Here is a 56,592-nt window from a genome sequence, read left to right on the forward strand (position 1 = left end):
CATGGCGACCCTGGCCTTGAACTCGGGGCTGTGGGTTCGGCGTTTGCTCAACTCCTTCGGAGAAGGCTTCGCCAACGTTGGGAGCCCCTTTCAGGGGCGGTGCCCCGCCTCAGAGGTTAACGATGGGCCCTGTCCAGAAAAACCAGACCACCTCACGAGCCCCCGATCCCCTGATTCAAATCAGCGGCAGCTGCTGGATCAGGTCGATCTGGCCCCCCTCCACCAGATAGCCGGAGCCGTTGATGTTTCCACCACCGAGGCTGTGGGCTTGGACATTGGCGAGGAAGAAGCTGCCGGGTGCGGCTCCATAAATTGTCGAGACATCAATGATGCCCGAGGACTCCCAGTTGCCGACACCGTTGGTGTTGGTGTCGGTGACCACACCGGGTTGGCTCTGGCCGTAGGCGGTCGGCACAGCGGTTCGATCGATCTGGGCCCAGCGCTCAGCCGGCACACCCGAGATTGGATCGACCGGGCCGCTGGGGTTCAACTTCCAGATCGACGCCTCCTGGGTGCCGAAGTTGCCTGCACTGATGTCGATGCCACCGCCGTTGGCCCGATCCTCCTGCAGGTACAGGGAGCCGTCGGCGCTCCAGGTGAGGTTGTCGGGGTTGCGCAGGCCCGTGATGGGGTCGGCGAAGCGATCGGCGTCGTAGATGAGCCGCAGGCTGCTGGCACCGGTGCTGGCCAGGCTGCCATCGGTGGCGAAGGCATCAGCGAAGCTCATGGTGTAGACGTTGCCGTAGAGATCACCGCTGCTGAAATCCTTCGTGCCGGTAGTGACAAAGGCAGCCTGCTGGCCATTGAGCGGGTTGACTTCGCCATCCTCAATACGGCTGAGCTGAAGGGCCCCGAGGCCGATCGTCAGATTGCGGAACTGGGCATCGCTGAGATCGGCGTAGCTCGTGCCGGCGGGCTTCTCGACCTTCACCCAGCTGCCGGCCAGGGGAGCACCCAGGGCCAGGGCCTTGAGGTCGTCGGAATCAGGGCCGGGGGTGTTGTCGAGACCGGTTTCCGCCAGGGCCGTGGGCACGAAGGTGTACAGTGCGCCATTGGCCTCCGCCAGGCCGTTGCGCTCCAGGAACCCACCCGCCGTCTTCTGGCCAACCCAGAGACGCAGGGGTGCCTTGGCGTCATCGAAGAGGAGCACGGCGACCGTGTTGGCGCTGCCGGTGTCGATGGCCGTGGCCGATTCCCAGGTGCCCTTGCCGAAGGCCTTCACCTGGTACAGGTCACTGTTCAGCGTATCCAGCGCGTAGAAAGCGCCACCACCTCCTCCGAACACCTCCTCGCCCGTGAGGTAGATGCGATCAGAGAAGCCGCGGCCAGCGCCGAAACTGTTGGCTTCCACCAGATTGGCGGAGCAGAAGCGATCGAATCCGTTGAGGTCGTCGCCGATCACCTTGTCGTAGGCCAGGCCACCACTGACGATGCGCGACTGGAAGCCGTTGGCCGCGTTGTCATCGACATCGATGTCGACGATGAAGCTGCTGATGCGGGAACCGGTGACCGAAGCATTGAGGCCCTCGGCGGTGTAGGCGTAGCCAACGCTGGCACCGACCTCATGGTTCACCAGCAGGGTGTAGGTGCCATCGCCATTGGCGTAGGCACCCTGTCCGTCGAAGATGCCCGGCGGCACGTAGACGCCGCTGCCCGGCGCGGTGCCGTTGGTGAACTCGCCGTTGGTGATCAGGCTGGTGATCGTCAGTTCCGGTCCGCCGGCCACGTCCTTGAGCATGGTGGCGGCGAAGGTGCCGGCACCGGCCACCGGGGGCGCGGCGACAAGGGCGCCGAGGTCGAGGATGTTCAGGGTGTTCGACACCTCGTTGGACACCACCAGCAGGTCCCGCTTGGTGGGGCTGTCCTTGGCGTCGATCACCAGCAGGCCCTCGGGCGACACGCTGCCGGCCAGCACGGTGCTGGTGACGAAGCTGGCCTGGGCGGGCTGGGTGATGTCGAACACCGCCAGCAGGCTGCTGGTGCCCCGTTCGGCACTGACGATCGCGTAGGTGCGACCGTCCAGCTTCTTGACCACCACACCTTCGGGCTCAACGCCCTTGTCGTCGCTGCGTGTGTCGTCGTACACGCCGGCGGCGATGGCGATGGTCTGCAGGGTGTTGCCGCTGTCCCACACCAGGGCGCCGGTGCTGGCATCGAAGATGCTGACGCTGCGGCTGCCGAAGGCGGTGAAGGGGGCGGTGGTGTCTTCACTGAGGGTCTTCAGTCGACCCAGGCGCCGGGTTTCATCGATGTAGGTGCCGTATTCGCGGCCATCGCCCTCGTTGGCGGTGATGAAGTAGTCCTTGCCTTTGGTGCTGAAGGCGGCCACCCCATCCGGCATACGCAGACCCGCCACGTTGTTGCCGAGAACAGGCTTGATCAGGGGCGTTCCGGTGGTGCTGGGGGAAACGGGGGGGCCGTCCCGGTCGGTGATGTCAACGAGCTGGGTGCTGAAATCGACGCTGCCGAGGGCAAAGATCGTCTCGATCGTGTTGGTCTTGAGGTTGACCTTGGCGACGCCGTTGTTCTCCTGAAGGGTCACGTAGGCATAGTTCCCCAGGATCGAGACGTACTCCGGCTCGATGTCCGTGGCCTGAGTGGTGCCTGCCGGCCCGGAGATGCGGATCCCATCCGGCAGGGTGAGCCCGGCAAAGCCAAGGTCAGTGTAGGTGAACTTCTCCTTGCCTTCCTTGCCCTTGATGTCGATGATGCCGATGCTGCCGGGGCGATCGATCGCGTAGTTCGCAATCGGCTCGCCCTCGTTGGCGATCACCAGCTTCTTGCCGTCGTCACTGAAGGCGATACCGTCGGGCAGATAACCCACTTCCACGTCCTTCAACAGGGTGAGCCTGCCGGACTTGTCAATCCGGTAGAAACGCACCAGCCCCTTGCCGGCGTTGATGCCGTAGTCGCTAGGGGAGAGGGCAACGGCCACCAGATCGTCGTGGGTGGCCACCGACTGGCTGATGTAAGAATCGAAGGAGACCCGCTGCGGCGCTTTCGGGGCAGAGGGATCGGTGGCATCGGTCACCTGCAGGGTGCCACCACCGCCGGAGGAGAGGATGAACAGCTTGCCGCGCACGTTCACGTAAGCGGAGATCTCCGTCTGGAACTGCTCGGTTGGGGAGGCGCCAGGGGCGGGAGGCGTCGGCGAAAGGTTGATGCTGGCCAGCAGGGGATTGGCCGGTGCCGGGGGCTTGCCGCGGCCGCGGCCGAAGCGATCTTCGAATCCAAACGAACCCGAGAAAAAGGAGCGGCGGAACGGGACTCCCTCTTCCAGGAAGGAGAAGAGAGACTTGATCGCTTTGGTGGCCGGCACGGAGATTTGGGACGGTTGGTGACCATCACCCTCCGGCAACAGACCCTGTGCTGTCGTTAAGGCTTGATTAGGCCAGGGTTATGTCCATGGGATTGAAGTCCAGACCACCTCCCATGGGCCTGCATGCGACCCTTCCCTGTCGCCTCAGGCACAGACACGCCCAGGGCTCAAGGAACAGTTGGTGCTCGCCATGGTCCAGCCTCCGATCGATCTGGGTGTATTCCTGCTGATCCGGTCCGAATGCGGCCGAGCGAACTATGCCGAACTGGCCTAGCACCAGAAGCGCTCGCTCACACCTGCGTTGAAGCGGATCGCCCGCAGATCGATGACATCCCCCACCAGGTAGGGCAACTGAGGGCGGATGAGCTTGAGGAAGGCACTGAGTTTCCGGGCCTCGCACTGGTTGGAGCGGAGATGGAGATCGGAGATGAACAGGGCGTCGCGCTTAAGCACGATCGATTACAAGCCGTCAGGGGGCGGATGCGTCTATCCCTACCCAAGGGCGCGCCGCGCCGCCCGTCCCGCCACCCAGATCGAACCCACCGTGGCGACCAGCCCCAGGATCCGCAGCGCCCAGGTGCCGGCGTCGGCGTCGCCGTGGAGCACCTCCCCGAAGCGGGCCACATCACCGGCCAGCTCCCCAAGGGCGCAGAACAGCACCGTGCCCGGCAGGATCGCGATCAGCCCGATCGTGTAATCCCGCAGGCTCACCTCACTGAGCCCGTAGGCCAGGTTGAGCAGGCTGAAGGGGAAAGCCGGCGAAAGGCGGGTGAGCAGCACCAGCTTCAGCCCTTCGTGGCTCACGGCCCGCTCGATCGCCAGCAGCTTCGGGAAGGCGCCAAGGCGGCGGCGGCTCCAGCCGCGCAGCCAGTGGCGGCCCAGCAGGAAGGTGACGATCGCCCCCAGCGCCGCCCCCAGAAACACAATCACACTGGCCCAGACGGTGCCGTAGAGCGCCCCGGCCAACATCGAGGCCCAGACCCCCGGCAGCAGCAGCGTCACCCAGAGGGCATAGAGCGGCACGAACGCCACCGCCCCGGCGGGGGAGCGCAGGGCCGGCAGCAGCGGCTCCAGCCAGGTGGAAGGGTCCACGGCCAGGAGGGCTGGGCTCACAGGCCCGCGAACCATTCGTAGCCCTGGTCTTCCCAGGTGCCGCGACGCACTCCGAGGCTGGAGACCACCCGCAGGCGCGTCACCCACTTGCTGAGCTTGTAGCCCAGCTTGATCGGGGTGGCGAGGCGCACGGGGGCCCCATTGGCCACGGGCAGAGGCGCCCGGTTCATGGCCGTGGCCAGGAGGGTCTGCGGATGGATGGCCGAGGCCCGGTCCCAGCTCTCGAAGTATTGATCGGCCGACTCGATCTCCACATAGCCGCCCAGGGGCGAGATCTCAGCCAGGTTGAGCACATCGGCCAGGCGCACGCCCGACCAGGTCACGATCGCCGCCCAGCCCTCCACGCAGACATGGCGCATGGTGACGCTCTGCTGGGGCAGGGCGGCCAGGGCCGCCAGATCGAGCTGGAGCGGCCGGTTCACCAGGCCCTCCACCCGCAGCCGGTAGCTGCCGGGATCCAAGCGGGGCGTGCCGTTGAAGCTGTTGATCAGCAGCGCCTCAGGATCCACCTGATCGGGCCGGAACTCCGGCACCGGGCCGCGGCCCTGCAGCAGAGCTTCGAGACGCTGGTTGAGGGGCTCGCTGATCTGCCCCACCTGCTCGCTGAGGCCATTGAGGGCGCAGCCCCCGAGCAGCAGGCTGGAGCCAGCCGACGCCCCAAGGCCCAGCAAGCGGCGGCGGCTGAGCAGTGAAGCGGGATCCTGGTGGTTCGTCATGGCAGGGCTCAGGCGAACATCGCGCGCAGCAGGCGCATCCCGCCGATCCGCCACGAGAGCAGCACGTGGGCGATCAGCAGCAGAGCGATGGCGGGGATCGTGGCGAAATGGCACACCCGCAGGGTCTGCCAGGCGGTGACACCAAAGGCCTCACCGAACGAGAACAGCCCCGAGAGCCACCAGAACTGGGCGGGTTTATACATCGCCAGGCCGGTGATCAGGCTGAAGCCCAGCAGGATCAGCATCAGCGTGTACACCAGCCGGTGACTGGCCAGTCGGCGCCTGGGCGCGTGGGCACTGGCCCTGAGGGTGCTCAGATCCCCCACCTCCGCCAACCGCCGCCGGCGCTGGGCCAGCAGCAGGGCCATCCAGAGACCGAGGTTGAGGGCGTAGAGCCCCATGAAGCCGAAATGCCAGTCGCGGCCGCCGGCCAGCCAGCCGCCGAGGGTGAACAGCTCCGGCACGGTGGCGCCCCCCCGCCCCCCGAAGACCGGATTGGCGTTGTAGATCTGCAGGCCGCTGCCGGCCATCACCAGCAGCACCAGCAGGTTGAAGGCATGAAAGGCCCGGGTCCACCAGGGGGCGGGGCGGATGCGGGCGGGCTGGACCGGAACCTCGGGCATGGGTGATGGAGATCCTCGAGGGGATACCGGTGAGCCTGGCCGATGGATTGCCGGAGACACGCCTCGGGCTGCCCATCACCGATCCCCACTCACCGATGGGTCCATCGCTGAGAGGCACGCCGCAAATCTGTATCCCGCTCAGATGGGTGCGATCGGCCTACAGGCCATCGCCGTCGATGGCGCCCGGAGGGATGTCCATTCTCCTGACTGGTAAGTTATCTCGATTCCAAATCATTTTCGGCTATGGCCCCGCGTCGCTCCAGCTTCCTTGCCGATTTCAAGGCCTTCATCAACAAGGGCAATGTGGTTGACCTTGCGGTGGCGGTGGTGATTGCCGCTGCCTTTGGCAAGGTGGTCGAGGCGGTGGTGAGCCAGGTGATGACCAGCCTGCTGGAGCCTGCGCTCAAAGCTGCCCAGGTGGACTCCATCAATGCCTGGCCGGCAGGCGCCGTGATCGTGGCGCTGATCAACTTCTTCGTGATCGCCTTCGTGGTCTTCCTGATCGTGAAGACCATCGAGGCCACCAAGCGCAAGGAGGCGGCGGTGGCACCCCCCGACACCCAGGCCCAGCTGGCTTCAGCGGTGACAAGGCTGGCCGAGGCGCTGGACCGCAAGGGGCTGTAGGGGCGACCCGCCGCTCGGAGCTGCAGATCATCGCCAACCCGCTCGATCTCCAGCTCGAAATCACTGCGCGCACAGGCGAACTGAGCCGGGCTTGACGCATCTCAGAGGCGTCTACGGTTGCTGAGCTGAATCTGGGAGTCGAGCACCATCGCCCGCCGTGAGCGATCCACCGCCCAGGGTTCCGCCCGGGGCTTTGCGTCCGGTCCACGAACCGTGAGCGCGCCGCCGGCGGGCCCGGAGGAGCAGCTGGTGGAGAAGCTGCGGCGGATCGAGGCCCTGTTCGCCAGGCCTGCCACTGACGGGGAGCGGGTGGCGGCCGAGCGGGCGCGCGAACGCATCCAGGCTCGCCTGCGGGAACTGGCGGCCGAGGAGCCACCGGTGGAGTTCCGCTTCTCCCTCTCCGACCAGTGGTCGCGTCACCTGTTCGTGGCCCTGATGCGGCGCTACGGCATCCAGCCCTATCGGTATCGCGGCCAGCGGCGCACCACGGTGATGGCGCGGCTGAGCCGCCCCTTCGTGAACGAGACGCTCTGGCCGGAATTCCTGGAGCTCCAGCAGACCCTCTCGGCCTACTTCGATGCGCTCACCGACCGGGTGATCAAGCAGGTTCTCGACGTGGAGGCCAGCGAAGCAGAGGAGCGGGCCGAGTCAGCGCAGCTGGAGCCGGTGGAGCATCAGGGGACGTTGTTGTAATACGGACCGAAGCCACAGCGGGGGCTCACTCCAGATCTGCTCACTGCCCTCCGAGTCCACGCGAACACGTCGAATCTTTCAAAGACTTACCCAGGCAGAAGCGAATCCAGCAGTCGGCCAGGATTATCAGGATCCCGACTCTTCGCCACAAAAGAAGAGAAGCTATGCCATGAACTTTCACGATCGTCAGCCAGGGCCGAACAGGCAAAGACTGGCCCAACATTCTTTAGCTTGACCAGGAAGAAATAGCCACAACCCTGCGGCTCTGGATGCAGATCATCTGCAAGATCCGTCTGGTTGAAACACCATGAACCAACCATTCCTTGCACGCTCCGCTCTACCTGAGCGCCCGTGACCTCACCACCTCACCCATTCCCCATGGCGGCCGTCTGTTCGAGCTGATCTTCGATTTCATTGAGCGCCAACTGGTGATTCAGACCAGCCTGGGAGAGACGCGTCGGGTCGCCCTTGAGCCCCGCAGTGTGGCTGAGTTCTATGGGGCGGTGATGGCTGAGTTGCACGCCCTCGGGCTCGATGTCCAGATCAGGACCACACCGTGCGAGATCGCGGACGCCATTCCATTGGAGCAGGACACGCTTCATCACCACTACGACCCTGATGCAGCCTGCCGATTCTGGAGAGCCTTGCTGCAGGCCAATCGTGCCTTCAACGACTTCCGTTCCCATCTCCCAGGGAAATGCAGCCAGCACACCTCTTCTGGGAAAGTTTCAACCTGGCCGTGACTTGCTTTCCCGGCCGGCTGGCACCGGTACACCCTGGGGGCATTGCCAACCCCCCAGGCCGGATGACCCGTTAGGCCTGCTCCCATGCAGTCATCAGTACAGGATTCTGGCCTGGGGGGAGGCGGTGTACAGGCACCTACCTTCCATTCGTATGCCTATCCAATATCACCAGGATTGGCCAAGAGCACCACCCATCCGACTGAAGCCAGCTGGAATGCCTCCCTCAGTGAGCGCCTCCTTCCCTCCGATGCCGTTGGAGCAGCCCCGCCACCCGACGACGTGCTGCTGATCTTCCTGCAGAGCACCTATGAGACTGCTGCACAAGCCCTCAACTTGGAGCGGGAACAACTGGAGAGGCAGCCGATCACAATTGTCGTGGATGGAGCGCTATCGACAGCCTGATGGAATCATGAGCGATGAGAACGCTAGAACCTGGGAGATCAGATCTCAAGGTGACTGCAATCAGCATAGGGCGATGGCTTCGTGGTAGCGAGTTCAGGGCCATGACCTACTCGCTGTTGCTACAGCGTATGATTGAGAATACCCTCACCACCAACCAACGTGAGCTGATAAATCTACTGACTATGACTGCGCGACAATCGCGAGGCAGGAAGGATGACCCCTCTCGCCCGCCGCATGCAACCAAATTCCAATGACAGAACAGCAGCGTCGTGAACGGCACGCTTTGGTATCCCCCCCGCCCCCGACTGGAAGGTCGATTGAGCGGCCCCAGGGGCTGGGAGGGATCTCCGTCGATGCCTACAGGCACACAAGATTGGCTGAGCGAGAGAAAAAGGCTCCTAATTGTTGTTGAAACACTGATCGCTCATTGGGCCAACCTGATGAGCACTGCCAGGCCTGAGCGATGAGCATCCGTACTTGTCGGGAGCAGAGATAGCGGCAGATCACAACCTGGAGCAACCGCTGATGGCGAGAAATACCCCAAAACCGAAGCAGAGAACGGCGTTAATCTGGCGCTGATGCCGTTCGGTCCAACCGCTGAGGGTCACAAGAGTGCGGCGCCCTGATGAACCCGCCAGCAGCAGGGCCAACGGCGGGGCCAAGGAGGGCAGCAAGGTGATTGCGCTGACCATCGCCACCATCACCGCCTGGGTGATCGCTGAAAGCCCTGATCGGGCCACATCCTGAATCGCAGGCAGGAACAGCACCAGGGTGGTGAGGTTCGCGGCCATGAGGCCTATCCCATACAGGAAAGACCCACGCAGAGGATGGGCAACGGGCGCGCTGGTGGCGACCTTCTGGGGTTCGGGCCGCCACAGGATTTCGATCCCGATCACCACCAGCACGACCGCCAGCACCAGGTGCAGGCAAGCTGAAACCGGGTCGGGGCCAGGGGTCCTGGCCGGCAGAGCTGCTCCTGTGCCCAGGCCCAGTGCCGTCCAGAGGGCCACCACCAGGGCCGAGCCGAGGGCAAAACACCAGCCTCTGCGCAGACCGGAGCCTGGGGTGGTGAGGGTCAGCACCTGACCCACCAACAGCAGTGGGCTTACGGCGGCCCCCACGGCCAGGGGCAGCACGTCGAGCGCGAGGGAGGTTGGCGAAGGAGCCATGGGCAGAGGCTTTCTCCCATACTCTCAGGCTGTTAGGTACACACGCCCTGCGGAGTCTTCATGCCCCTGCGCCTGCTGGCCATGGTCCTGCTCATCCTGGGCTTGCTGATCCAACCGCTGGAAGTGGGCGCCGTGCAGGTATCTCCCACCTGTCCGGCCGGCATGGAATGGATCGCCGGCGGCACGTTCCGCATGGGATCAGACGATCACTACCCCGATGAACTCTCAGCCGATGCGGTGACGGTGGAGGGCTTCTGCATCGACCGCCATGAAATCACCAATGCCGAGTTCGATGCGTTCGTGAAGGCCACGGGCTATGTGACCGTCGCCGAACGGCCGATTCCCAAGGATCAGTACCCCGATCTGGCTGAGGATCAGATCTTCAGCTGGGGGACAACCTATTCAGCGAAGCAGGCCAACACCTGGCAGTGGCGGGAGCAGGTCGATCAAATCCCAAACAAAACAGCTTCCGCGGCAAAGACTGGGCCAGGCGGGCGATATACCGCGGCGGCGGCCTTACAGGCCAGTGGCGCTTCCCAGATCAGCTTCGATGGCCTCAGGCCACCCAGTTCTCGAGGGTGAGGTTGGGATAGGCCTGAAAATCAGCCGGGTTGTTGCTCACCTGTTCAGCTCAGCCCCACCAGCCGCCACCACGCCAGCGCCGCCTGAGCCTCGGCTTCAGCCAAGTTGGCGCAGCACTCCGCCACCACCTCGGGGGGGCAGCATCAGCGCCTGCACGACGCTGCTCTCACCGGACGATCAGTGCAGGAGCCCTGGCGGAGAGCTGCGAGGTGAGCTCTCCCTACTGTGGAAGCCATTGGCAAGACAACGCTCGGATGGACCAGGCCACCCACAACCGGATCGTGTCATTCCTGTGGAGCATCGCCGACGACGTGCTGCGCGATCTGTTCAAGCGCGGCAAGTATCCTGACGTGATCCTGCCGATGGCGGTGATCAGGCGGCTTGATGCGGTTCTGGAGCCCACCAAAGCGGGGGTGCTGGAAGCCAAGACCAGGCTCGATGCCGCCGAAATCAACGAGCAGGAAGCGGCCCTGCGGGCGGCGGCAGGCCAGGCCTTCTACAACGTGTCGCCTTTCGTGCTGCGCGATCTCACCACGCGGGGCAGCGAGCAGAAACTGCGGGCCGATTTCGAGGCCTACCTGGAGGGCTTCAGCGACAACGTGCAGGACATACTTGAGAACTTCAAGTTCCGCAACCACATCCCCACGCTGTCTCGCTCGGATTCGCTTGGCACACTGATCAGCAAGTTCCTCGATCCCCAGATCGATCTGAGCCCAGCGGCGCTCGACAACCACGCCATGGGCACGGTGTTCGAGGAGCTGGTGCGCCGCTTCAATGAAGACAACAACGAGGAAGCGGGCGAGCACTGGACCCCCCGCGACGCGGTGCGGCTGATGAGCAACCTTATCTTCCAGCCGATAGCCGACCAGGTGAAGAGCGGCAGCTATCTGCTTTACGACGGCGCCTGCGGCACCGGCGGCATGCTCACGGTGGCCGACGAAACCCTGCAAGAGCTTTCGCAGGCCCATGGTCAGCAGGTGGTGACCCACCTCTACGGCCAGGAGATCAACCCCGAAACCTATGCGGTCTGCAAGGCCGACATGGTGCTCAAGGGCGAGGGCGAGAACGCCGACAACATCGTGGGCGGTGCCGAATGGTCGACCTTGTCGCACGACGCCTTTCCGGCACGGGTCTTCGATTTCATGCTCTCCAATCCGCCCTATGGCAAGAGCTGGAAGAAGGATCTCGAAGTGATGGGCGGCAAGAAGGAGATGAAGGATCCGCGATTCCAGGTGAACCACTGCGATGAGCTGCTGTCTTTGGTGACACGCTCCAGCGATGGCCAGATGCTGTTCCTGGCCAACATGGCCAGCAAGATGAACCACGACTCACCCCTAGGCAGCCGCATCGCCCAGGTGCATAACGGCTCGTCGTTGTTCACCGGCGACGCGGGCTCTGGGGAGAGCAACATCCGCCGTTGGCTGTTCGAGAACGACTGGGTGGAGGCAATCGTGGCCCTGCCCCTCAATCTCTTCTACAACACAGGTATCGCCACCTATGTGTGGCTGCTGAGCAACCGCAAAACGCCCGAACGGCAGGGCAAGGTGCAGCTGATTGATGCCAGCGGCTGGAGCCAGCCGCTGCGGAAAAATCAAGGCAAGAAAAACTGCATCATGGGTCCCGAGGATATCGATCGCGTCTTGGCCGCCTACAACGCCATGGAGGAAAGCGAACACGCCAAGATGTTCGCCAATGAGGCCTTCGGCTATTAGAAGGTGACAGTGGAGCGCCCCCTGCGCCTGCACAGCCGCATCACCCCATCCGCGATCACGGCTCTTCGCACCGCCTCGGGCGACCGGGAGATCCGCGAAGCGGCCCTGGAGCAGTTCGGCGATGGGCTGGTGGCGGAGTTCGCTGCGCTGCAGCCCCGGCTGGAGGCATTCCTCGACGACTGGGGATCCGAGGAAGCCGGCGACGAAGATGAGGGCGACGAGTCGCCGAAGCGGGGGCTGCCGGATAAACGCCGCAAGAAATTGCTGGATGGAACCACCTGGCAGCGTGACGAGCAGCTGGTCGCTGCTGCTGAGGCGCTGCGGGAGCTGTTCAGCGATGAGCTGTTCACGGATCACAACCACTTCCGCGCCGAGGTGCAGAAGGGGCTGAAGCTGCAGGGCCTCAAGCTCTCGGCCCCTGATCTGAAGCTGCTGCTGCGGGAAACCAGCTGGCGAGAGGAAGCTGCCCCCGCCGTGATCGCCAAGGCGCACAAGCCCGGCAAGATGGCTCCGGATTCGCTCCATGGCTTGTTTGAAGCTGAGATCAGCGGCAAGGCCTGCGTGGTGGAGTACGAGCCGGATGTGGATCTGCGCGACAGCGAACAGATCCCGCTGCTGGAGGAGGGCGGCATCGAGGCCTTCATCCGCCGCGAGGTGCTCCCCTTCACGCCCGATGCCTGGATCAACGCCGAAGCCACCAAAGTTGGCTACGAGGTGAGCTTCACGCGCCACTTCTACAAACCCAAGCCGCTGCGGTCCTTGGCCGAGATCGCCGCCGACATCCGCGCGATTGAGCAGGAGGCCGAGGGGCTGCTGGATGGGCTGCTGGTGGGGGCCAACTGAAGGGTGGTCATGGGCAAGGCTGAGATGCGCATGCAGCCCAACAGCCTCCATAGTGAAAGCTCTATTTACCATGGAAGCAGAAAGCCTCCATGGGAAAGGAACAGCAACACATGCTTGAAGCCAGGTCGAGCCGCGCCGGCACCTACCGCGCCCAGCCCTCCGGATACAGGGCCTTCCATCCCGCTCCGCTGCCACCGGATCCACCGCTGCAGGTGAACGGTGAGCTGCAGGTGCTGCTCTCCCAGGCCGATCGGGCCTTGGGGCGGCTGGATGGATCGGTGGAAACGCTGCCGAATCCGGATCTGTTCGTGTTCATGTATGTCCGCAAGGAAGCGGTGCTCTCCAGCCAGATCGAGGGCACCCAGAGCTCCCTGCAGGATCTGCTGGCGGCTGAGGCCAATCTGTTCGGCATGGAAAACCTGCCACGCGATGTGGATGAGGTGGTGAACTATGTGCGAGCGATGAACCATGGCCTGGGAAGGTTGGCGACCCTGCCGGTGTCAATGCGGTTGATCGGCGAGATCCACGCCGAACTGCTGCAGGGGGTGCGCGGCAGCCGGCTCACCCCTGGGGAACTGCGCCGCAGCCAGAACTGGATCGGGCCCGGCGGCTGCACCTTGAGCACCGCCAGCTTCGTGCCGCCACCACCGGAGCTGCTGCCGGAAGCATTGGGGGCCTTGGAGCGCTTTCTGCATGCAAAGGACGATCTGCCGGCCCTGATTCGCATCGGCCTGGCCCATGCCCAGTTCGAAACGATCCATCCCTTTCTGGATGGCAATGGCCGGGTGGGGCGGCTGCTGATCACCTTCCTGCTCACCGAGAAGGGCATCCTGCAGAAACCGGTGCTCTACCTTTCTCACTACTTCAAGCAGCACCGCCAGGCCTATTACGACCATCTGCAGGCGGTGCGGGACGACGGCGACTGGGAGGCCTGGCTGACCTTCTTTCTGCAAGGCGTGGCTGAAGTGAGCCAGGAGGCCAGTGGCACGGCACGGCGCATCCTGGCGCTGCGGGAGCAGCACCGAGCCCTGATCACCGACCACCTGGGCCGGGCCGCCGCCAACGGGCACCGGGTGCTGGAAAGCCTGTTCGATCGGCCGATCGTGAGCGTGAACGCGATCGAAGCACTGATCGCCACCACCTACCCCGCCGCCAACACGCTGGTGGCCCGGCTGGAAGCGCTAGGCATCCTTCGTGAGATGACGGGCCAGAAACGCCACCGGCGCTTCTGCTACCAGCCCTACATCGAGCTGTTCGGCGACACGCCGCAGGGGGTGGCGGCGTGATTGAGGATCTGAAGCCGTATGCGGAGTACAAGGATTCGGACCTGGCATGGCTTGGGGAGATTCCAGCGCATTGGTCTGAAATGCGAGCCAAGTACTTCTTTCGTGAAGTCGATAAACGCTCGGAGTCCGGGAAGGAGGTATTGATGTCCGTGTCACACAAGACAGGAGTGACGCCTCGGAAGCAAAATGTAACCATGTTTCTGGCCGAATCGACGATCGGCTACAAGATCTGCCGCCCTGGGGATATCGCAATCAATACGATGTGGGCATTCATGGGTGCCCTGGGCATTGCTAGACAAGAAGGCATAGTGAGCCCCTCTTACGGCGTCTATCGCTCGCTGAGAACTGGGATTTTGAACTCGGAATATCTAGATAGCCTGCTGCGCACCGATGCCTACAAGACGGAATACATTCGTCGCTCGATGGGGATCAATTCTTCTCGTTTGCGATTGTATCCAGATCAGTTTCTTCAAATTCCGTTGCTATGCCCACCGCCTGAGGAGCAGGAGGCTATCGCCCGTTTCCTCACCTGGGCCACCAACCGGCTGGATCGCGCCATCCGGGCCAAGCGCAGGATCATAGCCCTGCTGAATGAGCAGAAGCAGGCCATCATTCACCGCGCCGTGACCCGGGGGCTGGATCCTTCCGTGCCGCTGAAGGATTCGGGGATTCAGTGGTTGGGGGAGATACCGGAGCATTGGGAGACAGTGCGACTGAAGTCACTGGTTTCCCGTGTGACTAGCGGTTCTCGCGGGTGGTCTAACTTCGCGGCTGTCTCTGGAGTGCTTTTCATTCGAATTGGAAACCTCACAAGAGCGTCGTTAGATCTCGATTTCGAAAGCAGCGTTCGTCTTCAGCTGCCCGACCATGCCATCGCCGAAGCGGCCCGAACCCGGGTTCAACCAGAGGACATTCTGTTGTCGATCACCGCGTTTATTGGGTCCGTGGCAGTTGTACCACCTGGCATCGAGGAGGCGTACGTCAGCCAGCACGTCGCTTGCTGTCGACCACGTGTGGGGGCTGCCAACTCCCGCTGGGTTGGATACGTGCTGCTATCGAATGTGGGACGGGCTCACGGGCAGCTCAGTATGTACGGAGGGACTAAGCAGGGCTTGTCTCTTGATGACGTAAAGAACTACTTGGTGCTGCTTCCTCCCCATAACGAGCAAGACGGGCTTGTCGAATGGATTGGGCAGTCGACAGCAACTCTGAGCACGGGAATCAACAACGCCAAGCGGGAGATCACCCTTCTCAGCGAATACCGCACCCGCCTAATCGCCGATGTGGTCACCGGCAAGCTTGATGTGCGGCAGGCTGCGGCAGGGCTGCCAGAGGAAATCGAACCCCAGGATGCCAGCGAGCCGGGCGACGAGATTGAAGAGCTTGGGCTCGATGGCGACGAAGAGACGGAGTTGCCATGAACCAGCCAGAACTCATTGCCCTGGTGGATCGCCTGCGCGGGCTGCCCAGAGAAACCGAGTGGCTGGAGTTCAAGCACAACAACGCTGATCCCCAGGAGATTGGTGAGTACCTCTCCGCCCTGGCCAATGAAGCCGCCCTTCTGAATCAGCCCCGCGGCTATCTGATCTTTGGCATCGAGGATGCCAGCAACGCCGTCGTCGGCACCCGCTTCGATCCCTACACCGCCAAAGCCAAGGGCAATCAGGATCTGCTGCCCTGGCTGGCCGCCCTTCTGCAACCCAATCCCGGCATCGAGCCTCACAGCCTCGACCACCCCGATGGCAGGGTTGCTCTGCTCGCGGTTGGCCCTGCCCGGGGACGGCCGGTGGAGTTTCACGGCCAAGGCTATTGCCGCGCTGGCACCAGCAAAACTAAACTCGCCAATCACCCGGAAAAAGCGCGCCGGCTCTGGTCTCAGGGTGTCGACTGGTCGGCCGCCATCTGCGAAGGCGCCACCCTGGCAGATCTCGATCCCGAGGCCATCGCCAAGGCCCGCGAGCAGTTTCAGATCAAGCATCCCAACCAAGCCCAGGAGCTCACCACCTGGGACGACCGCACCTTCCTCAACAAGGCCCGGCTGCTGCGCCAGGGGGCCATCACCCACACCGCTGTTCTGCTCCTGGGCCGCCCTGAGGCCGCCACGCTGCTGTCGCCAGCCGTGGCCAAGGTGTCCTGGATCCTCAAGGACGCCGGCAACCACGAACTCGATTACACCCACATCGGCCCTCCGTTTCTACTGGCCGGTGATCAGCTGTTGCAACGCCTGCGCAACCTCACAGTGCGCGCCCTGCCAAGTGGCACCCTCTTCCCGCAGGAATTGAGCCAGTACGACCCCTGGGTACTCCGGGAAGCACTGCACAACGCCATCGCCCATCAGGACTATCTCCGCCATGGCCGCATCACCGTGGTGGAGTTTCCCGACCGTGTGCTTATCACCAACGTGGGCGACTTTCTCCCCGGCACGATCCGAACCGTGATCGAGCAGGACGCCCCTCAAGAGCTCTACCGAAACCGGATGCTGGCGGACGCCATGGTGGAACTGAACCTGATCGATACCCAGGGCGGCGGCATCAAACGCATGTTCGAGACCCAGCGGCGCCGCTCCTTCCCCCTGCCCGACTACGACCTCAGCGCCACCGATCGGGTGCAAGTCACCATCCCCGGCCGCATCCTCGATGAGCGCTACACACGGCTGCTGATGCAGCAGCCCGACCTATCCCTTACCCAAGTGATCCTGCTCGACCGCATCCAGAAGGGCCTGCCGATCAGTCGCGACGAGCACCAGCAGCTCAAGAAGCAGAGGCTGGTGGAGGGGCGGTTTCCCAATCTGATCGTTTCGGCCTCCGTCGCCAAAGCCACAGGCGATACCGCCAGGCACATCCGTGAGCGCGGCTTCGAGAAGAAGTACTACCTGGATCTGATCCTCCAACTCGTCCACGAACACGGTCCTGTGGCGCGCAAGGAGGTGGATGCCTTGCTACTGCCCAAGCTGCCTGAGCGGCTGAGCGAGGAGCAGAAGCTCAGGAAGGTTCAGAACCTGATGCAAGAGCTGCGCCGCGCTGGACGGATCGAGCGGATCGGCACTCTGGAGGGCGCACGGTGGATCCTCAGGGCAGCAGCCGAGGGCTCTACTAAGGGCGGCTCCATAGTCGTCAATTAGCAGAGGAGTTAGCAAAGCCCCTAGCAGAGGCCCCGAACGGCACAAGCCAATGACGTGCCCCAGACTGCCCACAGGCCAGCCACAACCACCCGGCCCCCATGCCCACCGACACCAGCGAACAGGGACTGGAAGCGCTGATCACCCGCTCCATGACCGGGCGCACCCACCTGCTGGAGCCTCGCCACCAAGCCACGCCATCCGCAGTGCCGGTGAGTGGCGGCACCGGTTGGCTGCTGGGCGACCCGCGCCACTACGACCGCAGCCACTGCGTAGATCTGGTGCAGCTGCAGGGTTTTTTGGAGGCCACCCAGCCGCAGATCGCCGAAGCCGTGGCGATCGAAGTGGATGGGCCCCCTCGCCGGCAGTTCCTGGCCCGGCTGGAGAAACAGATCACGCAGCGCGGCGTGGTGGACGTGCTGCGCAAGGGCATCCGCCACGGCCCCCACGAGATCCAGCTTTTCTACGGCACGCCCTCCCCCGGCAACAGCCGCGCCGCCGAGCTGTTCGGCCTCAACCGCTTCAGCCTCACACGCCAGCTCGCTTACAGCAACGACCAGACCCGCCGCGCCCTCGACCTGGCTCTGTTCATCAATGGCCTGCCGGTGGCCACCTTTGAGCTCAAGAACAACCTCACCTGTCAGTCCGTCAAGAAAGCCATCGAGCAGTACAAAACCGATCGCGATCCCCGCGAGCCGCTCTTCGCCTTCGCCCGCTGCCTTGTGCACTTCGCCGTGGACGAGCAGGAGGTGCGCTTCTGTACCCACCTCATCGGCAAAGAATCCGAGTTTCTGCCCTTCAACCGTGGCACCGCCTCCGGTGGCGCCGGAAATCCCCCCAGCCCCGATGGACTTTCCACTGGCTATCTCTGGGAGCGGGTCCTCACGCCCAGCAGCCTCACCGACATCCTGGAGAACTACGCCCAGGTGGTGGGAAAGCCCAACCTGCGCACCGGCCGCAGGCGCTACAGGCAGATCTTTCCCCGCTACCACCAGCTGGATGTAGTGCGCTCGTTGCTGGCGGATGTGGCGACCCATGGGGCCGGCCGCTGCTACCTGGCCCAGCACTCCGCCGGCAGCGGCAAGAGCAACTCGATCGCCTGGCTCAGCCACCAGGTGGCCGACGTGACCCACAACGGCGAGCGTGTGTACGACTCGGTGATCGTCGTCACCGATCGCCGCAACCTCGATGAGCAGTTGCGCCACAACATCCTCGATTTCATGCAGGTGGGCGCCAGCGTGGGCGCCGTCACCGGGCGTGGCAGCTCGAAGACCGAGCAGCTCAAGCAGTTTCTGGCAGCTGGGAAGAAGATCATCATCTGCACCCTGCAGACCTTCCCGGAGCTCTGCAGCCAGCTCGACGGCGCCCCCCAGGGCCGTCGTTATGCGGTGATCATCGATGAGGCCCACTCAAGCCAGGGCAGCAAGGCCTCCGCTGCCCTCAACAAGGCCCTAGCCAGCGATGCCCAACCCCTGGCCGAAGACACCGACATCGAAGACTTCGTGAATACGGTGATCGATGAGCGCCTGCGCAGCCGCAAACTGCTGGCCAACGCCAGTTATTTCGCCTTCACCGCCACCGCCAAGGCCAAGACGCTCGGACTGTTCGGCACCCCACTTCCTCCGGATGGGGAAGGCAAGATCGGCCGCCGGCCCTTTCACGTCTACACGATGAAGCAGGCCATTGAGGAGAAGTTCATCCTCAATGTTTTGCAGTACTACACCCCGATCAGCAGCTACTACCGGTTGGTGAAAACGATCGAGGCTGACCCGCTGTTCGACAGCAAACGCGCCCGCTCCAAGTTGCGCCGCTATGTGGAAAGCCACGACACGGCCATCCGCAACAAGGCCGAGATCATGGTGGATCACTTCCTCGACCATGTGCTGCCTCTGCGGGAGATGAAGGGCGAAGCCCGTGCGATGGTGGTGACCGGCGCCATTGAGCGGGCGGTGCAGTATTTCCATGCCATTCGCACGTACTTACACGAGCGCCGTAGCCCCTTCCTGCCGATCGTGGCCTTCTCCGGCGACCACGACTTCGGCGATGGTCCCGTGAGTGAGGCCTCCCTCAACGGCTTTCCCTCCAGCGAGATCACCAGCCGCATCCAGGAGGATCCCTATCGCTTCCTGATCTGCGCCGACAAATTCCAGACCGGCTACGACGAACCGCTGCTGCAGGCCATGTATGTGGACAAGGCCCTGGGTGGCATCCAGGCGGTGCAGACCCTCTCGCGCCTCAACCGCGCTGCCCCAGGAAAAAATCGCGTGTTCGTGCTCGATTTCCAGGACAACACCGCCGCCGTGGAAGCGGCCTTCGCCGATTACTACAAGACCACCCTGCTGAGCGAGGAAACCGATCCCAACAAACTGCACGATCTCCGCGACAGCCTCGATCAGCTGCGGGTCTACACCTGGGAGCAGGTGGAGGAGTTCGTGGGACTCTTCCTCAGCAACAGCGATCGCGAAGAGCTGCAGCCGATCCTGAACCAATGCCGCCAGATCTATACCGAGCAGCTCAGCGAAGACGATCAGGTGGCCTTCAAGAGCAAGGCCAAAGCTTTTGTGCGCAGCTACGACTTCCTGGCCACGATCCTCACCTACGACAATCCGGAGTGGGAAAAGCTCTCCATCTTCCTCACCCTGCTGGTGCGTGCCCTGCCGGCCCCAGATGAGGACGACCTTACCAAGGGGATGCTGGAGCTGATCGACATGGACAGCTACCGCATCGAAAAGCAGGAGGAGCGCGGCGTTCCCCTTCCCGATCAGGATTCCACGTTGGATCCCGCCCCCGTTTCAGCCGGTGGCTTCAAGCCCCAACCGGAACTCGAACCGCTCTCGGTGATCGTCATCAACTTCAACGAGCAGTTCGGCACCAGCTTCAGCGACGAAGACCGCATCCGCCGCCTGATCCGTGAGGAGATCGCCCCCCAGGTGGCCCAGGACCAGCGCTATCGCAATGCCAAGGCGAACACCCCCAACACGGCCGCGATTGAGCTCGATGCCGCCCTCAATCGCGTGGTTGATCCATTATTTCTGGATCAGACGGAGTTCTACAAGCAGTTCAAGGACAACTCCCTCTTCCGCAACTTTGTGCGGGATCTGGTGACGCGACTGATCAACAACAACCCCCACAAATCACCATAGACCCGGCTGCAGCGGCCCATCGCTGGCGGCAGGACTGGCAGCCTCAGTGGGGTCATCTCTTTGGGCTTTTCTCGACTGTCCTGCTGGCTCCGATTCAGGCGCAACTTCTTTCGGCACCAGGCTCCAGAAGCCGTACTTGCGGCCATGATCCCGCCGCAGCTGGGCCCCATAGCTGCGGTGATCGGCGAGTTCGCCCCAGCTCTCGATCCTTTGGGCAAGGAGGTGGCAAGTATGCAGATGGCGGGCGGCGTGGGGGTAGCGCTTGCTGCGCCCCACCCGCAGGCTGAAATCGACCATCGCCCGCAGGCAGCGCGTGGCAGCCAGGGGGTGATCCTTCTCCAGCAGCTCCGCCAGCGGTGCCAGCAGCACGTAGCAGTCGCCATTGAGCGGCTTCGGCGTGGCCAGCACCAGCCGGGCGGCGCGGCGCGGTTCGGGCCAGTGCAACAGAAACCACAGCGCCTCCTGCAGATCGTCGTGCTCCGCCACCAGATCGAGGGCCCGCTCCTCGGCATCCGCATCCTCGAAAGCTGGCAGGCGCTTCAGGTAGTCGCGCAGGTGGCGGCGCGACAGTTCCATCAGGGCATACTCCCAGCGCTGCCCCTGGGCCTCGTCGCGGCGGCCGAGGGCCTCCAGCGCCGCCAGGCGGGCATCGCACCACTCCTCGGCCCCGGCCCGGCGCTCGGACAGCCTTGGGTCGGCCTCCTCCAGCAGCGCCAGCGCCTCCTCGGCCCGGCCGGCGGGGGTGAGCCGCTCAGCCACCCTGGCCGCGATCGCCGGCACCGTCAGCGCCTCGGGATCATGGTCGCGGTATTCCGCCAGATAGGCATCAGCATCGCCCAGGGCATCGGCGATGTCGAGCATGGCGATGCGCACGATCCAACCTCGGTGCGTTTTCGCTTGATCGTTGTTGGTGACGCGAGCCCGCAGGGTCTCCAGCCGCTGCCGCAGATGGGCCAGCCCTTCCGACCCTAGGGCCGTCCCCAGATCCCGCAGGATCGGATCGAACTGGCCATAGCTGTTGCTCACGATCGCGGCGTACACCTGATCCGCCAGGGGCCTGGGATCCCCGGAAACCTTGAGGGCCACGGCGCCGAGGGCGGCGCTGCTCTGATGAAAGAAGTCGCGCAAAACGGCGTCGCTGTCGTCGCAGCGCTCCATCAGGCCTTCGGCCAGGCCGAGCAGCTCCCAGAACAGCTCCACCGCCACGGCCGGGTTGTGTTCAGCGATCGGCCCGCTGATGGCCTGGCGCTGCCGCTCCAGATCCTTCAGCAGCCTGTCGCGCTGGTGGTCGTCGAGGAAGCTGCCGGAGCGCTCGATCGTGGCCAGCCGCTTGCGCACTTCTCTAGCGATCTCCGCAGGCCCCTTCTGTTCCGCCAGTGCCAGGCGCAGCATGCGCCTGGCACTGGCATCCCCCTTGCTCAGGGTGAGCAGCAGCTCCGCCAGCTTGGCCGTCCCCAGGGCTTCGAGGTTTTTGGCATTGAGACTGGATTGGCCGGCCATCGCCTTGGTGAATCCTTGCTGTTCCGGTTAGCCCAGGTCGGCCAGGCGCTGTCTCGCCAGAGCCGCCTGGGCCTCCGCCTCGGCCAAGTTGGCGCGGCACTCTGCCACCACTTCGGGGGGTGCCTTGCCGGCGAAGTTGGGGTTGGCGAGGCGGCCGGCCAGGCCCTGAATCTCCTTCTCCGCCTTGGCCAGGTCTTTTTCAAGGCGGGCGCGCAGGGCTTCAAGGCTCTGATGGGGCACGGTGAGGCCCACCTGGGCGTCGCTGTCCACGATGCCCAGCAGCTGACCTACCGCCGGCTGGGGCTCCAGGCCGAGAGCACTGCCCCCCGCCAGGCGCAGGATCTTCTCCTGGTTCACTTCCAGAAAAGCCCGGCGCTCGGGGCTGCCGCTGTGGATTCCCACCGGCAGTCGCTCTGAGGGCTTCACCCCGGAGAGGGCACGCAGGTTGCGCAACGCCCGCACCGCCTCGATCCCGAACTGGAAGGCCCGTTCATGAGCTTCGTCGCGCCAGGCGGCCTCGGGCTCGGGCCAGGACTGCAGGGCGAGGAACGCCGTGGCATCGGCGCCCGTCACTGCATGCCAGAGCTCCTCGGTGAGGTGGGGCATCAGCGGGTGGAGCATCACCAGCAGCGCCTCGAGGCTGGTGGCCAGCACCCGCCGAGCTGCCATGCGGGCGCTGGTGTCTGAGCCGGCCAGGCGTGGCTTGGCCCACTCGATGTACTGGTCGCAGAGATCGTTCCAGGCGAACTCGTAAAGCAGCTTCGCCGCCTCCCCCAGCCTGTAGCTGCCGTAAAGCTCGGCCGCCTCATCGGCGGTGCGGGCCAGGCGCGAGAGGATCCAGCGGTCCTCGCTCTCCAGCTCGACGGCCAGGGGCCGGCCCAGGCTCGCCGGCGTTTCGCCGCCAAGGTTCATCAGGGCGAAGCGGGTGGCATTCCAGAGCTTGTTGGCGAAGTTGCGCGCCCCCTCCACCGTGGCCGAACTGCCGCTGGCGCGGTCGTAGTCGAGGCGGATGTCCTGGCCGGCGCCGGCCACCTCGCGCACCAGGGCGAAGCGCAGGGCATCGGCGCCATAGCGCTCGATCAGCGGCAGTGGGTCGATGCCGTTGCCGGCTGATTTGCTCATCTTGCGGTTGTTCTCATCCCGCACCAGGCCGTGGATCATCACATCGGCGAAGGGCATGCGGCCGGTGAAGGCGCCGGCGAGCATCGTCATCCGCGCCACCCAGAAAAAGATGATGTCGAAGCCGGTCACCAGCACGCTGGTGGGATACCAGGTGGCCAGATCGGCGGCGCCCTCATCGGGCCAGCCCAGGGTGGAGAAGGGCCAAAGGCCGCTGGAGAACCAGGTGTCGAGCACATCGGGGTCCTGCTCCAGCTGCAGCGGGCGGCCCGCCGCGGCGCTGGCGGCGCCGAACTGGGCTTGGGCCTTCTCACGGGCTTCGGTGGCATCGCGGGCCACCACGTAGGGCGTGGCCTCGGTGATCACCCCAGCGGTTTCACTCACCACGAACCAGGCGGGGATGCGGTGGCCCCACCAGAGCTGGCGCGAGATGCACCAGTCGCGGATGTCGGTGAGCCAGTCGCGGTAGACCTTCTCCCAGCGCTGCGGCACGAAGCGGGGCGCGCCGCCATCGAGGGCCTCGCGGCAGCGGGCGGCCAGGGGCTCGGCCCGGGCGAACCACTGGGTGGAGAGCAGGGGCTCCACCGGCACCTTGCCGCGATCCGAAAACGGCACGCTGTGGCGGTGCGGCTCCACCTTCACCAGAAAGCCTTCCGCCTCCATCGCCGCCACCACCGCTTGGCGCGCCTCGAAGCGATCCAGCCCGGCAAAGCGGCCGGCGGCAGCGTTCATGGTGCCGTCCTTGGCCATCACCGTGATCAGCGGCAGGCCGTGGCGGGCCCCGATGGCGAAGTCGTTGGGGTCGTGGGCGGGGGTCACCTTGACGCAACCGGTGCCGAAGGCCGGATCCACGTGCTCATCGGCCACGATCGGGATCTCGCGGCCCACCAGCGGCAGGGTGAGCGTGCGCCCCACCAGGGCGGCGTAGCGGGGGTCATCGGGGTGCACGGCCACGCCGGTGTCGCCCAGCAGGGTTTCGGGGCGGGTGGTGGCCACCACCAGGTGGTCAAGGCCGCCAGCCGCTGAGCCTTCGCCCCCAGCCTCGCCGCCGCTAAGCGGATAGCGGAAGTGCCAGAGGTGGCCGTCGAGCTCCTTCATCTCCACTTCGAGATCGCTCACCGCCGATCCCGAGGCCGGGCACCAGTTCACCAGGTATTCGCCCCGGTAGATCAGCCCCTGCTCGTGCAGGCGCACGAAGGCCTCCACCACGGCTTTGTTGAGGCCGGGATCGAGGGTGAAGCGCTCCCGTCGCCAGTCCACCGAATAGCCCAGCCGGCGCAGCTGGCCCACGATCGTGCCGCCGCTCTCGGCCTTCCAGGCCCAGGCGCGCTCCAGGAAGGCGTCGCGGCCCAGGTCGTCCTTGCTGCCCCCCTCGGCCTTGATCTGCTTCTCCAGGATCGACTGCACGGCGATCGAGGCGTGGTCGGTGCCGGGCAGGCAGAGCACGTTTTTGCCCTGCAGGCGCTGGAAGCGCACGATCGTGTCGATCAGGGCCGTCTCGAAGCCGTGGCCCATGTGCAGACTGCCGGTCACGTTCGGCGGCGGGATCACCACAGAAAAAGGCTCGCCTGGGGCCTTCGGATCGGGATGGAAGGCGCCGGCCTCCTCCCAGGCCGCCTGCCAGCGGGCTTCGGTGCCGGCCGGGTCGTAGGTCTTGGGCAGGGCGGCGTCGGGGGTGGCCTCAGCCATGGAAACAGTGAACCGGCGGAGGCCCCATGCTCTCAAAGCGGCCCATCGCCCCGGGCTTCACTCGGCGGCCAGCCGCGCCACGTAGGCCTCCAGGGTGCCGGCATTGATCCAGCCGGTGGCGATCGTCTTGGTGTGGGTGTGGCTGACCCGGCCGCGGTGGATGTGGGAGAGACCGGCGGGGAAAATCGCCAACTGCCCCTGGATCGCCTCCACATGGTGCTCCTGCCAGTGGAACTCGGTGCCGGCGTCGGGGAGGGTTTCGAGGTAAAGGATCCAGGCCAGCACCCTCTGGATCGGCTCGGTGGCCTCCTCGCTAGTGTTCCAGTCGCAGTGCCAGCTGCGAAATCCTTCGCCCGGCGCGTAGCGCTGCAGGTTGAAGATCGGCATCACGAACAGCGATCGCTCGGGGCAGCACTCCAGCAGCAGGGGCCGCTCGGCCAGGTAGCGCTGCAGCCCGGCCGACACCCCGCGCAGGATCAGCTGGGCCAGGCCATGGGCCTCCGGGTCGGAGCGGTCGATCGCCACCAGGGAGATGTCGGTCGACACCTTGTCGAGCGGGCGGCCAGCGGCATCTGAGCCAGCGCCGAAGCTGGTGCCAGCCGTGCGCAGATCGGCGCGGCGTTCGTAGAAGGCCAGGGCAGCCTCGGCCACCGCTGCGTAGCCGGCGTTATTGTAGGTGGCGATCAGCTGCATGGTTCGTCTCGCCAGGGCACGGCCACCAGAGACTCCAGCATCTGCCAGCGCCCGCGCTCGGCCACGCGTCCGTCGAGGCCGGCCCCCGCCAGGGCCACCGCCACCCGCTCCAGATCCAGGAGCGGGTCATCGCCGCCGGCCGCCGGCCGCCGCCAGCGGCAGCACCAGCACCTGCGCTTCGGCCGGGTCGGCCAGCAGCTTCAGGCCCAGGGATTCCAGCTCCCGCTGATAGAACAGCTGCCGCATCCGGCCACAGAGCGATGGCCCCAGGGCGTCCGCGAACTGCTCAAGGGCCTGCCGATCGCCGCTGCCGCCGCTGTTGAGGGTCAGCCAGATCATCAGCTTGGCCCAGCTCTCCACGGTCCAGAGGGGCTCAAAGCTGCTCCGGTGCCGGCGCACCAGCTCGGCGATGGCGAACTCGAACAGACCGGCCTGAAGGGCGGTGGCTGAGGGCTCGGGGGATTGGGGTGACATCAACTCAAAGCAACAGCGCGGCTCAAGGCGACAGCACAGCCCGTTCGATCACCAGCAGCGCCACGGGTGACGATCGGGAGCCCGAACGAGAGCTCGATCTCAGCGCGCGCATTTGATTGCATAGATCGAGAGGTCGTCACTGATGTTCTCGGCCTTGTCGGCCAGGCCATCGAGCATGGCGGTGGCTTCTCTCACCTGGGTGCGCTGCTCGAAACTGAGATCGACAGCGAAGGCCTTGCGCTTGATGCGCAGGGCGATGCGGTCGGTTTCATCCTCAGACATGCGCACGTCATTGATGTGATCGCGGACGGCGGCTGGATTGCGGAAGAAGGTGCGGGCCGCCAGCACAGCGGCCTGGCTGCAGCGGGTCGCCATGGCATTGAGCTCGGCGAAATCATCGGCGAATCCCTCCAGGCCCAAGGGCTGAACAATCATCATCTCCTGATAGTCGTCACCGATCTCATCGAGCAGCTCGAAGAGATTTCCCAGCAGCCTCAGCACATCACCGCGGGCATCCGGCAACAGCATTTCGGTATAGAGCATGGTCACAATCGTGTGACGCAGCTCACTGCAACGCTGCTTGATTGCAATCATCTCATTCAGCTTCTGCTGGCAGAGCTCTGGATCGTTCGTGGTGGAGAGGTAGGCCCCGACGCCCGCCTCCACAACGAACATTCCCTCGGAGATCTTGTCGAGAAAATTCTCGATCAATTCCTCAAGAAACGTGTTGCCGCCGAACAGTGGAGACGCTTCGCTGGACATCGTTTCCTTCCCTTGCTACCGGCCCGTAGCGCCAAGGTAGAGGCAGAACGGGGTCAGCAGACCCACAGACGATGGCCGCCCGACCCCTCGGGGGTCAGACTACGCAGGCCTCAACGTGACAGACCCATGGGCCTCGACCTCAACGATCCCGATCTGGAGTTCGCAGACCTCGTCTACGCCTACCAGAGCTGGGTCATGGCCGTCATCAACGACGAGAAGCTCGGCGGCGAGGAGAAACTGCTCAACGACGACATCGCCGAGGACGCGCTCAACGCCATGCGCTTCCTTCCCGGGGAAGTGACCTCCGCGATCGAGACCAGCCTGGCCCGCGTCTACGACGTCGATGCCGACGAGCTGGCCGACCTGCTCTTCCCTGAGGATTGAATCGCCCCACCACGCCCTGCTGCGATGGCCACTCCCCTGGTTGAGGCTCAGGCCGGTGACACCTACGTGCTCGGCACCGCCGCCGCCGAGGAACAGCGCCTGGGGGTTCAGCACAAGCTCTGGCTCCCCTTCGCCGAGGACGCCTGGCGCAGGGCCGGCCTGAGCACCGGTCAGCGGGTCCTCGACCTCGGGGCCGGCCCCGGTTTCGTCAGCCTGGAGCTCGCCCGGCAGGTGGGACCAGGCGGCCGGGTGCTGGGGCTGGAGCTCAGTCCCGCCTATGGGGAAACCGCCCGCCGCTCGGCGGCCGACGCGGGCCTGAGCCAGCTGGAGGTCCGCACCCACGACCTCTGCTGTGATCCGCTGCCGGCGGAGACTTTTGACCTGATCTGGTGCCGCTGGGTGGCGATGTTCCTGCCGGCGCTCGAGCCCCTGCTCGACCAGCTCGCCGCCCGCCTGCAGCCCGGAGCGCAGCTGCTGATCCACGAATACGTTCACTGGAGCACCTTCGCGCTCCATCCCCGCGGCGAGGCGGTCCGTCGCTTCGCTGCCGCGGTGCTCGCGAGTTTCGCTGCCGCCGGCGGTGATCCCGATGTGAACCGCCGCCTGCCATCGCTGCTGGCGGCGCGGGGTTTCCGCATCGAGGCCCTCAGGCCCCTGTCACTGCTGGGCCGCCCCGGAGACGCCGTGGCCAGCTGGCTGGAGAGCTTTGTGGTGATCTACGGCGAGGAACTGATCCGGCAGGGGCTCTGGACGGAGGAGGAGGCCGCTGCCGTCGCCGCCGAGATCGCCGCCGCCGGTCAGGATCCCGGCGCCTACTGGATGGCCCCCACGGTGCTGGAGCTACAGGCGACACGATGGGACCCCTGATCCGACATGCGCCCCAAGCCGATGCCCTGGACCACCGCCTCCATTCCTGATCAGACCGGCCGGATCGCCCTGATCACCGGAGCCAACAGCGGGCTTGGCCTCGAGTCGGCCAGAGCCCTGGCCGCCCGGGGCGCCACCGTGGTGCTGGCCTGCCGCTCCCGCCGCCGGGGGGAGGAGGCCCGCGCCGAGCTGCTGCCCATCGCGGCGGCGGGCCTGGAGGTGCTCGAGCTCGACCTGGCGGATCTGGCCAGCGTGCGCGCCGGGGCCCACTGGATGCAGGAGCAGTACGGCCGCCTCGATCTGCTGCTCAACAACGCCGGTGTGATGGGCCCGCCGCGGCAGCTCAGCCGCGATGGCTTCGAGCTGCAGTTCGGCACCAACCACCTGGGCCATTTCGCCCTCACCACAGCGCTGCTGCCCCTGATGGAGGGACGCGCCGACGCCCGGGTGGTGACGGTGACCTCCGGCGCCCAGTACTTCGGCAAGCTGGCCTTCGACGACCTGCAGGCGGAGCGGCGCTACGACCGCTGGGCGGCCTACAGCCAGAGCAAGCTGGCCAATGTGACCTTTGCCCTTGAGCTGCAGCAACGGCTGGCGGCAGCCGGCAGCACGGTGTCATCGCTGGCGGCCCACCCCGGGCTGGCGCGCACCAACCTGCAGCCCGCCTCGGTGGCCTCGAGCGGCTCGCGCTTCGAGAGCCTGGCCTACCGGCTGATGGACCCCCTCTTCCAGAGCGCCGCCATGGGGGCCCTGCCGCAGCTCTATGCCGCCACCGCCCCCGAAGCCCGCGGCGGAGAGCACTACGGGCCCGACCAATGGGGGGGCATGCGCGGTGGGCCCACCCAGGTGCGCATCGCCCCAGCCGCCCTCGATCCCCAGATCCGCCAGCAGCTCTGGGAGGTGAGTGAGCAACTGGTGGGCCAGGCCCTCCCTGCCAAGGCCCCATGAGTGCCAGGCCGGCCAGAACCCTCGCAGCCCTGGCGGCCCTCCTGCTCAGCGGCGGCTGCCACGGCTGGGGCGTCAACGAAAGCCTCTTTCTTTATGTGGAGACCGACTCCACCCAAACCCGGAGGGTGGAGCTGGGCGACAGCCAGCAGCGGGCACGCAAGCTGATTGAGGAGTTCCGCCAGGTGAATCCAGGCGTGAGCATCCACGTCCGCCACCTCCCCAGTGATGCGTTTCTGAGCTCCACCGCCTTCCGCACCTCCCGGGGGCTGGGCCCCGACCTGATGGTGACACGGGTGGTGACGGCCCTCCGTCTGAATCAGCAGGAGCTGAGCGAATCCGTTGAGCTGAATTCAGCGCAGCTGAAGGAGATCGACCCGCGCTTCCTCGAGGATTTCCGGGTGGGCGGCAAGCTGCTGGCCGTGCCGCTGCTGGCCCAGCCGGACGTGGCCTGCTACGACCGCCGGCTTGTGCCCACACCGCCGAGCGATCTCGATGGCCTGATCGGCCTCAGCGCCAAGGGCCTGAAGGTGGGCCTGCCCCTGCGGCTCACGGATCTCTACTGGACCAGCAGCGCGCTCCAGGCCCAAGGAGCTGTCAAGCGCCTGCTGGAAACGCCGATCAGCGCCAGCGGATCCCTGCCGATCAACCCGGCCGATCGCCAGGACCTGCTGCGCTGGCTGAACTGGCTCAACAACGTCAATCTGCAGCAGAACGTGGAGTTCTCCGATGATCCGCTCGACCTGGTGGAGAGGATGGAGCAGGGCAAGCTCGGCTGGATCAGCTGCAACAGTGTCTGGCTGGATCGGCTCGGCAAGACCCTGGGGCCATCGCTGGGGGTGTCACAGCTGCCGGGTCGCGACGGCAAGCCGGCCCAGGGCCTCACCCGGCTGAAGGTCTGGAGTTTCGGGCGGCACTCCACCCCCCGGCAACGGCAGCTGGCTGAGGAGTTCGTTCTGTTCACACTCAACCAGCTCAACCAGAAACGGCTGATGCTGGCCGCCCCAGGCAATCTGCCGGTGAACCGCGACGTGCTCATTCCCAGCAAGAGCTCCAGCCTGTTCGCCGCCCTCGCGGGCAGCCTCGATCGCGCCGAGCTGATGAGCTTCAAGGATCCCGAACGGATCGAAATCCGTCTGGCCTGGATCGACGACGTGCTGGAGCGCGCGATTGTGAACGCCGAAGCACCCGCTGAGGTGATGCGCACACTCCAGGCGGGACCAGCCGCGACGCCGCGCAGCAACAAGCCCTGACCTTCACCGTCCAGCCGAGCGTCAATGCGCCTCTTCCTCTACGAGATCTCCGGCTGGATGGGCTACGTGGCCCGGCCCCAGGTGCTGGTCCAGGTGCTGATCGGGGTGCTGCTCTATGGCAGCTACGCCATCTGGATCCGCCCGCGGCTGCTGGGACGCGGCCACCGCCTGGAATTCCTCGGCAGCCTCGGCCTGCTGCTGGCCCTGCGGCTCAGTGCGGTGCTGCTGGGCTGGCTGGGATTCCACAACGGCCTGGCCCACTACGTGGCTCAGCTGTTCGGCCTCTGGCTGGTGCTGGCCCTGGTGCGGCTGATCTCCCGGCGGTGGTACAGCAAAGACGCGGTTGAGCGCTTCTACCGCCAGCTGGTGCGCCCCCTGGCGGCCCTGGTGGTGGTGGGGTCGTTGATCAACCAGCTGGATTCCCTCATCGATGTGGGCCAGATCCCGCTGATCACCCTGTTCGGTGAACCGCTCACCGCCAGTGGGATCTTCTTGATCCTGACCATTCCCTATTTCCTGGTGGTGGTGTCGGGCTATGGGGTGGTGCTGGTGGGCGGGCTGCTGCAGCGGCTGCTGGGCTTCACCAACGGCACCCGCGTGGCGGTGGAACTGGTGAGCCGCTACCTGGTGATCGCCATGGGATCGCTATGGGTGCTCAAGCGCATCGGCCTGAACACCACCGCGATCGCGGCGGTGGCAGGGGGCCTCTCGGTGGGGCTGGGCTTCGGCGTCAAGGAGGTGTTCTCCAACTTCGTCAGCGGCCTCTGGCTGCTGTTTGAGGGATCGGTGCGTCCTGGCGAGATCCTGTTCATCGATGGCGACCCCTGCGAGGTGCGCAGCCTCGGCCTGCGGGCGGCGGTGCTCTGGCGCGACCGCGACAACGCCGAACTGGTGATTCCCAACCAGGACTTCTTCACCACCACCACCACCACCTACACCGGCTCCGACCGCCTGCGCCGCAGCCAGGTGGAGGTGTCAGCCGCCTACCGCCACGACCCGGACGTGGTGATCCGCCTGCTGGAGTCGGTGGCGCGCTCCTCGGCGCGGGTGATGTTGCAGCCCCCACCCACAGCCCTGCTGCTGAGCTACGGCGATTCCGGCATCAACTATGCGCTGCGCTTCTGGATCGAGGACCCCATGAACAACGCCGGCATCAAAAGCGAGGTGAGCCGCGCCATCTGGCACCGCTTCAGCGCGGAGGGCATCGAGATTCCCTTCCCACAGCGGGTGGTGTCCATGCTGGATCCGGCGTTGGAAGGAGAGGGCTGAGGCGCACCTCAGCGGGCCAGGCCCAGGAACACCAGCAGCGATCGGTTGAGGCGCAGCAGGTCAGCGTCGGAGAGCTGACCGATCTTCTGGCCAAGGCGGCTCCTGGGCACGGTCATCAGCTTGTCCACCATCAGACGGCTGGTGCTGCGGAGACCGTTCGCCGCCGTCGGCTCCACCTGGATGCGGAGGATCGGGGCGTCGATCGGCTCACTGGTAAGAGGACACAGCGCAATCGAAAGCGTTTCCGCAAAGCCGTCCTCCTGGATGATCACGGCTGGACGGGGTTTGCTCGCGTAGCCAGGACCACCGGCCATGGTCCAGATCTCTCCTCGCTTCACTGGCTGTACTCATCGTCCGGCCACTCGACCACCGAATCAATGAAGGCCTGGATCTCGGCCTCTTCAGGGCTCTGGGCCACCAAACGCGACTGCCGCCGCGCCTCGGCCTCGAACCCAGGCGCATGCACATCCGGCACCCAGATCTGGATCGGCCGCATCCCCTGGGCCCGCAACCGCTGGCGGTGCTCCCGAACCTTGCGGCGGGTGGCGGCGCGGCGTGCCTCCAGGGGGTCTGCGCCCGGGCTTGGTTCTGCTGTCATCGCCGCTCCACCCATGGTTACATGTAATTTTAGGCGATGCTGGCAGGGTGGCCGACTGCCCAGGGCTACGACCTCAGCTTCAACCGCACCAAGCAGTTGGTGCACGAGGAGGCGGAGCACCGGCCGCCATTGGAAGACCTAAGAAAACCCCAGAAAACCCAGGCGATTCACGCGGGAATGGGGCTGTAAAGCAAGATCAGCACTGGGTTGAGGGCGGCAAGCAGCTCGGGTTCACTGATGACGAGCAGACCACGGCCAAGAAGCGCACCAAGCGTGAGAAGTTTCTGACTGAGATGGAGAAGGTGGTTCCTTGACAGGCGCTGATCCTGGCTTTCCGTCACCTGCTGGAGAAGCACAACCAGGGAGAGCAGATCTTTGAGACGGTGAAAGCCCATCTCAAGAAGCTGGGCCTGGCGATGAAGCAGGGGACAATCATTGGTGCCACCTCGATCGCCGCACCAAGTTCCACCAAGAACAAAGCTGGGTAAAGAGCACGGGTTCTGTGGACCCCATAAGCGTACGGTCCGTTTCAGGAGGTTCAAGCGAACTCGGCCGCGACCAGCAGCCTGGAAACACTGTCAATTGGCTGCATGGATGCAACTCCCTGCCCTAAGCGAGTGGTGTCTTCGCCAACGCAGATCCTTGAACAGCTGGAGCGGCCCTCCTGAACAGGGGCACGAGCAGTGGTGGGCTGGCCGCCCATAGGTCACCAGCACGCCACCGACGCGGAGCATCAACGACTACCGACAGCCTGAGCACTGTCATCAGCTGAAGCAACAGCAACAATGAGCAACAGAGCGAGACGGCCAGACCACATCAAAAGTAGCAACAGATACCCGCCGTATCGAAGGGAACAGGAAGAATGCATTGGGCGCTTTTGATGCCACGAAGCAATAAGAAAAAGATATCGAGAATTGCATAATTCAAGCTGAGTTCATCTTCTGTTTGCCAAATCAGGACATTTTGTCCAGCCTTCAGCAAGCTTTTATTGCAAAAACTTCTGCCTTTCTCATGCCATCAATTCCCGCAACACTGTCCGGTCAGGCCTCGATCGAGCGGCTCCTTGGACAGACAGCCAATTCGGCCTGTACTTGCACAGATTGCATCCAAGGACTGGCCTCCCATGAATCATTTCTGACGGATTTTCCTGAGGATCCCGAAACCTTGATGGATGACTTCCATCGCATGGGACTGATCCGTCGAGAGGCCTATCCAATCGCGGAGAAGATCAGTCAGTCCGAACTTCGCGAGGTGCTCTTCTTTCGACATGCATCTCAGGGAAATCCAGAAAAGGAACAGCTCCTGCGCGCCCTGGCCAGCGAAGCCGGCGGCCTTGATCAAGCCTTTGCGGCGGCTTTCGGTCCCCAGGCAGGTCGCTTTTTCTCCCGTGTGAGTAGCAGCAGCCCGCTGGGGCGGCGCACGTTCATGAAAGGTCTCGCTGCAGGGGCAGCCTTGGTCACCCTGGCCAACTGCGGTGTACGGGATGACAGAGAAACCGACGGAGGAGCCCCGGTCGATCCCTCCAGCCTTGAGAAGAAAGACCTGAAGGTTGGATTCATTCCAATTACCTGTGCCACGCCAATCATCATGTCGGAGCCGTTGGGCTTCTACACCAAGCAAGGCCTGAATGTAAGTGTGGTGAAAATGCCGAGCTGGGGAGCTGTACGCGATTCAGCCATTGCAGGCGAACTCGACGCCTATCACATGCTCGCCCCCATGCCGATCGCCATGACCCTGGGCCTTGGCTCCACACCATTCAGTGTCAAGTTGGCGAGCATCGAGAACATCAACGGCCAGGCCATCACCGTTGCCAAACGCCACGCCGGCAAAGTCAGGGAAGCCAAGGACTTCAAAGGATTCGTCATCGGCGTGCCCTTCCCCTTCTCGATGCACAACCTGCTGCTGCGCTACTACCTGGCCAATGGCGGAGTGAACCCCGATACCGATGTTCAGATCCGCCCCGTACCGCCGCCGGACAGCATCGCCCAACTGGTGACTGGCGATCTCGATGCCATGTTGATGCCCGATCCATTCAACCAAAGGGCCGTCTACGAAGATGCGGGCTTCATTCTTCTGCTCACCAAGGATCTCTGGGATGGACATCCCTGCTGCGCCTTTGCTGCGGGAGAGCCCTGGATTCAAGAGCACCCCCAGACCTTCCGAGCCCTCAACAAATCAATCATCGAAGCCGCAAACTACGCCAGCAAAGCCGAAAATCGCAAGGAAATCGCTTCAGCCATCTCTGGGCGAGCCTTCCTGAACCAGCCCACCGAAGTGGTTGAAGCCGTATTGACTGGCAAGTTCGAGAATGGGCTGGGGCAAAGCTTTGATGTCCCCGATCGCATCGATTTCAAGCCTTATCCTTGGCAGAGCTTTTCCAACTGGATTCAGAGCCAGCTGGTGCGATGGGATCTCGGCAAGGCTGCCAGCATGATCCAAGCGGGTGATTTTGACACCAACAGTGCTTCCATCTTCCTCACAACTGAGGCCCAGGAACTGGAGAGGAGCATGGGCTTGAACCCACCAACTGAAACGTCCCGCGTCGAAACTCTCGCCTTTGACACCTTCGATCCCCAGAGGCCCCTCGACTACGTCGAGGAACAGAGAAAGCGCGATGGCTTCTGATTGAACTGCACACTTCTCATGCTTCTGTCTCCATGACAAAGTCGTCCCTGAGCAAACCGATGGGCCTGCTTGTCTCCATCGTCAGTGTTGTGATCGCCTTGGTCGTCTGGCAGATTCTTGCCAAGCAAGGTCTGCTGGGCAAAAACTTCCCAGGATCCCTAGAAACCCTGAAAGAACTCCAATGGTGGCTCTCGGATCCCTTCTTCAACAACGGTCCCAATGATCTGGGAATCGGCACTAATTTGCTGATTAGTTTACGCCGGGTGATGATCGGCTACAGCTTGTCCATCGTTGTCGCCGTCCCGCTCGGGCTCTTGATTGGGGTGTCCCGCCTGGCCAGCAGTTCCGCCAACCCCTTCATTCAGCTGCTGAAGCCGGTCTCGCCTTTGGCCTGGCTGCCAATCGGCCTTTTCGTCTTCAGGGATTCAGAGCTGACCGGCATTTTTGTGATCTTCATTTCCAGTGTCTGGCCAACATTGATCAGCACATCCTTTGGCGTACAAACCATTAACCCCGATTACCTGCGGGTCTCCAGATCCCTGGGTGCCAGCCAGCTGCGCACGATTACCAAAGTCGTGCTCCCCGCTGTCATGCCCAACATCCTGGCGGGCATGCGCATCTCGATGGGCATTGCCTGGCTGGTGATCGTTGCAGCCGAGATGCTGCTGGGCTCCGGCATTGGTTATTTTATCTGGAATGAATGGAACAATCTTTCACTTCCTAATATCTTCGTGGCAATCATCGTGATCGGCCTCACTGGCATTCTTCTTGATCAATTGATTGGAGCTTTGCAGAAGCGCTTTGATTATCAACTCTAACGTCCAAAGATCTACAGAACCAGCCTTGCCTTATGTCATGCCAGCCAACAACGACTACCGCGAAGCCCAGCTCAGTATCGAAAGTGTTGGCAAGGTCTTCACATCGGAACCTGGCCTGCTGAGGTCGCTGAGCGGGCGTCGAGCCAGCGGTGGTTACGTTGCCCTTGAGGACGTTAATCTCCGAATCGAAGAAAATACCTTCGTCTCGATCATCGGTCCATCGGGCTGCGGCAAGTCCACTTTGCTTAATTTGATGGCCGGCCTGGATGAACCCAGCTCAGGTCAGATCCTCATGGACGGGCTTCGCATCCGCGGCCCCGGTCCTGACCGTGGAGTTGTCTTCCAGAACTATGTCCTGATGCCATGGCTCACGGCCCTGGAGAACGTCATCTACGCGATCGAAACCGCACAACCCAGCATCAGCAAGGGCAGCGCCAAGGAACAGGCCCGTGAGTATCTGTCCATGGTGGATCTCGATAAGGCGATGGGCCGCTATCCCAGGGAGATGAGTGGTGGCATGAAACAACGGGTGGCCATTGCCAGAGCCTTATCGATCAAGCCCAAGATTCTGCTGATGGATGAGCCCTTTGGGGCCCTCGACGCCCTGACCCGCGGCTATCTTCAGGAGGAAGTTCTACAGCTGTGGGAAAATCACCGGGTCACGGTGGTGCTGGTGACCCACAGCATTGACGAGGCCCTGCTGCTCTCGGACCAGATCGTGTTGATGTCGAGCGGTCCGAATGCTCGGATCAGTGATTTGATCGACCTTCCACGGATTCGTCCGCGCAAACGGAACATGATCGAAACCCATCCGGATTTTCTAGCCGTGAAACAGCGGCTGGAAGACCATCTGTTCCGGGAAACCAGGGCCATCGAAGAAAAGTAGTCCTCCGGCCACTTTCCGGCCCAGCTACCGCTTCCCCTCCCGTCCCGATCACCCCTCCCCTTCATCCTTGACGGATCTGCCATGAGCACACTCACCCCGCTCAGTCACACCCTGCTCAACGCCAAACGCAAAAAAGGCATCAGCTTTGCGGAACTGGAAACGCTGCTCAATCGAGATGAGGTCTGGATTGCCAGCCTGCTCTATGGCCAGGCCACAGCCTCGCCGGATGAAGCACAGACCCTTCTGGCGGCCCTGGATCTGGATCCCAACCTGGCTGGCGAGCTGACCGTTCCTCCCGTCAAGGGTTGCCTGGATCCCGTGGTCCCCACCGACCCATTGATCTATCGCTTCTACGAAATCATGCAGGTGTACGGCCTGCCGATGAAGGATGTGATCCAGGAGAAATTTGGCGACGGCATCATGAGTGCGATCGATTTCACCCTGGAAATCGATAAAGTTGAGCATCCAGCTGGAGATCGGGTCAAGGTGACCATGTGCGGCAAATTTCTGCCTTACAAGAAGTGGTGACCTGAGCCGCTCTGATTAAAGGCCGAGTTCGGTGAGGCCGGGGTGGTCCTGCGGCCTCGGTCCTTGGGGCCAGAGGAATTTGCGCTCTGAATCGGCAATCGGCACATCGTTGATGCTGGCCTCACGCCAACGCATCAGACCTTCATCACTGAACTCCCAGTTTTCATTGCCATAGGCCCGATACCAATGGCCATCTGAATCATGCCACTCGTACTGGAAGCGCACAGCGATGCGATTGCCATGCCAGGCCCAGACTTCCTTGATCAATCGATAGCCGTTCTCCTGAGCCCATTTCCGCTGCAGGAACTCCACAATCTCTTGGCGGCCCCTGATGAATTCTGAGCGATTCCGCCAGTAGCTGTCTTCCGTGTAGGCCAGCGAGACTCGGTGCGGATCTCTGGAATTCCAGGCGTCCTCCGCCATTCTTGCTTTCTGGATCGCCGTTTCTTGATTGAACGGAGGCAGTGGAGGCTTTGTACTTTGAGCGGGCATCTGAATCTTGCGATGAATTATCTTACTCCTGTCAGAGGCTGAACCGGGCTTAGGCCTCGCAGCCGATGAAATGCTTCTGAAGCAAAGACACCCTCTATTGGTTGATGGCCTGAGGCCGGTCAGTTTCAGCTCCTTCGATTCGCCATGGCCAAGATCAGAGCATCGGCTGTGACGATCACATCCGTAGAACAAGATGAATAACTTGTTGGGCTCTCACCAGTACTTCGGATAGCGGCTCTCGCGGAAGGCGTTGTTGTACAGCAGGGTGGGCAGGAGCAGAAACACGATCACCGGGTTCGACCGCGCCGGTGGATGCACCGTGCCGGTGGGCGATGACCACGGGCCGCTGTGGAGGCATCCGCTACGCAACGGCGGACCAGGAGCGGTTGGAATGCACAGCATTGCTGGGGGCCTGAGGTCCGTGATCACGCGCCAACCTGCCTTCACGGCGGCTGCAGCCGAGCTGACTCCAGCTGAGCTGATTCCAGCCGAGGCCCTGCGCCAGCTCAACCGGCGCAGCGATCGGGCCGGCTGGCGGCAGCTGGCGGGCCATGGGGCGCTGATCCTGGCCAGCGGCCTGATCTGGGCGGATGGGCGGCTGCCCTGGGCGCTGCGGCTGCCGGCGCTGCTGCTGCTGGGCTGGGGCCTGGCCTTCGCCTTCTGTGCCCTGCACGAATGCGGCCACCGCACCGCCTTCGCCAGCCGCCGGCTCAACGACGCCGTGGCCTGGTGGGCCGGGGTGCTGAGTTTCTACAACGCTGATTTTTACCGCCGCTACCACCAGTGGCATCACCGCCACACCCACCAACCGGGCCTGGACCCGGAGCTGGAGGATCCGCCGCCCAGCAGCCGCTGGGGCTACCTGCTGGAGTTGAGCGGCCTGCCCTGGTGGGCCGGCAAGCTGCGCGGCCATGCCGCTGGCCTGATGGGCAACTTCAGCGATTGCCCCTACATCCCCGCCGAGGCGGCCCCGGCGCTGCGCCGCTCGATCCGGCTGCAGTTCGCGGTCTACGGGCTGCTGCTGCTGCTGTCACTACCGGGCGGCAACGGTGTCCTGCTCTGGCTGTGGCTGCTGCCGCTGGCCCTGGGCCAGCCCCTGCTGCGCTTCGTGCTGCTGGCGGAGCACGGCGGCTGCAGCACCAGCACCGATGTGTTGCGCAACACCCGCACCACCCACACCCTGGCGCCGCTGCGCTGGTTGATGTGGAACATGCCCTTCCACGTGGAGCACCACCTGCTGGCCTCGATTCCCTTCCATGCCCTGCCGGCCGCCCACGGCTGGATCGCCGGGCGTCTGGAGCACAACGATCCGGGTTATCTGGCGGTGCACCGGTCGTTTCTGGCCGAACCATCGCAGCTGGCGCTGCCGGCGCCGCCGGCATGAGCGTGACAGCGGCGATCCGGGGCCGCGACGGGCTGTTCGAGCTGGGCCCGATGGCGCTCAGCTGCGGCCAGCAGCTGCCCAACGCCCGCCTGGCCTACCGGCTGTTCGGGGAGCTCAACGCCGATCGCTCCAACCTGGTGCTCTACCCCAGCTCCTACGGCGCCTGGCCCGAGGACATCGACTGGGTGGTGGGCCCGATCCTCGATCCGGAGCGCTGGTGCGTGCTGCTGGTGAGCCAGTTCGGCAATGGCCGCTCCAGCAGCCCCAGCACCAGTGCCATGGGGCTGGCCGAGCAGGGCTGGGTGATCAGCCACGCCGACAACGTGGCCGCCCAGTGCCGGCTGATCCAGGAGCGGTTCGCGGTGGAGCGCCTCGCCCTGATCTACGGCTGGTCGATGGGGGCGCAGCAGGCCTACCACTGGGCGGCCCTGGAGCCGCAGCGGGTGGAGCGGATCTGCTGCCTCTGCGGCACGGCCCGCACCACACCCCACAACCGCCTGTTCCTGCTCAGCCTGCGTCAGGCCCTCACGGCCGATCCCGCCTGGAACGGGCAGCGCTTCACGGCCCCACCGGAGCAGGGGCTGCGCAGCTTTGCCCTGATCTACGCCAGCTGGGCCGCCAGCCAGGCCTACTACCGCGATGGACACCACACGGCCCTCGGCTTCACGAGCGTGGAGGAGTATGTGGAGCAGAGCTGGCTGCCCGCCTACCGCCGCCACGATCCCCGCGACCTGCTGGCGATGCTCGACACCTGGCTGGCCAATGATCTCGGTGCCGCCGTGGGCCGTTCCCTGGCCGCCGCCCTGGGGCGGATCACGGCCCGCACCACCGTGATCGCCGGCTCCCACGACCTCTACTTCCCCCCGGACGACTGCGCCGCGGAAGCCGCCTGCATCCCCGGCGCCCGCTTCGAGCGGCTGGAGTCGGTGCTGGGGCACCGGGCCGGCAACCCCCGCGAGGCGCCGCGGGAGCAGGCGATGATCCGCGCCGCCCTCGGGCGTCTGCTGATGGATTGATCCACCGTTCCGCCCGCCCCCCGCTGAGCCCATGACCGACCTGGCCCGCTACGCCGCCGACCACGGCATCCGCCACTTCCTCTTCTCCTTCTCCGATCTGTTCGGGGTGCAGCGGGCCAAGCTGGTGCCCGCCAGCGCCGCCGATCAGCTGGCCCGCGATGGCGCCGGCTTCGCTGGTTTCGCCGCCTGGTTGGCGATGACCCCAGCCGATCCCGATGTGCTCGGCCTGCCTGATCCCGCCAGCCTGGCGGTGCTGCCCTGGCAGCGGAGCGTGGCCTGGCTGGCCACCGATCTGCAGGTGGAGGGCCGGCCCCTGGAGCAGTCGCCGCGCTGGGTGCTGCGCCGCCAGCTGGAGCGGGTGGCGCAGCTGGGCTACAGCTTCCGCACCGGCGTGGAAGCTGAGTTCTTCCTGCTGCAAGCCGGCGGCAGGGCGATCGCCGATGGCCGCGACACCCAGGTCAAACCCTGCTACGACCAGCTGGCCCTGATGCGCCAGTTCGAGCTGATCGGCGGCCTGCTCGAAGCGATGGAGGAGCTGGGCTGGGGGCCGTATCAAGCCGATCACGAGGATGCCAACGGCCAGTTCGAGATCAACTGGACCTTCGCCGATGCCCTGGTGACCGCCGACCGCCACGCCCTCTTCCGGGTGATGGCCCAGTCGATGGCGGAACCGCTGGGCGCTCAGGTGAGCTTCGGGCCCAAACCCTTCCCCCAGCTCACCGGCAGCGGCGCCCACCTGCACCATTCCCTCTGGGACGCCACGGGCCGCAACCTCTTCCATGACCCCCGCGGCGCGCTGGGCCTCTCGGCGCTGGCCTATCACTTCCTCGGCGGTCTGCTGGCCCATGCCCCGGCCCTCTGCGCCCTCACCAATCCCACCGCCGAGAGCTACGCCCGCCTCGGCGGCCAGACCACCAACTCCGGCGCCACCTGGTCACCGGGCTGGATCAGCTACGGCGGCAACAACCGCAGCCACATGGTGCGCATCCCCGACGACCAGCGCCTGGAGCTGCGCCTCGCCGACAGCGCCGCCAGTCCCTACCTGCTGCCTGCAGCGGTGCTGGCCGCCGGCCTCGACGGCCTCGAGCGCCAGCTTGACCCCGGCATCCGCAACGACGCCAACCTCTACACCGACCCGCCGCCCCCCGGCACAGCCGCCCCCTTGCCCGCCAGCCTGGAGGAAGCCCTGGCCGCCTTCGCCGCCGACACGCTGCTGCGTGACGCCCTGGGCGAACCCTTCTGCCAGGCCTACGAGAGCCTCAGACGCCAGCACGGCTGAAGGGCAGCTTGCTCAGCGCCCAGGGCCACGCCTGTGGCACTCGCGAGATGTCGATCACATACTCCTGGCCCGGAGACGTGGTGGAGAGCCGGGCCGTGCCATCGCCAAGATCACAGAAGTGACGTCTGCGATGGCGGGACATCGTGACGCTGTGATCATCGGCAGGAATCAGGAAAGACGGAACACTCCACTGGCTCATCCGCTCACCCGCCGAGAGGCGCAAGCTGGCGTTGTAGTGATCAAAGACTCCGGCCCCTGGCAGCCCCTCCACGCCAGGCCAGGTGAGGCGATCAGCCGCCGAAAAGATCACATTTCTGCTGTGATGCTTAAGGGCAGGGGCGGCATGGGGATGGTAGGTGAGCCAGTCTGGAAGCACATCGGCCTCCGGCCAGTGCATCTCTCCCACCTGCATCCATCCCCAGATGACGTGACTGCCTCGCATCGGCAAGAACGCACCCTTGAACCATCCATAGAAGAGAAACAAATCACCCACACCCACCCCCTGATGCAACAGATGCGTCAGGGCTCCATCGCACTGGCCAAACGAAGGCCGCCAGCCGGGCTGGCGCGGAAGGGCCTGCTGCCGCAGATCAGGGTCGAGATGGGCCAACCCAGACAGGCCCGCAGGCAGACCACGGATGCTCTCATAGGTGATCCCATGGGCAAACCCATCCTCAGGAATCGGCACACTCAGCATCGCCCCATCGGCAGCCACCAAGCTGGCCCTCTTGCCGTAGGAGGTGTCAGACCCCTTTCGGCTGAAGATGAGTTTCAGAGCCAAGATTTTGCGACAGTGACTGATCCCCTCTCCACAGCCATGGCAAGCGCTGACTTGCAGCCATCAGCCCATTAAGAACCACGATCAGCCTCATTATAGCTCAGATCGAAAGAGCAGAGAATGCTGCCACAAAGCACACCGATTCTCGAGGCGCCAAGCAATCTTCCACGCTTTCAGGAAATCACAGAACAGAACTGATTGAGCACCAAAGCGGCTCCAAGGAAGCGGAGCCGTTCAGACTCAGCGCCATGCCAAAGCTCCCACTGCCGTGGCCAGGTCTGCTGGTCATGGCCCTGCTGGTGACCCCTGCCTGTACAGCCCAGGGCATCCAGGCCACAGTGCTCTCCGTCGGAGATGGCGACACCATCCGTGTTCTGCAGGGGAAGCAACGGCTCACGGTCCGCCTCGCCTGCATTGATGCACCGGAGATGGCCCAGGCGCCCCACGGTGCCAACTCCAGAAATGCCCTTCAAAGCCGGTTGCCGGTGGGGCGTGTGGTGCAACTCAACGTCAAGACCAGGGATCGCTATGGCCGCACAGTGGCGGAGGTGATCAGCTCTGGCAACATCAACCTGGCCATGGTGGCGAGCGGCCAGGCCTTCGCTTACCGCCAATACCTGGGAAACTGCAAGGCCAGCGACTTCCTTGAAGCCGAATCGAAGGCGGGCCTGCGCGGCCTGGGCGTGTGGCAGCTGAGCGGTGGAATCCTCAGGCCCTGGGACTTCCGCCGGGCCAAAAGAGCAGCACGAGCCCCGGCTGGCAGCCCCTCAGGGCCACGTCGCTACGACTGCCAGGAGATCGGCTCCCACCAACGGGCCCAGGAACTGCTGCGCCAGGGTCACAGCTATCTCGATGGCAACGGCGACGGCGAAGCCTGTGAACAGCTGCTGCGCTGAGACTCAGGGCCAACCTGAGCTCATGGCCTGAGCGGATCAGCGATCCAGAACCGCTCGCCAGTGGCTTCAGCAAGGCGTTCGGCGAAATCCTGTGCTGCCTCGGCCTCGCTGAAGCTGGCCGCCTGCAGCCAGCCGCTGGCATTGATGTAGGCATCGCCGCAATAACGGCTGCGAACGCTGGCGAGCAGCTCGCGGCTGGAAGAGGCAACAACGGGCCACCATTCCCCTGAGGGGGAGCCTCTGGAGCCGCAGCTGTCCTGGAAGGCCAGCGACTGCGCTGCTGATGACGGCGTTGGAGATGTCATGGGCACCATGAAGCGCACGGCCATCAGCCCGAAAACACCCATGAGCCCGATGAGGACGATCCTGATCCAGACCACGGAGCCTGGCGCGGAAAGGGTTGGATTCCTCTGCGAGGATTGCCCGCTCGATCCCACCTTCTCCAGCTCAGCCAAAAGACGCTCGGCCTCATGGCCGGTGGATTCAATACTGCCATCGGCAGGATCAGACATCTGGACTCAAACAATCGAGACGGACAGCAGCTTGATGAGACATGCCCACGGCGAACACTCATGCCCGTAAGTTCTTTGACTATAATTGGAAAAGGTTGCAAAAGGGTAAATGCACAGCACTAGCCAGAATTGGCGTACGTCAACGCACAGTCCAAGGCCGAGCTGGATGCGATAATTCCCAGAATGGTCCAGTCGCGGAACGACAGTCAGCCATGATCGCCAAGGCCATCCTCGGATTGACTCGATCCTGCGAACAACCTGAGCAGTCGGTTGTTCGCAGCAACTCCGGCCAGCCGCTGTTGCTTCAGGCCAGAATCCACTCTGATCTTCAGACCAATCCTGCTGTGTTACAGCCAGCTGCCCGGAAGGGTTGAAGCCAAGCCATGGCCCATCAGCATCAGAACAAGGGGACCCACGGCATGGTGCTGCGTCGATGGCTGCTTTTCTCTGGCCTCATCCCTTTGGCAGGGTTGTCGTCCTGCGGCAGTGAGCTACCTCCCTGCCTCAACTCCAAAGCCAACGCTGAAGCAGCGACCCCAGCAGCTCCGGCGAAGGCTGATGCCAAGGCCTTGATGATCGGCATTGATGGCAGCGGCTCCATGTTGGGCCATGCCGAGGCCGGCGACGCCTCAGGCTGGCGCAATCTGCTTCAGGCCATCAATCTCTCAGCTGAAACCATTGGGCTCTCCTCCCAGGGCTTCCGTGTTGGCGGGCAGAAGATACAGCCACTCACAGGCGGCAAGGTAACGCAGGCCACAGATCCATGTTTCTTCAAGGGCTGTGGCAGCTACCCACCAGTGAGCTCCAGCCTGCAAACCCTCTGGACGGCTAGCTCAGGGAGTGATGCCATTCCACTGAGGCTGCTGGTGAGTGATCTGGAGGTGAATCAAAGCGATATTTCCAGTTTGGTAGGCGGGATTCGCACGGATCTTGCCAAGGGAGCTTCCGCAGGAGTTCTCGCGCTGAAGCTGCCATTCAATGGCAAAGTTTTTGACCCTCAGGGCAACAACTTTTACACTGGTAAGCTCAATCGGCCACTCTATCTTCTGGCAACTGGTAAGCCAGAGCAAGTCAAAGATTTGCTTGCTCTGATCCAAAGCACAATGGCCCAGAAAGGGGTTGCGGCGCAGGAGCTTTCCATGTTGGAGCCCAAGAGGAGCGGCAGTCCGTTGACAATCAAGTCAATTGCAGCAGTCCCGTTGGCCAAGGGGAAGCCTGATCAACCCATTCGCATTGGCAACAGCCAATATTCAGCGGGACGCAACGGCGACTATCGCTCCATACAACTCTTGCCTGGTGCCACTGGTGTCGTCGTCGACACAATCAAACCATGGGGCGAAGGCAGCAGCCGAGGCGACCTTGGTCTGGTACGTCTCGAACGTATTCCGTTGTTGCCCACAGATACCAGCGAGGCTGGTGGTATTCGCCTGAGGAGCATGAGCATGGCCAACTCCAACATCCGTCTGGAGCTGGACATTCCCGCAACGGCCCCTGCTGGCTTGCTCAGAGCCACGATCCCACAGGGCAACATGCCAGATCAGTGGTGGTTTGACTGGGATCGCTCAGACCCCAGGAACGCCAACGCCAAACAACAGACGGAGGGCCTCCTCCTGCTCATGACCACCCTCGGCCAACAGATTGCAGCCAGGGACCCCAACACGCCACCGGCAGCTGTGCTCTGCATCGCCTTCCAACACAACTAACCCCACCAGCCATGCGATCTCAACAAGGCATCTTGCTCGGCCTTTCCTTCGTTGCAGGGCTCCTCTGGGTGTTCGTGGTCCAGAAATGGATGTTCCTCAACGTTTTCTCTGGCGTTCTGGCCGGTCCAGGCCTTCCTCTCAACGACTACCTCCAGCTCGCCAATGAACCCGCCTTCACCATGCTCTGGATCAGCTGCATCAGTGCGCTGATGATCTGGTTGTGGATCACCTTCAGAGCCCGGCCGCGCAACGGCGCCGAAGTCAGGCGAATGAAACCTCTGTGGTGGACCGCTGCTGTGATTCTGGTGTTGCTGGGTTGGTTGTATCAACTCTTTTTCAGCATCATCATCTGGCAGCTCCAAGGGCAATCTCCTGTTCAAGGCAGTGGCATGAATTTCTTTCTTCTACCGCCAGGAGGCTGGCTCCTTTTGACAATGATGGTGATGATTAATGTGACCTTGTTATTCTGGCTGCCCACCTTGCTGGCCTCACCGAGGACCTATCGATTGGTTGTGCCGGGTGCTGTGAAAATCCTCGGAGGTCGTTGAAATGAGCGTGTTCGCCATCGGCGTCGGCGGTACCGGAGCCAAGTGCCTCGAAGCCCTCACCCATCTCCATACCTGCGGCCTGCTCGAACAAGGCGGCACCAGTGTGCGGCTCGGCACATTTCTGGTGGAGCCCGACCAGCAAAGCACCCTGCTGGCAAGGGCCGAAACAGCAATCGATCGATACCAGAAGATGCGCAGGCTGCTGGGCAGCAAGGCCGATCATTTCGCCCGGGGGGAGCTGCGTCACTACGGCACCTGGAGCCCGCTCAGTAACTCATCCGGAGCCATCAGCCTCGACCAGGTGTTCCCCAAGGCCATCCTGCGCACCAGGGCCAGTGGCCTGGCCGCCCTGTTCGATTGTCTCTTTCCCCCGGAGGAGCAGGCCGCTGATCTGGAGGTGGGCTTCCGGGGCCGTCCGCCGATCGGCTCAGCGGTGATGAGCCGCGTGAGCCTCACCGCCGAAGCGAAGACCGGGCAGTGGCAACAGATGCTCAGCGACATCGAAACAGCCAGCGGAGGTGGTGAAACACCTGTGATTCATCTCTTCGGCAGCGTATTCGGTGGAACGGGTGCCTCCGGCGTTCCCACCCTGGGACAGATGCTCAAGAGCTGGTTAAAGGAACAGGGACTGAACAAGGTCAAGGTCAACGCCTCGCTACTCCTGCCCTACTTCGACTTCGAAGGTCAGGCCAGGGAGGACACCGGTGTTCATGCCGAAGCACGGAATTTTCAGCTCAACACCGATGCCGCCCTGCAGTATCTGAGAAGCAGCGGCACCTCCTGCTTCGATCAGGTCTATCTGGTGGGCAGCGACATCAAAGCTCGCTACGACTTCAGCATCGGTGGCCGCTCCCAGGCCAATGGCGCCCACCTGGTGGAACTTCTGGCAAGCCTGGGGATGCGCCACGGGCTCAAGGCCGATTCATCGAGCCATTACGCCCATGTCCTGAGCCGAGCTGTTGAGAACAAGATCAGCTGGGGTGATATCCCCGACAGTGAAGTAGTGGGTGAGGGTATGGCCCGCGCCGCGCGTTTTGGCGTGGCCTGGCTGAACAACATCAGCCTGGAACTCGATGCAGCCCAAAGTGTGCCGATGCCCACGTTCCTCAGTGGTGCCCCCTGGGCCCATCAATTCTTTCAACCCAGTGGCCAGGCCAGCGGCACCCAGGCCGGTCGGCCCAGTATCCGCAGCAGCGAGGAGCTGAGCCTCAAGACAGCAATTGACGCTTATGTCGAAACCTTGCTGCAGTGGCTTCAGCAGTTCAGCAGCAACACCGGCACCGGCTTCAGCCAGGAGCTGTTCACACCCGAGTTGCTTGAGCGCAACTCCAACTACGAGAACGCCCTCGGCAGGGTGGTGCGTGGCTCAGCGCGGCCAAGCCGGGATGAGCAGGACGACACCGTCGAGGCCATCAAGGTGCTGATGGATGCCCTCAGCCACAAAAAGATCAGCCACAACGGAATGGCTGGTCTGGCTGACACCCTCTGGTCCCTCAGTTACTGCGACACCGGACTCTGACCCCAGTCGTTACCTGCCCCAAACGCCACTTCACTCGCCACCGTCATGACCCAAGGCAACAACTCCAGCAATATTCTGCAGTTTCCCTGGTTGCCGAAGACCGACCCTCCCCAGGCAGGTGGCGCCCAGGCGGGGACCTGGCTCGGCAAGGATCAGCAGAAGCTGGGGGAGATCGCCAATACGCTCGTCTATGAGGTCACCAACAGCCGGGTGAATGCACTGCCTTCCCCCTGGTCGCGGGCCTTGCAATTTGAGCAAGCGGTGAGGAATCCTCGCTACCCCACCCGTGCAGCCTTGCTGGAGGAGCTGTTCGGCTGTTTCGCCACCGTGGGGCTGTGGGAGATGTTCGGCCTCAAGCTCGAGGCAGAGAAGGTGGCTCTAACCGACCTGATCACCAGCCAGGACGAGGCGGTGGGGCCGTTCGCACGCAGCCTCTTTGGCTCGCGGCCCAACGGGGATCAAACCCTCTACTCCCTGGCTGATGGCAGCAACCCCTGGAGCACCGTTCACGTGCTGAAAGTGGAGGGAGTGGTGATCGGCTTCACATCCCCTGCCACGGTGCTGTGCCCAGCTGTTCATTTGCCCACCACGATTCCCGGCATGAACTGGACAGCCAAGGGACGCTTCGGTGGGCCCACCAGCTTTCTTGGAGCTCAGCAGCGCCAGGCTCTGGCCGACTGGCTGGCCCATGTGAACGAAGGCCTGCTCAATGCTCCCGATCACCTCAGTGACGCCCTGGCGGGGCAGATGGATCAGGTCTTCACAGGCTTCATCGAGACCCTCAACGGTGGCCACGCCAGCAACGTGATTCTCTCCGACAATTCGGTGATCAGCCTGCGTAACAGACCCACAGCCGTATCCCTGCTGGCCCGTGCTGCCAAAGGTGGCGAAAGCCCAAGCCTGGCCACCGTGGAACTGGGCGATCGCCGCGAACGACCCCTCAAGGGCACTCCTGTACGCCCGGTGATTCTGCTGGATGCGGAGATGCCCAATCGGCTGGGACTGACAGCCAACGACATCGTGCTGTACAAGGCCGCCACCCTGGAAGCCATCGGAGGAGACAAGACAAAGCTCGAGCGGCAATATGGCCACGAGATCGATGTGATCACACCTGATGACATCTTTCTGCCAGAGCTCTATCTCCTGCCAGGGGAATCGGCGCTGGCCAATTCCTGGCTAGGCAGCCGCCTGGAAGGCAAGCCGATGGTGAACGGCATTCCCGTGACCCCCCTGCTGCCACTGAACGAGCGCATCCGTGAACTGTTCAGCAGCGCCGAGCTCGCCAGGAGCTGCAGCCTGCGGCTGGTACAGACCGGCAGCGGCATGGGCATTGAAATGACCCTGATGCTGCCACTGCAAGGGAGCCGGACGGCCTACCCGATCACCAAGCACTTCCCGATCAAGGAGCAGAACCTGATCGACCAGGATCTACCAGTGATCACCCTCTGGCCCAACATTGCCGATCTGAACTGGAAGCACTTCTTCATCTTCTGCGATGACAGCAGTTCAGGCCTGACCGTGGACGGCTTCGAGGACTATGACCTTCACAAAGGCAGGGAAGGCCAGGAAAGTGTCAAATACTTCACAAGCAAGAGCTTTCCAGATCTGATCAAGCTGATTGAGCGTGGCCAGAACTGTGGATTGATCCCTGTCAATCCGCCACCTCCTGCCAGCAACACTGCAGCAACCTGGCGCGTTGGTATCGATTTTGGCACTTCATTCACCAATTTCTTCATCGACGACGGTTCTGGCCCGAAAAGAAAGCCACTGGATACCCGAGTCATCTCATTGGCAAAGGCGCAAGAAGAAACAAAGCTTAATCAACTTTACAAGTACTTCATTCCTGAAACTCTCTTGCCGATAGGCTCGAATCCTCCGACATCGACAGCCCTGAATACCTTTGGATGGCAGGAAGTCAAAGGCACAGTTCCCAAGCTTTATCATGAATCCAGGATTCAATGGCCAAGTGAGAATGCCAATGCTCTGCGTGGGCTCAATATCCGTACAAACTTCAAGTGGCGACAGTTGCAATACCAGAAGCCATTTCTCAAGGAATTGGCCCTGCTGATCAGCTGCAATGCCGCTGCAGCCGGTGCAACGGAGCTGGCCTGGTCTGTGTCTTACCCAAGTGCCTTCTCCAAAAACGAAGCCCAAAGCTATCGGCGACTGTGGAGTGACCTCTGCAATGACCTCGCTCCACTGACCGGCCTCAAGCAGATCTTTGTTGAGGACAGCCATGAGGGAGGGCTTCAGACTGAGGCCGTAGCCTTCGCCAGCTATTTCGGCAACCACCAGGGTAAGCCGATGGTTCATACAGCCTGCCTTGATGTTGGTGGAGGAACCACTGATATCAGCCTCTGGCAGGAGAATCGGCTGCTGCATCAGGTCTCCATTCCCTTTGCCGGACGCAACATCTGCACCAGTGTGCTGCAAAACAAGCCAGCTTTCATGCACTTCCTGTTTCCACCCAGCCTCACAGGGGAAGTCAGTGGGAACAAGGCGCAGCTACGCCAGGACCCGAACTTCAACAGCTGGTTCGACAACTGCTTGCGCTATCAATCTGATCAGCTGCTCAGCGATCGAATGCCGATTCATCGTGCCGATCAAGAACGCCAGTTGATTGAGTTTGTGAGCCTCATGGCCGTGAGCTTTGGTGGCCTCTACCACTATCTCGGGCTGATCCTGAAATCCCTGAACCGAGAAGGCCTTTTGCGCAAGCAGGCAACGATGCCAATTTATATGGGCGGCAATGGCGCTCGCTTCCTGAACTGGCTGGATGAGAGTGGCTCCTTCTCCCGGAACTGCGATGCCGACCAACTCATGGGAATCCTGCAGAGCAAGAGCTCTGCTTTTGAGTCAGGTCAGAATGGCACCGCTGAGACAACACTCTCTGATGCCTTCAAGGATGAAGCAGCTTGCGGCCTGATCAGCAGTGGAGTGAATCTGCAGGGCATTTTTGACCCGAAAGATGAGTTCATGGTGGCCGGAGAAGGGCTGATGATCAACGACAGAACATTCAATTCACTGGACCGTGTTCGAACTGACGGGCTTGAAACCATCAGCAGCTATGAGATAGCCAGCCTGACTGAACTACGTCAGTTCGCCAGCAACTACGACGAGGCCTTGAATAGCGCCAGAATCAGCTCACTCCTGCCGATTCGCAGCCTCACCTGCATGGACAGTCTCTGGGGAGAGGTGGAGACGCAGGTGCGGGCGCTGTGCCTGGAGCGCATCAGCAAACGTGTGAACGATCTTGAGCCCGAACCTGCATTCATCACAGGGCTCAAGGCGCTGAACCACGTTTTATCCCAGCAGTGGGCAGAACGCTTCTAAACCTTGAATCCTGGCCAATCCAGCCTGCCACCATGAAAGATCCAAAAATTCATAGTGACCACAGCAAAAACTATCTTATGCTGGCTCTGGTGGCTGCAATCGCCATCGCCCTGCCAGCGGCAGTGCAGCAAGCAGCTTTTGGGCTTCCCTGGCTTGGCGCCGCACAGGAGGGCGCTTCGCAGCTGGAGGCTGGGAGCCCATCCCTTTCAACTCCTTCAGAGGAGAGCGAACAAAAGGGCCCCACTTGGTGGGACAATATTATTCTATGGAGGATTCTGACAGCCATTGGCCTTGTCTCTAGCGGCACTTCACTGATCCTATGGGCGATCTATTTCTGGCGCTACGATATATCGGTCATAGAAAGGGGAAGTGCACGCAAGATCCGACATGCCATGAGAAGCAGGCAAGGCAAAAGCAGTCGTTTCGACGATGTCGAAGATCATGCTCAGGCACTCTACGAGAAGCTGAGCAAAGCTTCAACAGCGACAGAGCTACACAAAGAGCGAGAGGAACGCACACTTCAAGACCGGGCTATTCAGTCCATGATCCAAATCTTTCAGAATGAAACCGCCAGCCGGATCACCAAACTTGAGGCACTGATCACTGATCCCTCTAAATCATCAAGCGTGGCTACGCCATTGGCAGCTCAAGAGCACAAGGATCTCAAGATCTTGCCGCCACCTTCCCCTACGGCCGAGCTGGTTATGGAGTTTCAGGCCGCATTTCAAAACAACGACAGAGATGCCATTAGAAGAATCATGCCCAACGAACTGAATATTATCGATGAATCTGAAAACACCCTGGCCCTTGGCTTTTCACAGAACAAGACCCAACTGCGAACTGTATCCGGAGGCGGGAGCTATCTGCTGATTCAACGGAACAACAGAGACTGGCTGCTCCCCACCTTTCAAACGTTGACTGGCATGACAACCAGTCAGCCGGCCAAAGGCCTCTTTACCTACGAGCGCCAGAGCGTTTCCTGCGCAGAATTAAAACGCCCCGCTGAAGTGAAAATGCTGGGTGAAGTCTGGGAAGTGGTCAACATGGGAATTGTGATCGTTCCAGCTTGAGGCAGGCTCACCCCCGCGCCTCGAGCTGGCTGAGGCGTTGCTCCAGCTCTGCCATCTTTTGAGTCATGCTGGCCCTGATTGGATCGGGATGGACACTGAGCTCACCCTTCGCTTTAAGCTGCCACCGCCTGCCGAACACCACCGCCTCGGCCTCGGCCGGACGGATCATGTGCAAAACAACGGGCAGCTCTTTCACGCCAGTGATGTCAAAAAGGCGCTCCAGGGATTGCAGCTGGGTCCTGCGCTCCAGGCTGCCGGGCCGAGGCAACAACAGCCAGCCATCATCAAGGGTTTCGAGCGCCCAGGTGGTGCCCTGCTCAACAACTTCCAGTTCAACCTCGCCAATCTCGCCAGTGAGGGTGCGTCCACTGACGCCGCAGGAGCGGCTGAAGGGCTCAAGCAGAATGGGTGTGCTGGCGTAGGCGTCAAGGATGGCCACCAGCGATAGATTCAAGCTGGGAATCACTCGCTGAGCCGAGTCAGTCGTCACAGGCAAATCGGATGCCGCAGGGCGCGGTGATGAAACCTGGGGCTGAGATATGCCATCGCTCCAGGCCGGCTCGAACCGTGCAAGCCTCTCATGGAGATCATTGAGATCAGCCATGACTCCATCAAAACTCCGTGTCAGCTTTGCATCTGTCTCGAGGAAACGATCGCTCAACTGTTTAACACTTTTAAGCAGAAACTTAATGGATTCAATGATCTTGTCGTCAGCGGCCATGAGGTCTGCATTGGCACTCTGTTACTGCCAGCGTAGCGAAGCCAACTCAGGATTCGTCCTGATGAATCGGGGCTGTCCTCCACCCCTGAAAACGCACACTCCTGGAACTAACATGGTGTCACGCTGATTGATCGGAAAGCACCGGTCACCGAGTCTTGATGAGTGATCTGACTGTCCTGACGACTCTCTCCAAGGTCATCATTCTGGTGTTGCAGCTGCTGGTGGCCCTCGTCGCACTTGAATTGTCTGCTCGTCTGGCTCGGCTCACCACTCCGCTGGCCGTCAAGCTCGCTGAGCTTCATCAGAACGGCTCCACTGCCATTGAGCTGGGAGATCGCCTGACCCGCATCAAGGAGCGCTACATCTCCCTGATCGCCCATGTCGACAATGTTGACGCTGCCGAGTTCAGTGCCGGCGAAATTGAAACGATCTCGCTGCCATTCTTCCAGTCCAGCATCACCGCTGCCGCCGCGCAGAGCTGGCTGCGGCAAGCACCTGGAATTTTGATTTCCCTGGGTCTGCTGGGAACATTCACCGGTCTCACCGTCGGCCTGGGCCAGATCGGCGGGGCCTTGGGCAAGAACGCCAGCACCGCAGACACCATCACGGCACTCTCCAGCATCGTTGCACCGATGGGTGCCGCCTTTCAAACGAGCCTACTGGGCCTGTTTCTGAGTCTTGTGGTCCTGATCTGGACGCAGATTGTTGGCACCAGAACATGCCTGGAGCGCTGCGAAGCCCTGTTGAGCAGCTGGCTGGAAACCGTGCTTCCTCAGCAACTCGGCAGCAAGGTCATTACCCCCCTGCGTCAGTCGATTCAGGACCTGAATGAGTCGGTTCAGAATCTGCCTGTAGCCGTTTACTCCGCCATTGAGACCGCCATGAAGGAGGCCTTTACCGCCAAGCTCAACACAATGTTTGACGCCAATACGAACCTGACAGCAGAGGCTCAGATCGCCGTTCGCCAGATCGGAGTTATCGCCGGCGCACTCAATGAAAGCGGTCAGGACTTTGTTCAGGCTGCTCAGGCTTTCCGCGACAGCGACTTTGCAACAACCCTGCAACAATCAGTTCAGAGTTTGCATGAGTCACAGGAGCGGCTCACCACCAGCAGCAATGGGCTCAGTGCCCGGCTTGTGGATGTGCGCGATGGCCTGTTCGCCACCCAGTCCGATTGGCAGCTGCTCGCCAAGACGGCTGAGCAGGAGCTGGGAACCTGCCGAAGGGCCTCCCAACAGATCCAGCGGGAGATCCAGGTTCTGCAGCAGGCGGCCATCAGCCTGGAGAACGGCACCCAAGCGGCGAAGGAATCCAGCAAGCAGCTGCGTGAAACACGTCTGGAGGTGATGCGCGACAGAAAACTTGCCATCGCAATCGCCGAAACGGTCCAGAGCCGCCTGACATCAGATCGCTCCGTGGCAGAAAGTTGTCAGGTGTTTGCCTCAGGCCTTGAGAGCGCTCTGAGCAACTGGAACCGCAATGTTGAGCGGCTTGATGGCCTCACGGCAGCCTATGTGAATTCACTCCAACAGGCCAAGCGGGAGGATGAGCAGATGCTGGTTGAGCGCAGCAAGCTGGCCCGTCAGAGCATTGAGCAGCTGGGTCAACAACTGCAGCAGGATCTCCTGGCCGCCATTGAGGTTCAGCGAACGGCCATGGCACAACTTGGCGCACCCGCTATTGAGGCCAAGGCCCTCAGTGAGCAGCTGCTCCAGCAGCTTCAGGTTCTGCAAGCTCGTCTGGCCAGCCTGCGGGTGCTGGAGCCACCGATCTCCCCCGATCCTGCAGGGGGTCGCTGACCATGGCCCGCAGCCAACGTCGTTCCAGCAGCAGCGACAGCAACCACTGGATCGGCTACACCGATCTGCTCAGCAGCAGCCTGCTGATTCTGCTATTGACCATCGCCATCTCGTCCCTGGCCCGTGCCAACAACGAGAAGCCACCACTGGTGCGCCTGACGGAGCGGGAATCATTTCGGTTTCCAACCGGTAGCTACACCCTCAGCCCTGAGTTCATCAAGGCCCTGGATCAGCGTGTCCCGGAAATCCTCGCCACGATCTCGAAGTATCGAATCGACAGCGTTGAAGTGATTGGCCACACCGATGGTCAGCCATCACCTGGATTGAGCAATCTGGATCTGTTGATGCCAAAAGCCAGTGGTTCATCCAGCCTGAGTGGATTCAGGGCGGGCTCCAATGCCGATCTGGGATTGCTACGGGCCCTGGCGGTGGCCCATCATCTGCGCAACAAGCTGGATTCCGATGGCTCCAGAGGCCTGATCATCCGGCCCTATTCGGCTGGCAGTCTGATCAATGATGATGGCACCTATGCCCCTGCAGACACCAGGGATCGCGCCGAACGCCGCCGGATTGAGCTTCGCTTCACCCGCCAAAAGGAGAGCTGAGATGAATGCCGCCACGCCCACGCCCCTTGAGCGCCTTCTGCACCTGGAGACCAGCCTCGATCAATTGCAGCTCCAACTTGCCCAGCCGCGGCCGAAGCTTGAAGCGAACGATCACCCCCTTCCAGCGCGTCAGCCCTGGCCCGTTGACGAACTGCTGTTGATCCGGCTGCTGCGTCGCACCCCAGCAGCCCTCGCTGCGTACCAGGCCCCGGCAGAGCTCAGCAGCACAAGCCAGCGGGACCTGCGCCTGACCACATCCCAGACGGGATCACCCTTCCAGTTCTGTGAACTGAACCATGGTGGTGCGGTGGTCTGGATCACTGCAGATTCTCCATCATGGATCTGGGGCAGTGAAACCTTTCAACAGTTGTTCAGCGTGCCCAGTGGTGTGGAAGCCAGCCCTGATCTGGTGGTGCAATCATTGCCGGTGTTCAATCCTGTGGTGCGAGGCACAACCTGGAGCCTGTTCCGGCGAGGAGAAATGGTGCCTCGCCATCGGCTGTCTCCAGAGAATGAGCAGCAGGGAATGCTGCTGCGCCGTATCGAGACCTTGGAGCGTCGGCTCAGCCAACAGATGATCCGGCAGGACACCGAGATCAACGAACTGAAGACCCAACTGCACATTCAGCAGAACGTTCTCGACCGTCTGTTGCGGATAACAGAAACCAGGCAACCCGATTCCAGTGGGTGATCCACTCACACCACCTCCAGCACCCCCCGCACCATGGCCATGCCGCAGTGGAAGGGATACTCGCCGGGCTGCATCGCCGGCAGCTCCAGGCTGGTGCGGCCGTTGAGGGGGAGATCGAGGCTGCGGCGGAAGTCGGGGACGATCACCTGGGCGACGCAGCTGCTGGGATCAAGGCGGTGAAAGGTGAGGCGCACCGGCTGACCCGCCTTCAGCCGGATGCGCGCTGGCGAGTAGCCGCCATCGACGGTGATCGTGATCTCCTGCAGGCCGCGCTCCCCTTCGCTGGCGACCGCGGCGTGGCCATGGCGGCCGAGGAACCACCAGAGCTGGGCGGCGATCAGCGCCAGGCCGCCGGCGGCCACCGCCAGCTTGAGGGCCAGGGGCTGCTGGATCGTGCGCCAGAGCGGTTCGCCGTTGCTGGCGACGGCGGCAAGCAAACTGCTCATCAGCTGGCGGCAACGGGAAGGGGGGTGGGCCGGAAGCGGCGCAGGCGCAGGGCATTGCTCACCACCGACACGGAGCTGAAGGCCATGGCGGCGCCAGCCAGCATCGGGCTCAGCAGCCAGCCGGTGAGGGGAAACAGCACCCCGGCGGCGATCGGGATGCCGGCCACGTTGTAGGCGAAGGCGAAGAACAGGTTCTGGCGAATGTTGGCCATGGTGTGGCGACTGAGCTCGATCGCCGCCGGCACGCCGGCCAGGTTGCCGGAGATCAGGGTGATGTCGCTGGCGGCGATCGCCACATCGGTGCCGGTGCCCATGGCGAGGCCCACGTCGGCCTGGGCCAGGGCGGGGGCGTCGTTGATGCCATCGCCCACCATCGCCACCGGGCCCTCGCCCTGCTCCTGGAGGCGTGCCACCACCGAGGCCTTGTCGGCGGGACGCACCTCGGCGATCACCCGCTCGATCCCCACCTCGGCGGCCACCACCTCAGCGGTGCGGCGGGCATCACCGCTGAGCATCACCACCTGGAGCCCGAGCCGCCGCAGTGCCGCCACCGCCGCTGCGGAACTGGGTTTGAGCGGATCGGCCACCCCGAAGCAGGCCTCAAGTCGCCCGTCCACCACCACCGCCGCCACACTGCAGGCCAGGCCCTCCAGGCGCTCCACCAGGGGCTGAAGGGCCGCGGTGTCGATGCCGAGCTCGGGAAACCAGCGGGGGGTGCCGACCAGCACCTGCTGGCCATCGATGACCCCCTGCACGCCGAGGCCCGCCACGGCCTCGAAGTCCGTCACCGCCGGCAGATCGCCCGGCTCCAACTGGCTGTTGGCATAGGCCACGATCGCTTCGGCCAGGGGATGTTCGGAGCGGGATTCCAGTGCGGCCGTCAGGGCCAGCAGGCTGTCAGCCGGCAGCGCGCCACCCGGCAGCCGCTCGAACTGGGTCACCTCCGGCTGGCCGCGGGTGAGGGTGCCGGTCTTGTCGAGCACGATGGTGCGCAGGGTGCCGGCCGTTTCGAGAGCCTCGGCGCTGCGGAAGATCAGGCCGTTCTCCGCCCCCTTGCCGGAGGCCACCATGATCGAGGTGGGGGTGGCCAGGCCCAGGGCGCAGGGGCAGGCGATCACCAGCACGCTCACCAGAAACAGCATCGACAGCACCGGATTGCCGCTCAACAGGAACCAGATCACGAAGGCGGCGATGGCCAGGGCGATCACCGCCGGTGCAAACCAGCTCACCACCTGATCGGCCACCCGCTGCACCCGGGTGCGGGAGCTCTGGGCCTGGCGCACCAACTCCACGATCTGGGCCAG

51 protein-coding genes and 1 pseudogene (1 of these 52 only partly in view) are annotated in these 56,592 nt (G+C 63.1%); 32 read left to right on the forward strand and 20 right to left on the reverse strand.

Annotated features, from left to right (window positions below; all coding sequences use genetic code 11):
* Positions 1–175: 175 nt before the first annotated feature.
* The 5 genes from KQ304_RS06775 to KQ304_RS06795 all read right to left on the reverse strand — a co-directional run bounded on the left by KQ304_RS06775 (position 176) and on the right by KQ304_RS06795 (position 5,771).
* On the reverse strand, positions 176–3,319 hold the full coding sequence (locus KQ304_RS06775) for a choice-of-anchor I family protein (RefSeq protein WP_259736347.1): 3,144 nt from the start codon (positions 3,317–3,319) through the stop codon (positions 176–178).
* A gap of 270 nt (positions 3,320–3,589) precedes the next feature.
* The gene (locus KQ304_RS06780; RefSeq protein WP_259736348.1) at positions 3,590–3,772 is read right to left on the reverse strand and encodes a hypothetical protein; all 183 of its coding nucleotides are present in this window, start codon (positions 3,770–3,772) and stop codon (positions 3,590–3,592) included.
* 39 nt (positions 3,773–3,811) lie between these two features.
* Positions 3,812–4,432 (reverse strand): TVP38/TMEM64 family protein, encoded by a 621-nt coding sequence (locus KQ304_RS06785; RefSeq protein ID WP_259736349.1) that lies wholly within the window; start codon positions 4,430–4,432, stop codon positions 3,812–3,814.
* Entirely contained in the window at positions 4,429–5,148 is a 720-nt protein-coding gene (locus tag KQ304_RS06790; protein ID WP_259736350.1) for a molybdopterin-dependent oxidoreductase, read from the reverse strand. The genes KQ304_RS06785 and KQ304_RS06790 overlap by 4 nt, the downstream gene beginning before the upstream one ends.
* Positions 5,149–5,156: 8 nt before the next feature.
* On the reverse strand, positions 5,157–5,771 hold the full coding sequence (locus KQ304_RS06795) for a cytochrome b/b6 domain-containing protein (RefSeq protein WP_259736351.1): 615 nt from the start codon (positions 5,769–5,771) through the stop codon (positions 5,157–5,159).
* A gap of 243 nt (positions 5,772–6,014) precedes the next feature.
* On the opposite strand from KQ304_RS06795, the gene mscL reads away from it, so the two are divergent.
* The 4 genes and pseudogenes from mscL (at position 6,015) to KQ304_RS06815 (ending at position 8,233) form a co-directional block, all read left to right on the forward strand.
* The gene (mscL, locus tag KQ304_RS06800; protein WP_259736352.1) at positions 6,015–6,395 is read left to right on the forward strand and encodes a large conductance mechanosensitive channel protein MscL; all 381 of its coding nucleotides are present in this window, start codon (positions 6,015–6,017) and stop codon (positions 6,393–6,395) included.
* 213 nt (positions 6,396–6,608) lie between these two features.
* Complete coding sequence (locus KQ304_RS06805) at positions 6,609–7,088, forward strand: hypothetical protein (protein WP_259736353.1); 480 nt, start codon at positions 6,609–6,611, stop codon at positions 7,086–7,088.
* 323 nt (positions 7,089–7,411) lie between these two features.
* Positions 7,412–7,905, forward strand: a pseudogene (locus tag KQ304_RS06810) (DUF5996 family protein).
* 10 nt (positions 7,906–7,915) lie between these two features.
* Positions 7,916–8,233: a DUF5996 family protein gene (locus KQ304_RS06815; protein ID WP_259736355.1), complete on the forward strand. Its 318-nt coding sequence runs from the start codon at positions 7,916–7,918 to the stop codon at positions 8,231–8,233.
* Between the two features lie 503 nt (positions 8,234–8,736).
* Here KQ304_RS06815 and KQ304_RS06820 read toward each other — a convergent pair.
* The gene (locus KQ304_RS06820) at positions 8,737–9,402 is read right to left on the reverse strand and encodes a GAP family protein (RefSeq protein WP_259736356.1); all 666 of its coding nucleotides are present in this window, start codon (positions 9,400–9,402) and stop codon (positions 8,737–8,739) included.
* Positions 9,403–9,462: 60 nt separating this feature from the next.
* On the opposite strand from KQ304_RS06820, the gene KQ304_RS06825 reads away from it, so the two are divergent.
* From KQ304_RS06825 to KQ304_RS06855, 7 genes are all read left to right on the forward strand, one after another.
* The gene (locus tag KQ304_RS06825; protein WP_259736357.1) at positions 9,463–9,984 is read left to right on the forward strand and encodes a formylglycine-generating enzyme family protein; all 522 of its coding nucleotides are present in this window, start codon (positions 9,463–9,465) and stop codon (positions 9,982–9,984) included.
* 254 nt (positions 9,985–10,238) lie between these two features.
* Positions 10,239–11,696, forward strand: coding sequence for a class I SAM-dependent DNA methyltransferase (locus KQ304_RS06830; RefSeq protein WP_259736358.1), 1,458 nt, complete (start codon positions 10,239–10,241; stop codon positions 11,694–11,696).
* 3 nt (positions 11,697–11,699) lie between these two features.
* Positions 11,700–12,539, forward strand: a complete 840-nt coding sequence (locus tag KQ304_RS06835; RefSeq protein ID WP_259736359.1) for a hypothetical protein — start codon at positions 11,700–11,702, stop codon at positions 12,537–12,539.
* Between the two features lie 110 nt (positions 12,540–12,649).
* On the forward strand, positions 12,650–13,825 hold the full coding sequence (locus KQ304_RS06840) for a Fic family protein (protein WP_259736360.1): 1,176 nt from the start codon (positions 12,650–12,652) through the stop codon (positions 13,823–13,825).
* The gene (locus KQ304_RS06845; RefSeq protein ID WP_259736361.1) at positions 13,822–15,246 is read left to right on the forward strand and encodes a restriction endonuclease subunit S; all 1,425 of its coding nucleotides are present in this window, start codon (positions 13,822–13,824) and stop codon (positions 15,244–15,246) included. The genes KQ304_RS06840 and KQ304_RS06845 overlap by 4 nt, the downstream gene beginning before the upstream one ends.
* Complete coding sequence (locus KQ304_RS06850; RefSeq protein WP_259736362.1) at positions 15,243–16,946, forward strand: ATP-binding protein; 1,704 nt, start codon at positions 15,243–15,245, stop codon at positions 16,944–16,946. Before KQ304_RS06845 ends, KQ304_RS06850 begins: the two co-directional genes overlap by 4 nt.
* Positions 16,947–17,044: 98 nt before the next feature.
* Entirely contained in the window at positions 17,045–20,086 is a 3,042-nt protein-coding gene (locus tag KQ304_RS06855) for a type I restriction endonuclease subunit R (RefSeq protein ID WP_259736363.1), read from the forward strand.
* Here the strand turns inward: KQ304_RS06855 and KQ304_RS06860 are convergent.
* The 5 genes from KQ304_RS06860 to KQ304_RS06880 all read right to left on the reverse strand — a co-directional run bounded on the left by KQ304_RS06860 (position 20,078) and on the right by KQ304_RS06880 (position 26,323).
* Entirely contained in the window at positions 20,078–21,586 is a 1,509-nt protein-coding gene (locus tag KQ304_RS06860; RefSeq protein ID WP_259736364.1) for a DUF6880 family protein, read from the reverse strand. The genes KQ304_RS06855 and KQ304_RS06860 overlap by 9 nt on opposite strands.
* A gap of 27 nt (positions 21,587–21,613) precedes the next feature.
* Positions 21,614–24,394, reverse strand: a complete 2,781-nt coding sequence (locus tag KQ304_RS06865; RefSeq protein WP_259736365.1) for a valine--tRNA ligase — start codon at positions 24,392–24,394, stop codon at positions 21,614–21,616.
* Positions 24,395–24,451: 57 nt separating this feature from the next.
* Entirely contained in the window at positions 24,452–25,087 is a 636-nt protein-coding gene (locus KQ304_RS06870; RefSeq protein WP_259736366.1) for a 2OG-Fe(II) oxygenase, read from the reverse strand.
* A gap of 126 nt (positions 25,088–25,213) precedes the next feature.
* The gene (locus KQ304_RS06875; RefSeq protein ID WP_311133889.1) at positions 25,214–25,561 is read right to left on the reverse strand and encodes a protein phosphatase; all 348 of its coding nucleotides are present in this window, start codon (positions 25,559–25,561) and stop codon (positions 25,214–25,216) included.
* Positions 25,562–25,660: 99 nt separating this feature from the next.
* Positions 25,661–26,323 (reverse strand): DUF47 domain-containing protein, encoded by a 663-nt coding sequence (locus KQ304_RS06880; protein WP_259736367.1) that lies wholly within the window; start codon positions 26,321–26,323, stop codon positions 25,661–25,663.
* Between the two features lie 126 nt (positions 26,324–26,449).
* Here KQ304_RS06880 and KQ304_RS06885 point away from each other — a divergent pair, with 126 nt between their 5' ends.
* Genes KQ304_RS06885 through KQ304_RS06905 form a run of 5 tightly spaced genes read left to right on the forward strand, consistent with a single transcriptional unit; the run spans position 26,450 to position 31,041 of the window.
* Positions 26,450–26,707 carry a hypothetical protein gene (locus KQ304_RS06885; protein WP_259736368.1) on the forward strand — a complete coding sequence of 86 codons (258 nt, stop codon included), beginning with the start codon at positions 26,450–26,452 and terminating at the stop codon, positions 26,705–26,707.
* Positions 26,708–26,731: 24 nt separating this feature from the next.
* Positions 26,732–27,574, forward strand: coding sequence for a class I SAM-dependent methyltransferase (locus tag KQ304_RS06890; RefSeq protein ID WP_259736369.1), 843 nt, complete (start codon positions 26,732–26,734; stop codon positions 27,572–27,574).
* Between the two features lie 21 nt (positions 27,575–27,595).
* Positions 27,596–28,522, forward strand: a complete 927-nt coding sequence (locus KQ304_RS06895; RefSeq protein WP_259736557.1) for an oxidoreductase — start codon at positions 27,596–27,598, stop codon at positions 28,520–28,522.
* Complete coding sequence (locus tag KQ304_RS06900; RefSeq protein WP_259736370.1) at positions 28,519–29,772, forward strand: hypothetical protein; 1,254 nt, start codon at positions 28,519–28,521, stop codon at positions 29,770–29,772. The genes KQ304_RS06895 and KQ304_RS06900 overlap by 4 nt, the downstream gene beginning before the upstream one ends.
* Before the next feature lie 24 nt (positions 29,773–29,796).
* Positions 29,797–31,041 (forward strand): mechanosensitive ion channel family protein, encoded by a 1,245-nt coding sequence (locus KQ304_RS06905; RefSeq protein WP_259736371.1) that lies wholly within the window; start codon positions 29,797–29,799, stop codon positions 31,039–31,041.
* 8 nt (positions 31,042–31,049) lie between these two features.
* Here the strand turns inward: KQ304_RS06905 and KQ304_RS06910 are convergent, their stop codons facing one another.
* The 3 genes from KQ304_RS06910 to KQ304_RS13720 form a co-directional block, all read right to left on the reverse strand.
* The gene (locus KQ304_RS06910; protein ID WP_259736372.1) at positions 31,050–31,379 is read right to left on the reverse strand and encodes a type II toxin-antitoxin system PemK/MazF family toxin; all 330 of its coding nucleotides are present in this window, start codon (positions 31,377–31,379) and stop codon (positions 31,050–31,052) included.
* Positions 31,376–31,639 (reverse strand): antitoxin MazE family protein, encoded by a 264-nt coding sequence (locus KQ304_RS06915; protein WP_259736373.1) that lies wholly within the window; start codon positions 31,637–31,639, stop codon positions 31,376–31,378. Before KQ304_RS06915 ends, KQ304_RS06910 begins: the two co-directional genes overlap by 4 nt.
* Before the next feature lie 167 nt (positions 31,640–31,806).
* Positions 31,807–32,034, reverse strand: a complete 228-nt coding sequence (locus KQ304_RS13720; RefSeq protein WP_399228674.1) for a hypothetical protein — start codon at positions 32,032–32,034, stop codon at positions 31,807–31,809.
* Positions 32,035–32,602: 568 nt separating this feature from the next.
* On the opposite strand from KQ304_RS13720, the gene KQ304_RS06925 reads away from it, so the two are divergent.
* The 4 genes from KQ304_RS06925 to cynS all read left to right on the forward strand — a co-directional run bounded on the left by KQ304_RS06925 (position 32,603) and on the right by cynS (position 36,496).
* On the forward strand, positions 32,603–34,264 hold the full coding sequence (locus tag KQ304_RS06925) for an ABC transporter substrate-binding protein (RefSeq protein WP_399228677.1): 1,662 nt from the start codon (positions 32,603–32,605) through the stop codon (positions 34,262–34,264).
* A 59-nt stretch (positions 34,265–34,323) separates the two neighbouring features.
* Positions 34,324–35,082 carry an ABC transporter permease gene (locus KQ304_RS06930; RefSeq protein ID WP_259736374.1) on the forward strand — a complete coding sequence of 253 codons (759 nt, stop codon included), beginning with the start codon at positions 34,324–34,326 and terminating at the stop codon, positions 35,080–35,082.
* A gap of 37 nt (positions 35,083–35,119) precedes the next feature.
* Positions 35,120–35,968, forward strand: coding sequence for an ABC transporter ATP-binding protein (locus tag KQ304_RS06935; protein ID WP_259736375.1), 849 nt, complete (start codon positions 35,120–35,122; stop codon positions 35,966–35,968).
* An 81-nt stretch (positions 35,969–36,049) separates the two neighbouring features.
* Positions 36,050–36,496 (forward strand): cyanase, encoded by a 447-nt coding sequence (gene cynS / locus KQ304_RS06940; protein ID WP_259736376.1) that lies wholly within the window; start codon positions 36,050–36,052, stop codon positions 36,494–36,496.
* 15 nt (positions 36,497–36,511) lie between these two features.
* Here the strand turns inward: cynS and KQ304_RS06945 are convergent, their stop codons facing one another.
* Positions 36,512–36,988, reverse strand: coding sequence for a nuclear transport factor 2 family protein (locus KQ304_RS06945; RefSeq protein WP_259736377.1), 477 nt, complete (start codon positions 36,986–36,988; stop codon positions 36,512–36,514).
* A 391-nt stretch (positions 36,989–37,379) separates the two neighbouring features.
* Between KQ304_RS06945 and KQ304_RS06950 the strand changes: the two genes are divergently transcribed.
* Genes KQ304_RS06950 through glnT form a run of 3 tightly spaced genes read left to right on the forward strand, consistent with a single transcriptional unit; the run spans position 37,380 to position 40,667 of the window.
* Complete coding sequence (locus KQ304_RS06950) at positions 37,380–38,372, forward strand: fatty acid desaturase (protein WP_259736378.1); 993 nt, start codon at positions 37,380–37,382, stop codon at positions 38,370–38,372.
* Positions 38,369–39,388 (forward strand): alpha/beta fold hydrolase, encoded by a 1,020-nt coding sequence (locus KQ304_RS06955; RefSeq protein ID WP_259736379.1) that lies wholly within the window; start codon positions 38,369–38,371, stop codon positions 39,386–39,388. Before KQ304_RS06950 ends, KQ304_RS06955 begins: the two co-directional genes overlap by 4 nt.
* Before the next feature lie 31 nt (positions 39,389–39,419).
* Entirely contained in the window at positions 39,420–40,667 is a 1,248-nt protein-coding gene (gene glnT / locus KQ304_RS06960) for a type III glutamate--ammonia ligase (protein WP_259736380.1), read from the forward strand.
* Here the strand turns inward: glnT and KQ304_RS06965 are convergent.
* The gene (locus KQ304_RS06965; protein WP_259736381.1) at positions 40,648–41,448 is read right to left on the reverse strand and encodes a hypothetical protein; all 801 of its coding nucleotides are present in this window, start codon (positions 41,446–41,448) and stop codon (positions 40,648–40,650) included. The two genes, glnT and KQ304_RS06965, sit on opposite strands and share 20 nt — an antisense overlap.
* Before the next feature lie 245 nt (positions 41,449–41,693).
* On the opposite strand from KQ304_RS06965, the gene KQ304_RS06970 reads away from it, so the two are divergent.
* Complete coding sequence (locus tag KQ304_RS06970) at positions 41,694–42,341, forward strand: thermonuclease family protein (RefSeq protein ID WP_259736382.1); 648 nt, start codon at positions 41,694–41,696, stop codon at positions 42,339–42,341.
* 20 nt (positions 42,342–42,361) lie between these two features.
* Here KQ304_RS06970 and KQ304_RS06975 read toward each other — a convergent pair whose 3' ends face one another.
* Positions 42,362–42,646 (reverse strand): hypothetical protein, encoded by a 285-nt coding sequence (locus KQ304_RS06975; protein ID WP_259736383.1) that lies wholly within the window; start codon positions 42,644–42,646, stop codon positions 42,362–42,364.
* 590 nt (positions 42,647–43,236) lie between these two features.
* Here KQ304_RS06975 and KQ304_RS06980 point away from each other — a divergent pair.
* Genes KQ304_RS06980 through KQ304_RS07000 form a run of 5 tightly spaced genes read left to right on the forward strand, consistent with a single transcriptional unit; the run spans position 43,237 to position 51,026 of the window.
* Positions 43,237–44,556 (forward strand): hypothetical protein, encoded by a 1,320-nt coding sequence (locus tag KQ304_RS06980; protein ID WP_259736384.1) that lies wholly within the window; start codon positions 43,237–43,239, stop codon positions 44,554–44,556.
* A 32-nt stretch (positions 44,557–44,588) separates the two neighbouring features.
* Positions 44,589–45,104, forward strand: coding sequence for a hypothetical protein (locus KQ304_RS06985; protein WP_259736385.1), 516 nt, complete (start codon positions 44,589–44,591; stop codon positions 45,102–45,104).
* A 1-nt stretch (position 45,105) separates the two neighbouring features.
* On the forward strand, positions 45,106–46,623 hold the full coding sequence (locus tag KQ304_RS06990; RefSeq protein ID WP_259736386.1) for a tubulin-like doman-containing protein: 1,518 nt from the start codon (positions 45,106–45,108) through the stop codon (positions 46,621–46,623).
* 45 nt (positions 46,624–46,668) lie between these two features.
* Positions 46,669–49,956 (forward strand): hypothetical protein, encoded by a 3,288-nt coding sequence (locus KQ304_RS06995; RefSeq protein ID WP_259736387.1) that lies wholly within the window; start codon positions 46,669–46,671, stop codon positions 49,954–49,956.
* A 32-nt stretch (positions 49,957–49,988) separates the two neighbouring features.
* Positions 49,989–51,026 (forward strand): hypothetical protein, encoded by a 1,038-nt coding sequence (locus KQ304_RS07000; RefSeq protein WP_259736388.1) that lies wholly within the window; start codon positions 49,989–49,991, stop codon positions 51,024–51,026.
* A 7-nt stretch (positions 51,027–51,033) separates the two neighbouring features.
* On the opposite strand, the gene KQ304_RS07005 is transcribed toward KQ304_RS07000, so the two are convergent.
* Positions 51,034–51,747, reverse strand: coding sequence for a hypothetical protein (locus KQ304_RS07005; RefSeq protein ID WP_259736389.1), 714 nt, complete (start codon positions 51,745–51,747; stop codon positions 51,034–51,036).
* 158 nt (positions 51,748–51,905) lie between these two features.
* Here KQ304_RS07005 and KQ304_RS07010 point away from each other — a divergent pair, with 158 nt between their 5' ends.
* The 3 genes from KQ304_RS07010 to KQ304_RS07020 all read left to right on the forward strand — a co-directional run bounded on the left by KQ304_RS07010 (position 51,906) and on the right by KQ304_RS07020 (position 54,842).
* Complete coding sequence (locus KQ304_RS07010; protein ID WP_259736390.1) at positions 51,906–53,546, forward strand: hypothetical protein; 1,641 nt, start codon at positions 51,906–51,908, stop codon at positions 53,544–53,546.
* A gap of 2 nt (positions 53,547–53,548) precedes the next feature.
* A complete protein-coding gene (locus tag KQ304_RS07015) occupies positions 53,549–54,151 on the forward strand; it encodes a hypothetical protein (RefSeq protein WP_259736391.1) in 603 nt (200 codons plus the stop codon).
* A gap of 307 nt (positions 54,152–54,458) precedes the next feature.
* Positions 54,459–54,842, forward strand: coding sequence for a hypothetical protein (locus KQ304_RS07020; protein WP_259736392.1), 384 nt, complete (start codon positions 54,459–54,461; stop codon positions 54,840–54,842).
* A gap of 5 nt (positions 54,843–54,847) precedes the next feature.
* On the opposite strand, the gene KQ304_RS07025 is transcribed toward KQ304_RS07020, so the two are convergent.
* Positions 54,848–55,288 (reverse strand): cupredoxin domain-containing protein, encoded by a 441-nt coding sequence (locus tag KQ304_RS07025; protein ID WP_259736393.1) that lies wholly within the window; start codon positions 55,286–55,288, stop codon positions 54,848–54,850.
* On the reverse strand, positions 55,288–56,592 hold the 3' portion of the coding sequence (locus KQ304_RS07030; RefSeq protein ID WP_259736394.1) for a copper-translocating P-type ATPase. The gene runs 771 nt beyond the window's last position; 1,305 of the gene's 2,076 nt are visible here — the last part of the coding sequence; its start codon lies off the right edge, out of view — the gene reads right to left on this strand; its stop codon occupies positions 55,288–55,290. The genes KQ304_RS07025 and KQ304_RS07030 overlap by 1 nt, the downstream gene beginning before the upstream one ends.

Source organism: Synechococcus sp. CS-1329 (assembly GCF_025128055.1).
In the GTDB taxonomy this organism is placed as follows: Bacteria; Cyanobacteriota; Cyanobacteriia; order PCC-6307; family Cyanobiaceae; genus Regnicoccus_A.

What these genes read in the sequence shown, in the direction of transcription:
- KQ304_RS06790 (WP_259736350.1), bottom strand. Translation starts at nt 5,148, where the DNA reads ATGACGAACCACCAGGATCCCGCTTCACTGCTCAGCCGCCGCCGCTTG.
- KQ304_RS06795 (WP_259736351.1), bottom strand. Translation starts at nt 5,771, where the DNA reads ATGCCCGAGGTTCCGGTCCAGCCCGCCCGCATCCGCCCCGCCCCCTGG.
- mscL (WP_259736352.1), top strand. Translation starts at nt 6,015, where the DNA reads ATGGCCCCGCGTCGCTCCAGCTTCCTTGCCGATTTCAAGGCCTTCATC.
- KQ304_RS06815 (WP_259736355.1), top strand. Translation starts at nt 7,916, where the DNA reads ATGCAGTCATCAGTACAGGATTCTGGCCTGGGGGGAGGCGGTGTACAG.
- KQ304_RS06820 (WP_259736356.1), bottom strand. Translation starts at nt 9,402, where the DNA reads ATGGCTCCTTCGCCAACCTCCCTCGCGCTCGACGTGCTGCCCCTGGCC.
- KQ304_RS06825 (WP_259736357.1), top strand. Translation starts at nt 9,463, where the DNA reads ATGCCCCTGCGCCTGCTGGCCATGGTCCTGCTCATCCTGGGCTTGCTG.
- KQ304_RS06830 (WP_259736358.1), top strand. Translation starts at nt 10,239, where the DNA reads ATGGACCAGGCCACCCACAACCGGATCGTGTCATTCCTGTGGAGCATC.
- KQ304_RS06840 (WP_259736360.1), top strand. Translation starts at nt 12,650, where the DNA reads ATGCTTGAAGCCAGGTCGAGCCGCGCCGGCACCTACCGCGCCCAGCCC.
- KQ304_RS06850 (WP_259736362.1), top strand. Translation starts at nt 15,243, where the DNA reads ATGAACCAGCCAGAACTCATTGCCCTGGTGGATCGCCTGCGCGGGCTG.
- KQ304_RS06855 (WP_259736363.1), top strand. Translation starts at nt 17,045, where the DNA reads ATGCCCACCGACACCAGCGAACAGGGACTGGAAGCGCTGATCACCCGC.
- KQ304_RS06860 (WP_259736364.1), bottom strand. Translation starts at nt 21,586, where the DNA reads ATGGCCGGCCAATCCAGTCTCAATGCCAAAAACCTCGAAGCCCTGGGG.
- KQ304_RS06865 (WP_259736365.1), bottom strand. Translation starts at nt 24,394, where the DNA reads ATGGCTGAGGCCACCCCCGACGCCGCCCTGCCCAAGACCTACGACCCG.
- KQ304_RS06870 (WP_259736366.1), bottom strand. Translation starts at nt 25,087, where the DNA reads ATGCAGCTGATCGCCACCTACAATAACGCCGGCTACGCAGCGGTGGCC.
- KQ304_RS06875 (WP_311133889.1), bottom strand. Translation starts at nt 25,561, where the DNA reads ATGTCACCCCAATCCCCCGAGCCCTCAGCCACCGCCCTTCAGGCCGGT.
- KQ304_RS06880 (WP_259736367.1), bottom strand. Translation starts at nt 26,323, where the DNA reads ATGTCCAGCGAAGCGTCTCCACTGTTCGGCGGCAACACGTTTCTTGAG.
- KQ304_RS06885 (WP_259736368.1), top strand. Translation starts at nt 26,450, where the DNA reads ATGGGCCTCGACCTCAACGATCCCGATCTGGAGTTCGCAGACCTCGTC.
- KQ304_RS06890 (WP_259736369.1), top strand. Translation starts at nt 26,732, where the DNA reads ATGGCCACTCCCCTGGTTGAGGCTCAGGCCGGTGACACCTACGTGCTC.
- KQ304_RS06895 (WP_259736557.1), top strand. Translation starts at nt 27,596, where the DNA reads ATGCCCTGGACCACCGCCTCCATTCCTGATCAGACCGGCCGGATCGCC.
- KQ304_RS06900 (WP_259736370.1), top strand. Translation starts at nt 28,519, where the DNA reads ATGAGTGCCAGGCCGGCCAGAACCCTCGCAGCCCTGGCGGCCCTCCTG.
- KQ304_RS06905 (WP_259736371.1), top strand. Translation starts at nt 29,797, where the DNA reads ATGCGCCTCTTCCTCTACGAGATCTCCGGCTGGATGGGCTACGTGGCC.
- KQ304_RS06915 (WP_259736373.1), bottom strand. Translation starts at nt 31,639, where the DNA reads ATGACAGCAGAACCAAGCCCGGGCGCAGACCCCCTGGAGGCACGCCGC.
- KQ304_RS13720 (WP_399228674.1), bottom strand. Translation starts at nt 32,034, where the DNA reads ATGGGCTTTCACCGTCTCAAAGATCTGCTCTCCCTGGTTGTGCTTCTC.
- KQ304_RS06930 (WP_259736374.1), top strand. Translation starts at nt 34,324, where the DNA reads ATGGGCCTGCTTGTCTCCATCGTCAGTGTTGTGATCGCCTTGGTCGTC.
- KQ304_RS06935 (WP_259736375.1), top strand. Translation starts at nt 35,120, where the DNA reads ATGCCAGCCAACAACGACTACCGCGAAGCCCAGCTCAGTATCGAAAGT.
- cynS (WP_259736376.1), top strand. Translation starts at nt 36,050, where the DNA reads ATGAGCACACTCACCCCGCTCAGTCACACCCTGCTCAACGCCAAACGC.
- KQ304_RS06945 (WP_259736377.1), bottom strand. Translation starts at nt 36,988, where the DNA reads ATGCCCGCTCAAAGTACAAAGCCTCCACTGCCTCCGTTCAATCAAGAA.
- KQ304_RS06950 (WP_259736378.1), top strand. Translation starts at nt 37,380, where the DNA reads ATGCACAGCATTGCTGGGGGCCTGAGGTCCGTGATCACGCGCCAACCT.
- KQ304_RS06955 (WP_259736379.1), top strand. Translation starts at nt 38,369, where the DNA reads ATGAGCGTGACAGCGGCGATCCGGGGCCGCGACGGGCTGTTCGAGCTG.
- glnT (WP_259736380.1), top strand. Translation starts at nt 39,420, where the DNA reads ATGACCGACCTGGCCCGCTACGCCGCCGACCACGGCATCCGCCACTTC.
- KQ304_RS06970 (WP_259736382.1), top strand. Translation starts at nt 41,694, where the DNA reads ATGCCAAAGCTCCCACTGCCGTGGCCAGGTCTGCTGGTCATGGCCCTG.
- KQ304_RS06975 (WP_259736383.1), bottom strand. Translation starts at nt 42,646, where the DNA reads ATGACATCTCCAACGCCGTCATCAGCAGCGCAGTCGCTGGCCTTCCAG.
- KQ304_RS06980 (WP_259736384.1), top strand. Translation starts at nt 43,237, where the DNA reads ATGGCCCATCAGCATCAGAACAAGGGGACCCACGGCATGGTGCTGCGT.
- KQ304_RS06990 (WP_259736386.1), top strand. Translation starts at nt 45,106, where the DNA reads ATGAGCGTGTTCGCCATCGGCGTCGGCGGTACCGGAGCCAAGTGCCTC.
- KQ304_RS06995 (WP_259736387.1), top strand. Translation starts at nt 46,669, where the DNA reads ATGACCCAAGGCAACAACTCCAGCAATATTCTGCAGTTTCCCTGGTTG.
- KQ304_RS07000 (WP_259736388.1), top strand. Translation starts at nt 49,989, where the DNA reads ATGAAAGATCCAAAAATTCATAGTGACCACAGCAAAAACTATCTTATG.
- KQ304_RS07005 (WP_259736389.1), bottom strand. Translation starts at nt 51,747, where the DNA reads ATGGCCGCTGACGACAAGATCATTGAATCCATTAAGTTTCTGCTTAAA.
- KQ304_RS07010 (WP_259736390.1), top strand. Translation starts at nt 51,906, where the DNA reads ATGAGTGATCTGACTGTCCTGACGACTCTCTCCAAGGTCATCATTCTG.
- KQ304_RS07015 (WP_259736391.1), top strand. Translation starts at nt 53,549, where the DNA reads ATGGCCCGCAGCCAACGTCGTTCCAGCAGCAGCGACAGCAACCACTGG.
- KQ304_RS07025 (WP_259736393.1), bottom strand. Translation starts at nt 55,288, where the DNA reads ATGAGCAGTTTGCTTGCCGCCGTCGCCAGCAACGGCGAACCGCTCTGG.